This window comes from Microbacterium sp. zg-Y1090, from assembly GCF_030246945.1.
GTDB classification, from domain to species: Bacteria; Actinomycetota; Actinomycetes; order Actinomycetales; family Microbacteriaceae; genus Microbacterium; species Microbacterium wangruii.
On the sequence record NZ_CP126742.1, the window covers coordinates 1920424 to 1974436 of the forward strand.

At 70.3% G+C, this 54013-nt stretch carries 63 protein-coding genes, 1 tRNA gene and 1 other RNA gene (2 of these 65 running past the window's edge); 26 read left to right on the top strand and 39 right to left on the bottom strand.

The genetic code is table 11. The features are described from left to right. Positions 1-448 carry the beginning of a dihydroxy-acid dehydratase gene (gene ilvD / locus QNO26_RS09080; protein ID WP_257530337.1) on the bottom strand. 1259 nt of this gene lie to the left of the window's left edge, so the window shows 448 of its 1707 coding nt (coding positions 1-448); its start codon is at positions 446-448; its stop codon lies beyond the left edge, outside the window. Between the two features lie 138 nt (positions 449-586). Between ilvD and QNO26_RS09085 the strand changes: the two genes are divergently transcribed. The 4 genes from QNO26_RS09085 to QNO26_RS09100 are packed head-to-tail and all read left to right on the top strand — an operon-like array spanning position 587 to position 3031. After that, entirely contained in the window at positions 587-1276 is a 690-nt protein-coding gene (locus tag QNO26_RS09085; protein WP_257638469.1) for an energy-coupling factor ABC transporter permease, read from the top strand. Further along, positions 1273-1620: a PDGLE domain-containing protein gene (locus QNO26_RS09090; RefSeq protein WP_257530333.1), complete on the top strand. Its 348-nt coding sequence runs from the start codon at positions 1273-1275 to the stop codon at positions 1618-1620. Before QNO26_RS09085 ends, QNO26_RS09090 begins: the two co-directional genes overlap by 4 nt. Continuing rightward, the gene (gene cbiQ / locus QNO26_RS09095; protein ID WP_257530330.1) at positions 1617-2282 is read left to right on the top strand and encodes a cobalt ECF transporter T component CbiQ; all 666 of its coding nucleotides are present in this window, start codon (positions 1617-1619) and stop codon (positions 2280-2282) included. The genes QNO26_RS09090 and cbiQ overlap by 4 nt, the downstream gene beginning before the upstream one ends. Further along, positions 2279-3031 (top strand): energy-coupling factor ABC transporter ATP-binding protein, encoded by a 753-nt coding sequence (locus QNO26_RS09100; protein WP_257530328.1) that lies wholly within the window; start codon positions 2279-2281, stop codon positions 3029-3031. The genes cbiQ and QNO26_RS09100 overlap by 4 nt, the downstream gene beginning before the upstream one ends. A gap of 121 nt (positions 3032-3152) precedes the next feature. Here QNO26_RS09100 and otsB read toward each other — a convergent pair whose 3' ends face one another. Both otsB and otsA read right to left on the bottom strand, forming a co-directional pair. Beyond that, positions 3153-3929: a trehalose-phosphatase gene (otsB, locus tag QNO26_RS09105; RefSeq protein ID WP_257638470.1), complete on the bottom strand. Its 777-nt coding sequence runs from the start codon at positions 3927-3929 to the stop codon at positions 3153-3155. Then, positions 3926-5341 carry an alpha,alpha-trehalose-phosphate synthase (UDP-forming) gene (gene otsA / locus QNO26_RS09110; RefSeq protein WP_257530324.1) on the bottom strand — a complete coding sequence of 472 codons (1416 nt, stop codon included), beginning with the start codon at positions 5339-5341 and terminating at the stop codon, positions 3926-3928. The genes otsB and otsA overlap by 4 nt, the downstream gene beginning before the upstream one ends. Before the next feature lie 131 nt (positions 5342-5472). Between otsA and QNO26_RS09115 the strand changes: the two genes are divergently transcribed. Then, complete coding sequence (locus QNO26_RS09115; protein WP_257530323.1) at positions 5473-5733, top strand: hypothetical protein; 261 nt, start codon at positions 5473-5475, stop codon at positions 5731-5733. 25 nt (positions 5734-5758) lie between these two features. Here the strand turns inward: QNO26_RS09115 and QNO26_RS09120 are convergent, their stop codons facing one another. From QNO26_RS09120 to QNO26_RS09130, 3 genes are read right to left on the bottom strand one after another with little or no spacing between them, the layout of a single operon-like run. Then, positions 5759-6943 carry an acetyl-CoA C-acetyltransferase gene (locus QNO26_RS09120; RefSeq protein ID WP_257638471.1) on the bottom strand — a complete coding sequence of 395 codons (1185 nt, stop codon included), beginning with the start codon at positions 6941-6943 and terminating at the stop codon, positions 5759-5761. Further along, complete coding sequence (locus QNO26_RS09125; RefSeq protein ID WP_257638472.1) at positions 6940-7593, bottom strand: CoA transferase subunit B; 654 nt, start codon at positions 7591-7593, stop codon at positions 6940-6942. Before QNO26_RS09125 ends, QNO26_RS09120 begins: the two co-directional genes overlap by 4 nt. A 3-nt stretch (positions 7594-7596) precedes the next feature. Next, entirely contained in the window at positions 7597-8370 is a 774-nt protein-coding gene (locus QNO26_RS09130) for a CoA transferase subunit A (protein WP_257638473.1), read from the bottom strand. 106 nt (positions 8371-8476) lie between these two features. Here QNO26_RS09130 and QNO26_RS09135 point away from each other — a divergent pair, with 106 nt between their 5' ends. Beyond that, on the top strand, positions 8477-9271 hold the full coding sequence (locus tag QNO26_RS09135; RefSeq protein ID WP_374679376.1) for an IclR family transcriptional regulator: 795 nt from the start codon (positions 8477-8479) through the stop codon (positions 9269-9271). Positions 9272-9321: 50 nt separating this feature from the next. On the opposite strand, the gene QNO26_RS09140 is transcribed toward QNO26_RS09135, so the two are convergent. Genes QNO26_RS09140 through QNO26_RS09180 form a run of 9 tightly spaced genes read right to left on the bottom strand, consistent with a single transcriptional unit; the run spans position 9322 to position 17982 of the window. Further along, positions 9322-10215, bottom strand: coding sequence for an alpha/beta fold hydrolase (locus QNO26_RS09140; RefSeq protein ID WP_257638474.1), 894 nt, complete (start codon positions 10213-10215; stop codon positions 9322-9324). After that, positions 10212-10964 (bottom strand): 3-hydroxybutyrate dehydrogenase, encoded by a 753-nt coding sequence (locus QNO26_RS09145; protein ID WP_257638475.1) that lies wholly within the window; start codon positions 10962-10964, stop codon positions 10212-10214. Before QNO26_RS09145 ends, QNO26_RS09140 begins: the two co-directional genes overlap by 4 nt. Beyond that, entirely contained in the window at positions 10957-11631 is a 675-nt protein-coding gene (locus QNO26_RS09150; protein ID WP_257530310.1) for a TetR/AcrR family transcriptional regulator, read from the bottom strand. The genes QNO26_RS09145 and QNO26_RS09150 overlap by 8 nt, the downstream gene beginning before the upstream one ends. Further along, entirely contained in the window at positions 11628-13247 is a 1620-nt protein-coding gene (locus tag QNO26_RS09155; protein ID WP_257638476.1) for a class I adenylate-forming enzyme family protein, read from the bottom strand. The genes QNO26_RS09150 and QNO26_RS09155 overlap by 4 nt, the downstream gene beginning before the upstream one ends. After that, complete coding sequence (locus QNO26_RS09160; RefSeq protein WP_257530305.1) at positions 13244-14383, bottom strand: branched-chain amino acid ABC transporter permease; 1140 nt, start codon at positions 14381-14383, stop codon at positions 13244-13246. The genes QNO26_RS09155 and QNO26_RS09160 overlap by 4 nt, the downstream gene beginning before the upstream one ends. Before the next feature lies 1 nt (position 14384). Beyond that, positions 14385-15260: a branched-chain amino acid ABC transporter permease gene (locus QNO26_RS09165; RefSeq protein WP_257638477.1), complete on the bottom strand. Its 876-nt coding sequence runs from the start codon at positions 15258-15260 to the stop codon at positions 14385-14387. Further along, positions 15257-15970: an ABC transporter ATP-binding protein gene (locus QNO26_RS09170; protein ID WP_257530301.1), complete on the bottom strand. Its 714-nt coding sequence runs from the start codon at positions 15968-15970 to the stop codon at positions 15257-15259. Before QNO26_RS09170 ends, QNO26_RS09165 begins: the two co-directional genes overlap by 4 nt. Beyond that, positions 15967-16764, bottom strand: a complete 798-nt coding sequence (locus tag QNO26_RS09175; protein ID WP_257530299.1) for an ABC transporter ATP-binding protein — start codon at positions 16762-16764, stop codon at positions 15967-15969. Before QNO26_RS09175 ends, QNO26_RS09170 begins: the two co-directional genes overlap by 4 nt. Before the next feature lie 12 nt (positions 16765-16776). Continuing rightward, complete coding sequence (locus tag QNO26_RS09180) at positions 16777-17982, bottom strand: substrate-binding domain-containing protein (RefSeq protein ID WP_257638512.1); 1206 nt, start codon at positions 17980-17982, stop codon at positions 16777-16779. Positions 17983-18194: 212 nt separating this feature from the next. On the opposite strand from QNO26_RS09180, the gene QNO26_RS09185 reads away from it, so the two are divergent. Next, positions 18195-18464, top strand: a complete 270-nt coding sequence (locus QNO26_RS09185; protein ID WP_257530297.1) for a hypothetical protein — start codon at positions 18195-18197, stop codon at positions 18462-18464. 73 nt (positions 18465-18537) lie between these two features. On the opposite strand, the gene QNO26_RS09190 is transcribed toward QNO26_RS09185, so the two are convergent. After that, positions 18538-19323: a hypothetical protein gene (locus QNO26_RS09190; protein ID WP_257638478.1), complete on the bottom strand. Its 786-nt coding sequence runs from the start codon at positions 19321-19323 to the stop codon at positions 18538-18540. Between the two features lie 156 nt (positions 19324-19479). Then, positions 19480-19552, bottom strand: a tRNA-Lys gene (locus QNO26_RS09195). A gap of 92 nt (positions 19553-19644) precedes the next feature. Here QNO26_RS09195 and QNO26_RS09200 point away from each other — a divergent pair. From QNO26_RS09200 to QNO26_RS09210, 3 genes are all read left to right on the top strand, one after another. After that, positions 19645-20481 carry an inositol monophosphatase family protein gene (locus QNO26_RS09200; RefSeq protein ID WP_374679377.1) on the top strand — a complete coding sequence of 279 codons (837 nt, stop codon included), beginning with the start codon at positions 19645-19647 and terminating at the stop codon, positions 20479-20481. Between the two features lie 23 nt (positions 20482-20504). Continuing rightward, complete coding sequence (locus tag QNO26_RS09205) at positions 20505-21095, top strand: hypothetical protein (protein WP_257530291.1); 591 nt, start codon at positions 20505-20507, stop codon at positions 21093-21095. A 108-nt stretch (positions 21096-21203) separates the two neighbouring features. Then, the gene (locus QNO26_RS09210; RefSeq protein WP_257530289.1) at positions 21204-21368 is read left to right on the top strand and encodes a hypothetical protein; all 165 of its coding nucleotides are present in this window, start codon (positions 21204-21206) and stop codon (positions 21366-21368) included. Between the two features lie 60 nt (positions 21369-21428). Here QNO26_RS09210 and QNO26_RS09215 read toward each other — a convergent pair whose 3' ends face one another. Further along, complete coding sequence (locus QNO26_RS09215; RefSeq protein ID WP_257530288.1) at positions 21429-22256, bottom strand: DUF308 domain-containing protein; 828 nt, start codon at positions 22254-22256, stop codon at positions 21429-21431. A gap of 164 nt (positions 22257-22420) precedes the next feature. Here QNO26_RS09215 and QNO26_RS09220 point away from each other — a divergent pair, with 164 nt between their 5' ends. Both QNO26_RS09220 and QNO26_RS09225 read left to right on the top strand, forming a co-directional pair. Then, complete coding sequence (locus tag QNO26_RS09220) at positions 22421-22663, top strand: hypothetical protein (protein ID WP_257530286.1); 243 nt, start codon at positions 22421-22423, stop codon at positions 22661-22663. A gap of 80 nt (positions 22664-22743) precedes the next feature. Further along, positions 22744-23409, top strand: coding sequence for a DUF1345 domain-containing protein (locus QNO26_RS09225; protein WP_257530284.1), 666 nt, complete (start codon positions 22744-22746; stop codon positions 23407-23409). A gap of 22 nt (positions 23410-23431) precedes the next feature. On the opposite strand, the gene QNO26_RS09230 is transcribed toward QNO26_RS09225, so the two are convergent. Both QNO26_RS09230 and ssrA read right to left on the bottom strand, forming a co-directional pair. Beyond that, positions 23432-23659: an RNA-binding S4 domain-containing protein gene (locus tag QNO26_RS09230; protein ID WP_257530282.1), complete on the bottom strand. Its 228-nt coding sequence runs from the start codon at positions 23657-23659 to the stop codon at positions 23432-23434. 134 nt (positions 23660-23793) lie between these two features. After that, positions 23794-24164: a transfer-messenger RNA gene (gene ssrA / locus QNO26_RS09235) on the bottom strand. 154 nt (positions 24165-24318) lie between these two features. On the opposite strand from ssrA, the gene QNO26_RS09240 reads away from it, so the two are divergent. Further along, positions 24319-24975, top strand: coding sequence for an SIMPL domain-containing protein (locus tag QNO26_RS09240; RefSeq protein WP_257638480.1), 657 nt, complete (start codon positions 24319-24321; stop codon positions 24973-24975). 30 nt (positions 24976-25005) lie between these two features. Here QNO26_RS09240 and smpB read toward each other — a convergent pair whose 3' ends face one another. From smpB to prfB, 8 genes are all read right to left on the bottom strand, one after another. Further along, positions 25006-25482, bottom strand: coding sequence for an SsrA-binding protein SmpB (gene smpB / locus QNO26_RS09245; RefSeq protein WP_257530278.1), 477 nt, complete (start codon positions 25480-25482; stop codon positions 25006-25008). A gap of 82 nt (positions 25483-25564) precedes the next feature. Continuing rightward, positions 25565-26479 (bottom strand): permease-like cell division protein FtsX, encoded by a 915-nt coding sequence (ftsX, locus tag QNO26_RS09250; RefSeq protein ID WP_257530276.1) that lies wholly within the window; start codon positions 26477-26479, stop codon positions 25565-25567. Beyond that, positions 26476-27729, bottom strand: a complete 1254-nt coding sequence (ftsE, locus tag QNO26_RS09255) for a cell division ATP-binding protein FtsE (protein ID WP_257530274.1) — start codon at positions 27727-27729, stop codon at positions 26476-26478. Before ftsE ends, ftsX begins: the two co-directional genes overlap by 4 nt. A gap of 88 nt (positions 27730-27817) precedes the next feature. After that, positions 27818-28717 (bottom strand): anti-sigma factor, encoded by a 900-nt coding sequence (locus QNO26_RS09260; protein ID WP_257530272.1) that lies wholly within the window; start codon positions 28715-28717, stop codon positions 27818-27820. Beyond that, positions 28704-29294, bottom strand: coding sequence for an RNA polymerase sigma factor (locus tag QNO26_RS09265; protein WP_257530270.1), 591 nt, complete (start codon positions 29292-29294; stop codon positions 28704-28706). The genes QNO26_RS09260 and QNO26_RS09265 overlap by 14 nt, the downstream gene beginning before the upstream one ends. Next, positions 29291-29914 (bottom strand): class F sortase, encoded by a 624-nt coding sequence (locus QNO26_RS09270; protein ID WP_257638481.1) that lies wholly within the window; start codon positions 29912-29914, stop codon positions 29291-29293. The genes QNO26_RS09265 and QNO26_RS09270 overlap by 4 nt, the downstream gene beginning before the upstream one ends. Positions 29915-29936: 22 nt before the next feature. Then, positions 29937-30758 carry a DUF4397 domain-containing protein gene (locus tag QNO26_RS09275; protein WP_257530266.1) on the bottom strand — a complete coding sequence of 274 codons (822 nt, stop codon included), beginning with the start codon at positions 30756-30758 and terminating at the stop codon, positions 29937-29939. A gap of 114 nt (positions 30759-30872) precedes the next feature. Beyond that, a complete protein-coding gene (gene prfB / locus QNO26_RS09280) occupies positions 30873-31982 on the bottom strand; it encodes a peptide chain release factor 2 (RefSeq protein WP_257530264.1) in 1110 nt (369 codons plus the stop codon). Between the two features lie 26 nt (positions 31983-32008). On the opposite strand from prfB, the gene QNO26_RS09285 reads away from it, so the two are divergent. From QNO26_RS09285 to QNO26_RS09305, 5 genes are all read left to right on the top strand, one after another. Next, positions 32009-33301, top strand: coding sequence for an MFS transporter (locus tag QNO26_RS09285; protein WP_257638513.1), 1293 nt, complete (start codon positions 32009-32011; stop codon positions 33299-33301). Between the two features lie 250 nt (positions 33302-33551). Further along, entirely contained in the window at positions 33552-34820 is a 1269-nt protein-coding gene (locus QNO26_RS09290) for an HNH endonuclease signature motif containing protein (protein ID WP_257638482.1), read from the top strand. Further along, positions 34787-36178 carry an AAA family ATPase gene (locus tag QNO26_RS09295; protein WP_257638483.1) on the top strand — a complete coding sequence of 464 codons (1392 nt, stop codon included), beginning with the start codon at positions 34787-34789 and terminating at the stop codon, positions 36176-36178. Before QNO26_RS09290 ends, QNO26_RS09295 begins: the two co-directional genes overlap by 34 nt. Further along, a complete protein-coding gene (locus QNO26_RS09300) occupies positions 36156-36650 on the top strand; it encodes a hypothetical protein (protein WP_257638484.1) in 495 nt (164 codons plus the stop codon). Before QNO26_RS09295 ends, QNO26_RS09300 begins: the two co-directional genes overlap by 23 nt. 387 nt (positions 36651-37037) lie before the next feature. Continuing rightward, entirely contained in the window at positions 37038-37745 is a 708-nt protein-coding gene (locus QNO26_RS09305; protein WP_285181561.1) for a rolling circle replication-associated protein, read from the top strand. Positions 37746-37921: 176 nt separating this feature from the next. Here QNO26_RS09305 and QNO26_RS09310 read toward each other — a convergent pair whose 3' ends face one another. Further along, entirely contained in the window at positions 37922-39316 is a 1395-nt protein-coding gene (locus tag QNO26_RS09310; RefSeq protein ID WP_257638486.1) for a recombinase family protein, read from the bottom strand. A gap of 315 nt (positions 39317-39631) precedes the next feature. Here QNO26_RS09310 and QNO26_RS09320 point away from each other — a divergent pair, with 315 nt between their 5' ends. The 5 genes from QNO26_RS09320 (at position 39632) to QNO26_RS09340 (ending at position 43160) form a co-directional block, all read left to right on the top strand. Next, a complete protein-coding gene (locus tag QNO26_RS09320) occupies positions 39632-40408 on the top strand; it encodes a methionine ABC transporter ATP-binding protein (RefSeq protein WP_257530260.1) in 777 nt (258 codons plus the stop codon). After that, positions 40405-41076, top strand: a complete 672-nt coding sequence (locus QNO26_RS09325) for a methionine ABC transporter permease (protein WP_257530258.1) — start codon at positions 40405-40407, stop codon at positions 41074-41076. The genes QNO26_RS09320 and QNO26_RS09325 overlap by 4 nt, the downstream gene beginning before the upstream one ends. Before the next feature lie 44 nt (positions 41077-41120). After that, positions 41121-41933: a MetQ/NlpA family ABC transporter substrate-binding protein gene (locus QNO26_RS09330; protein ID WP_257638487.1), complete on the top strand. Its 813-nt coding sequence runs from the start codon at positions 41121-41123 to the stop codon at positions 41931-41933. A 188-nt stretch (positions 41934-42121) separates the two neighbouring features. After that, positions 42122-42520: a RidA family protein gene (locus QNO26_RS09335; protein WP_257530254.1), complete on the top strand. Its 399-nt coding sequence runs from the start codon at positions 42122-42124 to the stop codon at positions 42518-42520. A 199-nt stretch (positions 42521-42719) separates the two neighbouring features. After that, positions 42720-43160 carry a hypothetical protein gene (locus QNO26_RS09340; RefSeq protein ID WP_257530252.1) on the top strand — a complete coding sequence of 147 codons (441 nt, stop codon included), beginning with the start codon at positions 42720-42722 and terminating at the stop codon, positions 43158-43160. Positions 43161-43173: 13 nt separating this feature from the next. Here QNO26_RS09340 and QNO26_RS09345 read toward each other — a convergent pair whose 3' ends face one another. The 9 genes from QNO26_RS09345 to QNO26_RS09385 all read right to left on the bottom strand — a co-directional run bounded on the left by QNO26_RS09345 (position 43174) and on the right by QNO26_RS09385 (position 48313). Next, positions 43174-43320 carry a hypothetical protein gene (locus QNO26_RS09345; protein ID WP_257530251.1) on the bottom strand — a complete coding sequence of 49 codons (147 nt, stop codon included), beginning with the start codon at positions 43318-43320 and terminating at the stop codon, positions 43174-43176. 155 nt (positions 43321-43475) lie between these two features. Further along, the gene (locus QNO26_RS09350) at positions 43476-43808 is read right to left on the bottom strand and encodes an antibiotic biosynthesis monooxygenase family protein (RefSeq protein ID WP_257530249.1); all 333 of its coding nucleotides are present in this window, start codon (positions 43806-43808) and stop codon (positions 43476-43478) included. Between the two features lie 62 nt (positions 43809-43870). After that, complete coding sequence (locus tag QNO26_RS09355; protein WP_257530246.1) at positions 43871-44308, bottom strand: pilus assembly protein TadG-related protein; 438 nt, start codon at positions 44306-44308, stop codon at positions 43871-43873. Then, positions 44305-44769 carry a TadE family protein gene (locus tag QNO26_RS09360; RefSeq protein WP_257530245.1) on the bottom strand — a complete coding sequence of 155 codons (465 nt, stop codon included), beginning with the start codon at positions 44767-44769 and terminating at the stop codon, positions 44305-44307. The genes QNO26_RS09355 and QNO26_RS09360 overlap by 4 nt, the downstream gene beginning before the upstream one ends. Further along, positions 44744-45094 (bottom strand): TadE/TadG family type IV pilus assembly protein, encoded by a 351-nt coding sequence (locus QNO26_RS09365; protein ID WP_257530243.1) that lies wholly within the window; start codon positions 45092-45094, stop codon positions 44744-44746. The genes QNO26_RS09360 and QNO26_RS09365 overlap by 26 nt, the downstream gene beginning before the upstream one ends. A gap of 47 nt (positions 45095-45141) precedes the next feature. Next, positions 45142-45339 (bottom strand): hypothetical protein, encoded by a 198-nt coding sequence (locus tag QNO26_RS09370; protein WP_257530521.1) that lies wholly within the window; start codon positions 45337-45339, stop codon positions 45142-45144. Positions 45340-45366: 27 nt separating this feature from the next. Beyond that, positions 45367-46296 (bottom strand): type II secretion system F family protein, encoded by a 930-nt coding sequence (locus tag QNO26_RS09375; protein ID WP_257638488.1) that lies wholly within the window; start codon positions 46294-46296, stop codon positions 45367-45369. Continuing rightward, positions 46293-47150, bottom strand: a complete 858-nt coding sequence (locus QNO26_RS09380) for a type II secretion system F family protein (protein ID WP_257530239.1) — start codon at positions 47148-47150, stop codon at positions 46293-46295. The genes QNO26_RS09375 and QNO26_RS09380 overlap by 4 nt, the downstream gene beginning before the upstream one ends. Beyond that, positions 47147-48313, bottom strand: coding sequence for a TadA family conjugal transfer-associated ATPase (locus QNO26_RS09385; protein ID WP_257638489.1), 1167 nt, complete (start codon positions 48311-48313; stop codon positions 47147-47149). Before QNO26_RS09385 ends, QNO26_RS09380 begins: the two co-directional genes overlap by 4 nt. Before the next feature lie 146 nt (positions 48314-48459). Here QNO26_RS09385 and QNO26_RS09390 point away from each other — a divergent pair, with 146 nt between their 5' ends. Further along, positions 48460-49425, top strand: coding sequence for a TIGR03885 family FMN-dependent LLM class oxidoreductase (locus tag QNO26_RS09390; RefSeq protein WP_257638490.1), 966 nt, complete (start codon positions 48460-48462; stop codon positions 49423-49425). Continuing rightward, positions 49422-51089, top strand: a complete 1668-nt coding sequence (locus QNO26_RS09395) for an alpha-amylase family protein (protein WP_257638491.1) — start codon at positions 49422-49424, stop codon at positions 51087-51089. Before QNO26_RS09390 ends, QNO26_RS09395 begins: the two co-directional genes overlap by 4 nt. A gap of 83 nt (positions 51090-51172) precedes the next feature. Here QNO26_RS09395 and QNO26_RS09400 read toward each other — a convergent pair whose 3' ends face one another. Continuing rightward, positions 51173-52096 (bottom strand): heme o synthase, encoded by a 924-nt coding sequence (locus tag QNO26_RS09400; RefSeq protein WP_257530231.1) that lies wholly within the window; start codon positions 52094-52096, stop codon positions 51173-51175. A gap of 228 nt (positions 52097-52324) precedes the next feature. On the opposite strand from QNO26_RS09400, the gene tkt reads away from it, so the two are divergent. After that, a protein-coding gene (gene tkt / locus QNO26_RS09405; protein WP_257638492.1) for a transketolase crosses the window boundary here: on the top strand, positions 52325-54013 show its 5' portion. 411 nt of this gene lie beyond the right edge of the window; the window shows 1689 of its 2100 coding nt (coding positions 1-1689); the start codon lies at positions 52325-52327; its stop codon lies off the right edge, out of view.

Here is a 54013-nt window from a genome sequence, read left to right on the forward strand (position 1 = left end):
AGACGCTGGACAGGTCGAGGCGTGCCGAGGCCATCAGCATGCCGGGGATGGACTTGTCGCAGCCGGCCAGCAGCACGCTGCCGTCGAGGCGCTCGGCCATCATCACGGTCTCGACCGAGTCGGCGATGACCTCGCGGCTGACCAGGGAGAAATGCATGCCCTCGTGCCCCATCGAGATGCCGTCCGAGACGGAGATGGTGCCGAACTGCAGCGGGTAGCCGCCGCCGGCGTGCACGCCCTCCTTCGCGCCCTGGGCGAGCCGGTCGAGGCTCAGGTTGCAGGGGGTGATCTCGTTCCAGCTCGAGGCGATCCCGATCTGCGGCTTGTCCCAGTCCTCGTCGCCCATGCCCACCGCACGGAGCATGCCCCGGGAGGTGGTGGCTTCGATGCCGTCGGTGACGACGCGGCTGCGCGGCTTGATGTCGATGGTTTCGTCGGGATTGCTCACGCGTGAATTCTATGGCCGTCGCCGCTCGCCCACGGTCGTGTGTCGCGACACCCCTGGTGTGTGTTGGACGTGCGGTCTAGCATCCCCATCTACGACGGTGTCGCAACTGGCACATCGCCCCACCTGGTTGGAGAGCGAATGCACGTTCCAGACGGATTCTTGGACATCCCCACCTCTGTCGCGACGGGAGCCGTCGCCGTCGCGGCGGTCGCCATCGCCCTGCCGAGGGCCCGCAAGGAGGCGGTCGACGACCGCAAGGCGCCGATGGTGGGCATCGTGGCCACCCTCATCTTCGCGGTGCAGATGATCAACTTCCCCGTCGGGGCGGGCACGAGCGGCCATCTGATGGGAGGTGCGTTGGCTGCCGTGCTGGTGGGCCCGGCGACGGGGGTGCTGTGTCTCACGGTCGTGCTCATCGTGCAGGCCTTCCTCTTCGCCGACGGCGGGCTCACGGCCCTCGGCACGAACATCACCCTCATCGGCGTCGTCACCGTCGTGGTGGGATGGTGGGTCTTCCGCGGCGTCGTGGCCCTCGCACCCCGTCGCACCTGGGCGGTGCCGTTCGGCGCCTCGCTGGGGGCGTTCATCTCGGTGCCCGTCGCGGCCGGGGTGTTCGCCGCGCTCTTCACCATCGGCGGAACGGTGGCGGTGCCGGCGGGCACGGTGTTCGCCGCGATGGTCGGCTGGCATGCCGTGATCGGGGTGGGTGAGGCGGTCATCACCGCTCTCGTCGTCTCGGCGGTGGTGGCCACCCGGCCCGACCTCGTCTACGGGATGCGGTTCGTACGCGTGCCGGCCGCACGCGCCAGTGAGGGAGCGACGGTATGAGCGGGACACCGCAGTCCGACGGGAAAAGGCGCATCTCGACCCGCGCCTTCACGATCGCCTCCTTCGCGATCATCCTGCTGATCGCCTGCGTCGTGAGCTTCTGGGCCTCGAGCCGGCCTGACGGGCTGGAGTTCGTCGCCGAGAGCAACGGCTTCATCGGCGCCGCCGAAGACAGCGCGACCGCGACGAGTCCCTTCGCCGACTACGGCGCGGTGTTCGTCGACAACCCGTGGCTCTCGCTGGCACTGGCCGGCGCGATCGGCTGCCTCGTGACGTTCGGCCTCGCCTGGATCATCGGAGGCGCCGCGCGGCGCCGCGCAGTGGCCGAGCCGGCGCGGCGATGAGGAGCTTCGCCGCTGCTCCCCCCGCGCAGGGCGCCCGGTGGCTGCGCACGGCACCGGCGCGTCTGAAGCTGCTCGCCGTGCTGCTCTTCGCCGTGATCGTGGTGGCCACCCCCCGCGAGTGGTTCGCCGCGTTCGCGCTGTACGCGGCCGTCGTCGCCGGTTTCCTCCTCGCCGCGCGGGTGACGCCGCGCACCCTGCTGGCGCGCATGGGCATCGAGATCCCGTTCCTCGTCTTCGCCGTGCTCATGCCCTTCGTCGCCACGGGCCCGCGCGTCGACGTGTGGGGTCTGCAGCTGTCCGTCGAAGGACTCTGGGGAGGGTGGGGGCTGCTCGCCAAGGCGACGCTGGCGCTCATGGCATCCATCGTGCTGGTCAGCACCACCGAGCCCCGCGCGATCATCCTGGCGCTCGAGCAGCTGCATCTCCCCCGGCAGCTCACCGCCATCGCGGGGTTCATGCTGCGCTACCTCGACGTCATCGTGGGTGAGTGGCGGCGCATGCGCGTGGCCCAGGACTCGCGGGGGTTCGGTGCCCGCGGCCACCGGTCCTGGCCGGTGCTGGCCCGCGGGGTGGGCGCGCTGTTCACACGTTCCCACGGCCGCGGCGAGCGCGTGCACCTGGCGATGCTCTCGCGCGGATACCTGGAACCGGCGCGGGCATGAGCTCTGCCGCCGTCTCGGTGCGCTCCCTGCACTACCGCTACCCCGGCACGCGGGCGCAATCGGTGCTGGCCGGTGTCGACTTCGACATCACCGCCGGCGAGCGGGTGGCGATCCTCGGTCCGAACGGCGCCGGCAAGACCACCCTCATGCTGCACCTCAACGGCATCCTGATGCCCGACGAGGGCTGGGTGGACGTCGACGGCACGCGCATCGACCGCGATACGGTGCGCGAGGTGCGCCGCCGCGTCGGTCTGGTGTTCCAGGATCCGGACGACCAGCTGTTCATGCCGACCGTGGGTGAGGACGTCGCGTTCGGCCCGGCCAACTACGGCGTCGCGGCGGCGGAGCTGAGGGCGCGCGTGGACGGCGCCCTCGCGACGGTCGGGCTGCACGACGTCGCGGACCGGCAGCCGCAGCACCTCTCGCTGGGCCAGCGGCGCCGCGCGGCGATCGCCACGATCCTGTCGATGGACGTGGACGTGATGGTGCTGGACGAGCCGACCTCCAACCTGGACCCCGGCTCCCGACGGGAACTGTCGGCGACCCTCGCCGCGCTCCCCGCGACCCAGATCGTCGTGACCCACGACCTGCCCTACGCGCTGGAACTGTGCCCTCGGGCACTCATCCTCGACGGCGGCAGGATCGTCGCCGACGGACCGACCCGCTCACTGCTGTCGGATGCCGCGCTCATGGCGGCCCACGGTCTGGAGCTGCCGTGGGGGTTCGACCCGTCCTACGGCCGGCGCTGACGACACCGCGCTGAGACGAATGCCACCGGACGAGAGCGCGGGTGATGACCACCGTCTCGTCCGTCAGGATTCGTCTCGACTTCGGGGCGGGGCGGGGCGGCGGGGCGGGGCGTGGCGGGGGCTACCGGCGGGCGCGGGCGGCGGCGAGGCGCGTGAGCAGGTCGGCGAGCTCCGGGATGCCGGGAACCGTCACATCCGCGGCGGTGGGGCCCTCCCCCACACGCACGCCCAGGTCGCCGGACTGCAGGCTGCGCAGCGCGTCTTCGTCGGTGACGTCGTCGCCGGCGAAGAGCACGGCGGTCGCCCGCGTGCGTTCGCGCAGCACCGCGACCGCGGAATCCTTGCCCTCGTGCCGGAAGGCGTACTCGACGATGTCGCGTCCTGCCCGCCGGCGCCAGGACGGCGCCTCGGCGGCGACGATCTCGTCGACGAGCCCGTTCGCCTCGACGGCGGTCGCGGCGTCCGCCCGGCGCGTGTGCACGCCGAGACCGAACGCCTTCGGCTCGATCCAGACACCGGGCAGGTGCGCCGTCGCCGCCTCCGCGCGTCCCTGCAGGCGGTCGCGCAGCGCGGCGGCGTCCGCGTCGTCCTCGTCGGAGCGCAGCCCGGAACGGGGCTCCCAGTACTCCGCACCGTGCGACCCCGCCAGCCAGAGCGGCGAGTCGTCGAGGTGCTCGGCGATCAGCCGCAGATCCTTCATGCTGCGGCCGGAGACCAGTGCCACCACGGTGTCGGGCAGGGCGGACAGCGCCTCGACGGCATCCCGCGCCGCCGGCAGCATGCGCGAGGCCATCGGGTCGTCCTGCAGCGGTGAGAGCGTGCCGTCGAAGTCGAGCGCGACCAGCAGGCGGCGCGTGGCTGCCAGCGCCGACAGGGCCTGCCCCTGGTCGGCGCTCACGAGCGGGCCCGTCGCACGGCGTCGAGCGATTCCAGGAACTCGCGCGACCAGTCGTTGACATCGTGCTCGCGCACCTTGCGCCGCAGGCTCCGCATGCGGCGGCCCTGCTCGGCGGCGGGCATCTCCACCGCGCGCACGATCGATTCCTTGAGCCCCTCGATGTCGTGCGGGTTGATGCGCAGCGCGGTGCCCAGTTCATCGGCCGCACCGGCGAACTCGCTGAGCACCAGCACCCCGCGGTTGTCGATGCGGGAGGCGACGTACTCCTTCGCAACGAGGTTCATTCCGTCGCGCAGCGCAGTGACGAGCATCACGTCGGCGGCGAGGTAGAGGGCCACCATCTCCTCACGGGGGAACGCCTGATGCAGGTAGCGGATGGCGGTGTGGTCCATCGTGTCGTGATCGCCGTTGATGCGGCCCACGGTCTGCTCGATCTCATCGCGCAGCTGCATGTAGGCGGCGACGCGCTCGCGGCTGGGGCTGGCCACCTGCACCAGGGTGACGTCCTCCACCGAGAGCCGGCCGTCCTCCAGCAGCTCGCCGAACGCCTTGAGGCGATGACGGATGCCCTTGGTGTAGTCGAGCCGGTCGACGCCCAGCAGCACCTTCTTGGGGTTGCCGAGGCTCTCGCGGATCTCGGCCGCGCGCGCCTGGATGTCCGGACGCTCGGCGAGGGCGATGTAGTCGTCGGCGTCGATGGAGATCGGGAACGCCTTCGCCAGCGCCATGCGCTCACGCCCGTCTTCTGTCGGCACCCGGATGCCGCTGGCCTTGGTCTCGTACCGCAGCTGGCGCCGCACCGCGCGGGCGAAATTGGAGGCGTCGGCGACCCGCTGGAACCCGATGACGTCCGCGCCCAGCAGCCCTTCCAGCACCTGGCGCCGCCAGGGCAGTTGCGAATAGAGGCCGTACGCGGGGAACGGAATGTGGTGGAAGTACCCGATCACGAGATCGGGCCGCAGCTCCCTCAGCATGCGGGGAACAAGCTGCAGCTGATAGTCCTGCACCCACACGGTCGCGCCGTCTGCGGCCACCGCCGCGGCGGCCTCGGCGAAGCGGCGGTTGACCCGCACATAGGCCTGCCACCACTCGCGGCGATAGCGGGGGGCGGCGATCACGTCATGGTAGAGCGGCCAGATGGTGTCGTTGGCGAAGCCCTCGTAGTAGAGCTCCACGTCCTCGGACGTCAGGTGGACGGGCACCAGGTGCATGCCCTCGAAGTCGAACGGGCCGACCTCGACGTCTGCCTGGCCCGGCCAGCCCACCCACGCGCCCTCGGTCGCGCGCATCACCGGGGCCAAGGCGGTCACCAGCCCGCCCGGCGACGTGCGCCACTGCTCCTCGCCATCCCCGGTTCCCGATCTGTCCACCGGAAGACGGTTGGCGACGACGACGAAATCGGCAGTACTCATGAGGATCCTCCGTGCGGCGGGCGGATTATCCAGGCTATCGCCCGACCACGGGCGCCTCCCGGGGTTGCGCCGCCGACGCGGTTCTGTCAATACCCGCTTTCCGGCGCCGGTCTGCGCGGTAGCGTTGCGGGATGCGCGGCTATCTCTTCGGCTCCGGACTCATCACCAGCATCACCAGCGGCATCACGCTGCTGCGCGGACTGCGCAACGACGAGCCCTTCACGTGGCGCACGGCGCTCGCCTGGGCGAGTTGGGGCATCTCGCTCGCCCTCGCCATCGGCGCCGTCGTCGACATGCGCCGCGCCAAGCGGGGGCACCTGGTCGCCGGCGACTCCCCGGTGAAGGGCAAGGAGCAGAAGCTCATGAAGCAGCGCCTGCACAAGGCCGACTGACCGTCGGCGCGTCCGCGCCGCCCGATCAGCGCGTCAGGATGAGCGCATCGCCCTGACCGCCGCCACCGCAGAGCGCCACGCCGGCCGTGCCGCTCCCCCGGCGCACGAGCTCGTGCACGGCGTGCACCACCAGACGGTTGCCGCTCGCCCCGATCGGGTGGCCGATCGCGATGCCTCCGCCGTGGATGTTGACGATGTCCTCGCCGATCCCGAGTTCGGACTGGGACTGCGCGACGACGGCGCCGAACGCCTCGTTGATCTCGACGAAGTCGAGGTCGCCTGCCGACATCCCCTGCTTGCGCAGCGCCTGCTCCATCGCCCGCGCCGGCTGCGCGTGCAGGGAGTTGTCGGGCCCGGCGACTTGACCGGCCGCACCGACGACCGCCAGCACGTCCCAGCCCTGGTCATCGGCGTGGCTGCGGGTGGTGAGCACCACGGCCGAGGCGCCGTCGGAGATCTGCGAGGCGTTGCCGGCGGTGATGGTCCCCTCCGAGGCGAACGCGGGCCGCAGGCGCGCGAGGGTGTCCACCGTCGTGTCGGGGCGCACGCCCTCATCGCGCGTGACGACCAGCGGGTCGCCCTTGCGCTGCGGCACCTCGACGGGGACGATCTCGTCGTCGAAGACGCCGGCATCCTGTGCCGCGGCGGCCCGCTGATGCGAGAGCGCCGCGACGTGATCCTGCGTCTCGCGGGTGATGCCGAGCCCGCCGTTGTGGCGCTCGGTCGACGCGCCCATGCTCTCGCGGTCGTAGGCGTCGGTGAGTCCGTCGTGCGCCATGTGGTCCAGCACCTCGACGCTCCCGTAGGACCAGCCGTCGCGGGATCCCGTGAGCAGGTGCGGAGCGCGGGTCATCGACTCCATGCCGGCCGCCACGACGACGCGCGCATCGCCGGTCTGGATCATGCGCTTGGCGTCGATCACGGCCGACAGGCCTGAGAGGCACACCTTGTTGACCGAGGATGCCGGCACGTCCCAGCCGATGCCCGCGGCCACGGCCGCCTGGCGTGCGGGGTTCTGTCCCGAGCCGGCGGGAAGCACCTGCCCGACGATGACGGCGTCGATGGCGTCCGCGGGGATGCCGCCGCGCTCGAGGGCGCCGCGGATGGCGAGGGCGCCGAGTTCGGGAGCGGTGAACGAGGCGAGCTGGCCCTTGAGGCGTCCCTGCGGGGTCCGGGCGGCGGCGACGATGACGACGTCTTCGTGGTTCATGCTTCCACCCTAAGAGTGTCGGAGAGGGCCAGCGGCGGCTCGGTGGCGGCCCGCACCTCGGCGACGGTCACGCCCGGGGCCGTCTCGACGAGCACGAGCCCGTCGGGCGTGACGTCGATGACGGCGAGGTCGGTGATGATGCGGTCGACGACTCCGCGGCCGGTGAGGGGCAGCGAGCAGGCGTCGACGATCTTGGGCGAGCCGTCGCGGGCGACATGCTCCATCAGCACGATGACCCGCGCCGCGCCGTGGACGAGGTCCATCGCGCCGCCGGGGCCCTTCACCATCTTTCCGGGGATCATCCAGTTCGCGAGGTCCCCGGTGGCCGAGACCTGCATCGCTCCCAGGATGGCGGCGTCGATCTTGCCGCCGCGGATCATGCCGAAGCTCGTCGCGGAGTCGAAGTAGGCCGCACCCGGCAGCACCGTGACGGTCTCCTTGCCCGCGTTGATGAGGTCGGGGTCGACGTGCGCCTCGGTCGGATACGGCCCGACACCGAGGATGCCGTTCTCGGACTGCAGCACGACCGTCACGCCGTCCGGGACGTGATTGGGAACCAGGGTGGGAAGACCGATGCCGAGGTTGACGTACGAGCCGTCGGTGAGCTCCCGGGCCGCGCGGGCGGCCATCTCATCGCGAGTCAGCGCCATGGGTCACTTCCCTTCTGCACGCACGGTGCGTCGTTCGATGCGTTTGGGGATGTCGCCGCCGACCTCGACCAGCCGATGGACGTACACGCCGGGGAGGTGCACGTCGTCGGGGTCGATCTCGCCTGGCTGCACGACCTGCTCGACCTGCGCGATGCAGACTCTGCCCGCCATCGCCGCGAGCGGGTTGAAATTGCGCGCCGCCTTGTTGAACACCAGGTTGCCGTGGGTGTCGCCGCGCAGCGCGTGGACGAGGGCGAAGTCGGTGACGATCGCCTCCTCGAGCACGTAAGGCAACGGCCGGCCGGTGGTGTCGAACGTGCGCACGTCCTTCGCCGGTGACGCCACGGCGATGCCGCCGGAGCCGTCATAACGGCGGGGCAGTCCGCCCTCGGCCACCTGGGTGCCGACGCCGGTCTGCGTGTAGAACGCGGCGATGCCGGCACCACCGGCGCGCAGCTTCTCGGCGAGCGTGCCCTGCGGCGTCAGTTCGAGCTCCAGCTCACCGCTGAGGAACTGCCGCTCGAACTCCTTGTTCTCCCCCACGTACGACGACGTCATCTTGCGGATGCGTCCGGCGCCCAGCAGCACGCCGAGCCCCCAGTCGTCGACCCCGCAGTTGTTGGAGACGACGGAGAGGTCGGTGGTGCCCTGCGCGAGCAGCGCCTCGATGAGCGCGATCGGGTTGCCCGAGAGACCGAAACCTCCGACGGCCAGCGACGCCCCGTCGGGGATGTCGGCGACCGCGGCGGCCGCGGAGGGGAAGGTCTTGTCGATCACGGGCACTCCTTCGTGAGCCGGGTGTCCTGCCACCATGCGCGCCGTCGCTGTGGCGCGGCAACCCGGTTCTTGTGATGTGGGCGCCGCTGCGTCTATGTTCCACTATGTGGACACCCCGCCCCGTTCTGCCGTTCCTGGAGCCCAGACCGTCGCCCGCGCGGCGCGCCTGCTGCGCCTCGTCACGGCGGCGGCGGGTGGAGGTGGGGCCGCGTTGCACCAGCTCGCCCACGATGCGGGACTCTCACGGTCGACCGCCCACCGTCTGCTCTCGGCGCTGCGCGTCGAGGGCCTCGTGGACCAGGACGAGAGCTCCTCGCGGTGGATGCCGGGGCCCGAGCTCTTCCTGATGGGCTCGGTGGCCGCCGCGCGCTACGACATCACCGACCTCGCACGCGACATCGTGCGTTCCCTCGCGGTGAAGACCGAGGAGAGCGCGTTCCTGTCGGTGCGTCGCGGCGATGAGACGGTGTGCCTCGTCCGCGAGGACGGTGCCTTCCCCATCCGCTCTTTCGTGCTGAGCGAAGGAGTGCGGTTCCCGCTGGGCGTGGCATCCGCGGGGCTGGCGATCCTCGCCTTCCTCCCCGACGACGACGCGGACGCGTACCTGGCGCGGCATCCCGAGCTCGCCGACCGGTTCGGCGCGCGGCATGCGCCGGCCGCGCTGCGCACCCGCGTAGCCGACACCCGCGACCGCGGCTACGCGGTCAATCCGGGGCTCATCGTCGAAGGCTCGTGGGGACTGGGCGCGGCGGTGTTCGACCGTGCCGGACGGCCGGAGTGGGCGCTGAGCCTCACCGGCGTGGAATTCCGATTCTCCCCCGAACGCCTGCCGGCGCTCGGCCGCACCCTGCTCGCGCACGCGCACCAGCTGTCCTCCCGCATCGCCGCCGCGCGCGGGTAGGGGCCGGCCCCACGGCCGAGCCCCCGTCACGACGCGCGCGCCGACCGCGCTCAACCGGCCGGCGCGAGAGCCTCCCTCACGTGCCCGGCGACAGCGGCGGCGCCGTCGCGCGAGAGCACGATCGTGTAGTGGTTGAACCCGTCGATGCGGTGATGGCGCACCTGCGGCATCCGGTCGAGCACCGCACGCAGGTGGGGCGGCGGATACAGCCCGGGCACCTCGTCGCGCAGGCCACGCGGCACCGTCAGCAGCACGGTCGTGTGGGCCAGCGCGGCGAGCGCGGCGGGAAGGGTCGGGCCGCTGTTCATGTCGACGGTGTCGTCGGCCATGGTGCGGTAGCTGGTGGCCGGGCGCTGGCGGTCGGCGTCGGGTGACAGGTCGTAGGCGAAGTAGTCCTCCAGCTCGGCGGACCACGCCTCGCGGAAGGCGGGGTGGTCGCGCCAGAAGTCCACGTAGGCCGCCTCGTCGGCGAAGCGCAGGTTCAGCCGCTCCGCCGTCGATCCCAGGATGTGGGAGACGACCGTGTCGGCATCGAGTCCCGCCGGAACGTCCAACGGCAGTCCGCCGTCGACGAGCAGCAGCGAGGAGACGCGCTCCGGATGCCGGTGCGCGAGGGCCACGGCGACGAACGCGCCCATCGAATGGCCGACGACGAGGGTGCGCTGCACCCCGGCGGCGTCGAGCACGGCGGCCATGTCGTCGGCGTGCGCGGCGAGGCCGCCCGCACCGGTCACCCCGTTGCTGCGGCCACGACCCCGCAGGTCCGGGGCGATCAGGCGCACACCCGGCAGCTGCTCGGCCAGCCACGGCCATGCCCGGTGCGACGAGGTCACCCCGTGGATCAGCAGTGCGGTCGGGGCGTCGGGCGCGTCCGCCTCCCACACCCCCACGCGCAGGGCTCCCCCGGGCACCGGCACGTCGAGGGTGCGGTAATCGCGGCTCATCGCGCCGTCCATCCGCCGTCGATCGTGTACGACGCTCCGGTGACCATGCCGGCTTTGTCCGACACGAGCCATCCGGCGAGCGAGGCGACCTCGTCCGCTTCGACCAGGCGCTTCACGGCGATCTCGGTGAGCATCACCTTCTCCACGACCTCGGCCTCCGGGATGCCGTGCACGCGCGCCTGATCGGCGATCTGGCGCTCCACGAGCGGCGTGCGCACGTACGCCGGGTTGATGCAGTTGCTCGTGACCCCGTGCGGTCCCCCCTCGAGGGCGGTGACCTTCGACAGCCCCTCGAGGGCATGCTTCGCGGTGACGTACGCGGATTTGAACGGGCTCGCCCGCAGCCCGTGGGCGCTGGAGACGTTGACGATGCGCCCCCATCCCCGGGCGTACATCCCCGGCAGCGCGGCGCGGATGAGCAGAAAGGGCGACTCGACCATGAGGCGCTGGATGAGGCGGAACGTCTCCGGCTCGAACTCCTCGATGGGCGCGACCCGCTGGATGCCGGCGTTGTTGACGAGGATGTCGACGTCGAGGGAGAGGTCCTCCTGCGCGGCGGTGTCGGCGAGGTCCACCACCCAGGCCTCTCCCCCGGCGGCGTCGGCGGCCGCGGCAGCCGCATCGGCGTCGCGGTCGGCGACGATGACGTGGGCACCGCGCGCGGCGAACTCCTGCACGCAGGCCAGCCCGATGCCGCTGCCGCCGCCGGTCACGAGCGCGCGACGGCCCATCAGATCGCGGTCAGTCATCGCCATTCCCCTCGCGGACGGCGAGCGCGTTGCGCACGAATCGCATCATGTGATCGACCACCGCGGTCGGGATCTCGGCGGGCGGCGCGCCCGTGGCACCCCGCTCCCACAGCAGGTACCGCATGCCGATGAGCTCGCCGGCGCCCATGAGCGCCCACGCCGTGACCTCGGGGTCGAGCCCGGGATCGACCTCCCCCTGACCCTGGGCCGCCCGCAGGCCCGCCTCGTACCCGTCGACGATGCGCGTGTAGTGCAGCCGCAGCATCTCGGGCGAGACGAACTCCGCCTCGCGCACGATGCGGTACAGCGCCGGATGCGCCGCCGTGAACCGGAAGAACCCCTCGAAGCCCGCACGCTCGGCCTCGACGCGCGACGACGTCGTGGCCATCGCCTCGGCCATCGCGTGACGGACGCGGCGGTTGAGGTCGACGACCAGCTCCTCGAAGATCTGCTGCTTGCTGTCGAAGTAGAGATAGAAGGTGCCGAGGCCGATGCCGGCGTGCTCGGTGATCTTCACGATCGACGCCTCGTGGTAGCCGGACGCGGCGAAGACGGCCTCCGCCGCTTCGAGCAGCCGGCGCCGGGTGGCCTCTCCCCGCTTGGTCAAGGGGCGGCCGCTCGTGGACAGTGCCGCATCCGGCGGCTCGAACGCCTCGATGGTGCTCATGCGGGGTCTCCTTCGAGGGTGGGGATCGGTGTCGGTGCAGACGCGCAGACGGATGCCGTGGCGGCGGGTGCCGCCACCAGAGCCGCCGCCTGGGCACGCAGCTGGGTGCGGGCGAGTTTGTCGATCGTGCTGCGCGGCAGCGCGTCGACGAACGCCACGCGGGCGGGCACCTTGTAGGCGGCCAGCTCGCGGCGCGCGTGCGCCAGCAGCTCATCCGCGCCGAGGAGGGCACCGGGCGCGCGCACGACGAACGCGACGCCGCGCTCGCCCCAGACCGGGTCGGGCGCTCCGACCACCGCGACCTCGGCGACGGCCGGGTGCCCGCCCAGCGCCCGCTCCACCTCTGCGGGCGCGACGTTCTCGCCGCCCGAGATGAAGATGTCCTTCAGCCTGTCGACGATGCGGTAGACCCCGTCGGCGTCGCGTGCGGCGATGTCGCCGGTGCGCAGCCACGCGCCGGCGCGGGCACGGTCCGTCGCGGCGGGGTCGTCGAGGTACCCGGCGAAGACGCTCGGGCCACGCACCCACAGCTCGCCCGTGGCGGCGCCCTGCAGTTCCAGCCCGGTCTCCGGGTCGGCGAGCATGACCTCGACGTGCGGGTAGGGGCGGCCGACGGCGCCGGAGTGCGCGGCAGCCTGCCCGGCGGGAAGGCACAGCACGTTCGGCGCCGCCTCGGTCAGTCCGTATCCCTGGGTGAGGGTCACACCGGTATCCGCCCACCGGTCCGCCGTGTCGGGCGACATCGTCGCGCCGCCGACGAGGGCGAGGCGCAGGCTGCCGAGGCCCTCCGGCCCGAAGCGGGGGTCGTCGGCGAGCTGCCGGTACTGCGTCGGCACGCCCATCATCGCGGTGACCCCTCGCTCGGCGATGAGCTGCAGCACGCGGCCCGGCTGGAACGAGCGCTCCAGCACGACGGTGGCGCCCACCCACCAGGCGAGCAGGGGCTGCACGTTCCAGGCGGCCACATGGAACTGCGGCAGGATCGCCAGCACGACGTCGTCGGCGGTGAGCTGCAGGGCACCCGACAGCGCGAGGTTGTTCCAGAAGCAGTTGGCATGGGTGAGCACCACGCCCTTGGGTGCCGCTTCGCTGCCGGAGGTGAAGATGACCAGCAGCGGGTCGTCGTCACGCACCGGGCGGGGCGCGGCATCCGACGCGTCGGCCGGGGGCGGTGCCGCGGCCTCCACCCCTGTCGTGCCCAGCGCCGCCACGGGCGGCCGCCGCGTCAGCCGGCCGAAGGCGTCGTCCGCGAGAGCGGCGTACTCGTCGTCGACGAGCATGAGCGCAGGCGCGGCGCGGTCGATCAGCTCCGCGAGCTCGCGCGGGGCGAGTCGCCACGACAGCGGAACGAACGCCAGCCCGCTGCGGGCGCAGGCGAAGAACGCCGCGACGTGGTCGATGGAGTTGCCCGAGATGGTCGCGATGCGCTGCCCCGCCCGGTAGCCCGCGCCCTCGAGCCGCTGCGCAAGAGCCGCAGCGCGCTGTTCGAGCTCGCCGTAGGTGATCGTCACGCCCCGGTCGTCGATGGCGATGCGCGCGGGTGACGCACCGGCGCGATCGGTGAGCCACCGGCCGACGGTGTGCGGGCCGTCGGCGCCCCGTGCGTCGGCGCTCACACCCGCACCGGCGTCGGCTCGTCAAGCGTCTCGCTGTCGTCGAGCCGGTGCAGGCTCGCCCGGGTGCGCTCGCCGCGACGACGGCGCACGGCGGCATCGACGGTGCCGGCGATCCCGCCGGGGAGGAACATCACCACGAGGATGAACAGCACCCCGAGCAGGAACATCGGCTCCGACAGCGGCACGCGCAGGATGTCCGGAAGCGCGTCGATCGCGTCGGAGCGGGCCAGCACCGTCAGGCGCTGGTCGAGCAGGGTGTACAGCACGCCTCCCACGATGGCACCCCAGCGGAATCCGACGCCACCGAGCACGACCATCACCAGCACGGTGATCGTGAGATCCGCCGACACCGACGCGGGCTGCGTCCCGGACTGCAGCAGCAGGTAGGCCATGCCGGCGAGCCCGGCGCACAGGGCGGCGACGACGAACACGAGCAACTTCGCACGGTAGGGAGACAGCCCCAGCACCTGCACCCGCAGCTCGTTCTCGCGCGTCGCCTCGGCGAGGTGTCCCAGCCGCGAGCGGTCGACCCACAGCACGATCAGGTACACCACCACCACGACGGCCAGCGTCAGCCAGTACAGGTTGCGGGTGTTGACCACCCCGACCAGCCAGTCCGGCACCTGCGCGGTGGCCAGCCCCAGGCCCTCCTCGCCGCCGGTGACCTGCTGATTGCGACGCACCAGCACCGAACCCGCCTGCGCGAAGGCGAGGGTGACCATCGCGAAGGGGATGCCGGAGACCCGCATCGCCACCGAGCCGGTGATGAGCGCCACCACGAGCCCGCCGATGAGAGCCAGCGGCACGGCCGCGACCAGCGGCAGCGCGGCCGCCTTCAGCAGGATGCCGAGCCCGTAGGCCCCGGCACCGAACGACAGGGCATGGCCGAACGACAGCATGCCGGCGGTCCCCAGCAGCAGGTTGTACGACAGCGCCAGCGCGGCGAACACCATGCACAGCGACATCAGCGCGAGGCTGCCGGGGGTGTAGGTGGCGCCGGGCAGGATGCCGGGGATCGAGAGGTTCAGCAGCGGCAGCACCGCCAGCAGCACGACGAGGGCGCCGCCCAGGGCGGGCGGCAGCATCCGTCCTGCGCGCCCGCGGACCAGGGTGGGGATGCCGGTGGTGGTGGTCATGTCATGCCCGCTTTCCGAGGAGCCCCGAGGGTCGCACCAGCAGCACGACCGCGAGGAGGATCACGACGATGAAATCGCCCGTGCCCTGCAGATAGGTGTTGGCCACCTGCTGCAGCACCGCCACCACGACGGAGGCGATCGCGGCGCCGGTCAGCGACCCGAGGCCTCCCACGACGGTCACGATGAAGGCGAAGATGAGCAGCGTCGAACCGAGGTGGGCCGACACGAACGTCTGCGCGTGCATGGCCAGCACGCCGCCGATGCCCGCCGCCGCCCCGCCGATCGCGAACACGACGGTGAACGAGCGGCGCACGTCGATGCCGAGCGCCGTCACCATCGCGCGGTTCTCGACGCCGGCGCGGATGATCATGCCGTAGCGGGTCCTGCGCAGGAACAGCACGAGGGCCAGCAGCACGAGGACGGCCGCGATGATCAGCACCCAGTATTTGTTGGGAATGCTCGCCCCCAGCACCGGGGTGGTCGCCGCCAGCCACGGCGGGCCGGAGATGTTGATGGCATCCGTCCCCCAGATCCCCTCGAACAGGGCCACGGCGGCGAAGGAGAGCCCGACCGTGACGAGCACCTGTTCGATGTGCCGTTCGTAGAGCGGGCGGATGAGAACGAGCTCGGTGAGGGTGGCGAACAGCGCCCCGACGCCGGCGCCGACCAGCAGCGAGGCGAGGAACCCGCCCCATGACTGCGTGCCCAGCGCCTGCGCCACCTGCCAGCCGACGAACGCGCTCAAGGTGAGGAACGCGCCGTGGGCGAAGTTCAGCACATGCATGAGGCCGTAGATCAGGCTCAGTCCGCTGGCGACGAGGAAGTACAGCGCCCCGAGACCGACGCCGGTGATGAGGGTGAGGACGAGGGTGCTCATGCGTGGGCCTCCGCACTGACGCCGAGGAGCCGGGTGGTGAGGGCGGGGTCGTCGAGGATGCCGCGGGCGCTGCCGGTGTGCACGACGCGTCCGCCGGCGATGACGACGGCGTCGCCGGCCAGCGCGCGCACCACCTCGAGGTTCTGCTCCACGAGCAGGATGGGCACCACCTTCGACGCCTCCCGCAGGGCCTCTGTCACCTGAGCGACGATCATCGGGGCCAGGCCCTTGGTGGGTTCGTCCACCAGCAGCAGCCGGTTGTCGTTGAGCAGTGCCCGGGCGACGGAGACCATCTGCTGCTGCCCGCCCGAGAGGGTGCCGGCGCGCTGGTCGCGCCGCTGCACGAGGTCGGGGAAGAGCGCGTCGACGAACTCGCGGCGCGGGTTGCGCTGCCGTTCCGCGAGGGCCAGGTTCTCGGCGACGGTGAGGCCCGCGAACACCTCACGGTCTTCCGGGACGTACCCGACGCCGCGCTGCACGATGCGGTGCGTCGGCAGGGAGTCGATGCGCTCCCCCGCAAGCACCACGGTCCCGCGCCGGTGGATGAGGCCGAGCACCGCCCGCAGCGTCGAGGTCTTGCCGACGCCGTTGCGGCCGAGCACCGCGGTGATGCCGGTGGACGGCACCTGGAAGGTCACGGATTCCACGACCTGCTGCCCGGCGATGGTGGCCGACAGGTCGGTCACCTCGAGGATCGGCTCGGCGCTCATGCGGCCGTCCCCGTCCCGAGGTAGGCGCTCTGCACGGTGGGGTTCGCCATGATGCGCTCCGGGGTGTCCAATGCGATGATGGTGCCGAAGTACAGCACGGCCACGAGGTCCACCAGTCCCATCAGCACGTCGATGTGATGCTCGACCATCAGCACGGTGCAGTTCTTTTCGCGGTGCATCCGGCGGATGTTCTCCACGAGCCCCGCCACGTCCCCCGACGCGACCCCGGCCATCGGCTCGTCCAGCAGCACCAGCCGCGCGTCGGTCGCCAGCAGCACCGCGATCTCGAGCTTGCGCTTGTCCCCGTGCCCCATGTCCCCTGCCGGGGTGTCGAGACGGTGCCCGAGCCCCACCTCCTCCAGCATCGCCACGGCCCGCTCGGTCGCGGCATCCGTTCGCCGGGGGAAGCGCAGCAACGAGTAGTCGCCGCCCTCGCCGACCTGCGCGGCGAGGCGCACGTTCTCCAGCACACTCAGGCGCGGGAACAGGCTGGACGTCTGGAAGGTGCGTCCCAGCCCCGCCCGCGCCCGGGCGGGCACCGACAGCGACGTGATGTCCGCGCCGTCCATCAGGATGCGACCGGCCGTGGGCTTGACGATGCCGGAGACCGCGTTGAACAGCGTGGTCTTCCCGGCGCCGTTGGGCCCGATCACGCCGACGAGACGTCCGGGCGGGATCTCGAGGTCGACGTCGTGGAGGATGGTCGCGCCGCCGATCTGCAGGCCGAGGCCTTCGATGCTCAGCGCGGCGGGAGCGGCGTCGGTGCGGGGCGCGGACGGGACGGGGATGCTCATGCCTGCGTCCGCTCAGCCGGCTTCGGCGGGGGCGACCGCGTCGGCGGGAGCGGTGTCGACGAGTTCGGGAACCAGCGCCCCGTCGGCGGCGACGAGCTTCACCTGGTACATCTCCTGCAGCAGGGCGTGGTCGGAGGCGCGCACCGTCGTCGGGCCCTTCGGGCCGCCGAACGAATAGCCCTCGAGGGCGGCGATCATCGCGTCGACGTCCCCGGCTCCCTCCCGCACCGCCTGCACCAGCATGAGCGCGGCGGTGAAGCCGTCGGGGGTGAAGAGGTCCGGCGTGCCGCCATCGGCTTCGACCCGCTCGATCATCGCGGCGTTGACCTCGTTGTCGGGCCCGCCGGCGAAGTAGTGGTTGAGGAAGCTGATCTTCTCGGATGCCTCGCCGTAGGCGCCGAACGTCGCCGCATCACCGAGACCGGTGACGACCGGGATCGCGTCGAGCACGCCCTGCTGGCTCATCGCCTGCCACATCGCGCCGGAGGTGGCCCCTGCCCACGCGACGAACACGAGGTCGGGGCTGCCGGCGATCACCTGCTGGGCGAACGGCGTGAACTCGGTGACGTCCTCGGCGACGAGCACGCTGTCGACCTCGGCCCCCTGGGCGCCGAGGATCGCCGAGACGGCGGCCTCGTTGCCCTGACCGAAGGCGTTGTTCTGCGCGAAGACGGTGATCTTCTTGCCCTCGATGTCGTCGAGGAAGGTGCCGGCGGTGGCGACGTCCTGCGCGCTCTGCCGGCCGGTGCGGAACGTGTACTCGTTGATGCCCGTCACCGCGTCGGCGGCGGCGGGGCCGGAGAGGAACAGCACCTGGTTCTGCGCGGCCTGCTCGGCCAGTGCGAGCGCGACACCCGACGATGCGCTGCCGGCGAGGATGTTCACGCCTTCGCCGATGAGCTCCTTGGCGATGGTGACGGCGGTGTCGGGGTCGCCGGCGTCGTCGCGGTACTCGATCACGAGCGCCGTGCCGTCGACCTCGTTGGTGCCGTCGGTGGCGTAGTCGAGTCCGGCGCGGAATCCCTCGAGGTACTGCTTGCCGTACCCGGCGAGCGGTCCGGTCTCGCTGGTGATGACGCCGACGGTGACCTCCGCGGGTCCTTCGGCGCCGGGTTCGGCCGCGCCGCCGGCGGCATCCGGCGAGGGCGCGCACGCCGAGAGGACGAGGGCGGCCGCGGCGACCACGGAGCCCAGGAGCAACTTCTTCGTAACGCGCATGGGCGTGCCTTTCACCATTGAGAGGATGCAAACCTGAGATGTGATTCAGGTATTGCGAATCTAGGGACCGGGCAGGGCGAAGTCAAGGGTCGGAACCACCGGGCGGCGATCACCCGCCGGACTTGCGTGTGTTCCCACCACAGGGTGTCTGCTGTCTGCAGCGGATGCCGTCGCCCGAGGCGATGCACCCCGAGACGGAAAGGACCTGCATCATGAAAGCCCTCAGAGTCACGATCGTGATCGTCGTCGTCATCGCATGGGTCGCCGCGGCGGGAAGCCTGATCACGGCCTTTGTCGACCTCTCCTCGCTCCCCGCGTTCGCGCGCGGCGCGCTCGGGCTGTGGCCGGACCCCGGCACGCCGGCATCCCTGGCGGTGCGGTTCGGGGCGATCGGCGTGGTCGTGGCCGGGATCGTGGCGCTGCGCGTCCTGGGCAAGGCGATGGAGCGCCGGAACAGCTCCCGCGCCGCCGCCGAAGCGTAGCGTCGCGCCCGGCGCTTCCGCACACACCTGGTCATGAGCCTGGGCCGCGCGCCTTCAGGCGGACGGCGCCCGGTCAGGAAGGCAGGGCAGTGACCGTGCCGCCGCTTCCTGGTTGGCGGGAGAAGGAGACTCCGTACGTGTGCATCATCCATTCAGCGACGACCGATTTGACGAACTCGACCGCAACGAACCACTCCATCGGGGGCGGCACGTATCCCGGCCACGCCTCGCGCGGCGTGTAGTAGGCCTCCGATCCGTGCCGCCGGTTGTCGCCAAGGCTCGGATCGTTGGCCGAGTTCTCGAAACTCACCCGCTGCTCAGCAAACGATGGATCGAGACTTTCCAGCCATCGCACGAATTTCGCTTTCCCCTTGAAATGACCTATCAGCAGATCCCACACCCGCCAGAGATCGATCCATACCCAGTCGTCATCGATGTGCTGGAGGAGTGCAAAGATTCGCCTCACCCACGGCTCTCTGGCAGCGAGCCGAAGTAGCGCATCGGCGGATGCTGGATCAAGGCCATTCGTCGACGTCGAGTAGCCGTAGATGGCTGTGACACGAAAGTCCATCATCTCGGTGGCCTGACCGTCATACACGTGAGTCAGTCGAGCCGGGTTCGCATGACTGTCCGACCTAAGGAGCGCCGCGATCCCGTTCATCGCCTGCAAGAGCCCCTCAGCGGTGTCACGAACAGCCCAGGCCTCTCGACGGTCATCGGCCGCATCCAGCGCCGTCGCCGACAAGTACCATCCTCTCTCATCGAACCCAACGAGCGGATCCGCATCGAAGAGGACGCGCAGCACTTGAAATTCGGTGACCTCAGATGCGTCGGTCCCCGACGCGGCGTACTGGCTCACCGTGTTACTAGTGAGCCGCGCCTTCACCCGCATGCCTAGAACCTAATACCTGACGCGCGTCATAGTGATGGGTCATAACGCGGTGAAAACGCGGGATTGACTGAGGTTCCTGAAAGAAGAAGCCCCGCACACTGGCGAGAGTGTGCGGGGCTACCGTGCACCCCCTGGGACTCGAACCCAGAACCCACTGATTAAGAGTCAGTTGCTCTGCCGATTGAGCTAGAGGTGCAGATTCGCACGGGGCGAACCGAGGAGCAACGTTACCATCCCGACACCGCACTTCGCCAATCGGGCCCTCTCCGCCCCGGTATCGTTGTGGTCGTGCCTCCCGCCTCCCCGACCTCGCCATGGTCGACGCCGTTCGACGGCGACCTCGCGGAGGACCTGGCTCTCGCCCTGCGGCTGGCCGACGCCGCCGATGCTGTCTCGATGGCGCGCTTCGACTCCCCCGACCTCGACGTGCAGACGAAGGCCGACGCGACGCACGTGACCGAGGCCGATCTCGCCACCGAGCGCGCGATCCGCTCGCTCCTCGAGCTCGAGCGCCGCGGCGACGGCGTGTTCGGCGAGGAGTACGGCACCAGCGGGGATGCCGCCCGCCAGTGGATCATCGATCCGATCGACGGCACGGCGAACTACCTCAAGGGCATCCCGATGTGGACGACCCTCATCGCGCTCGCGGTGGACGGTGTGCCGCGCGTCGGCGTGGCCAGCCAGCCGGCGATCGGCCGGCGCTGGTGGGCCGCGACCGGCCTCGGCGCCTGGACCGACTCCCCCGACGGTGCGGCCCGCCGCCTGTCGGTCTCACCGGTCGACCGCATCGATCGCGCCAGCGCCAGCTTCCAGAGCATCTCGCAGTGGGATGACGCCGGCCACCTCGACGCCCTGCTGCGCCTCTCGCGGGCGGTCTGGCGCGACCGCGGCTACGGGGATGCCTGGCCGTACATGCTGTTGGCAGAGGGCCGCCTGGAGTTCGTCGCCGAGTTCGACGTCAAGGAGTACGACATCGCCGCGCTGGTGCCGATCGTCACCGAGGCCGGCGGACGGTTCACCGCATTCGACGGTACCGAGTCGATCGCCGAGCGCTCGTCGCTCGCGACGAACGGCGTCCTGCACGACGACTTCCTGCGCCTGCTGCACCCCCCCACCACCCCCTGACACCACGACCGACGGAACCCCCGATGCCTTCGCCGCGCCTGCTCTTCACCGCCGCCCCGCTCCTGCTCGCCACCGCGCTCGCCCTCACCGGGTGCAGCGGGGCCGCCGCCGAGCCCGAGACGACCTCCACCCCCGCCCCCACGGTCGGAGCCGGGGAGACGATCGTGCCGTCGGCGGAGCCGGAGCCCGACGACACCCCCCAGGCGGCCCCGCCGACCCCGACCTGCACCGAGATCGTCTCCGCCGCGACGATCGCAGGGTTCGAGAGCGTCGGCTGGACGCACCGCGAGGAGCCGTTCCGCATCGGGTCGATGGTCGTCGAAGACGGCATCCAGTGCTCGTGGGCCGATTTCGCCGTCCCCGGCGGACCCCTGCAGGTCTTCGGATGGGCTCCCCTCGAGGGCTCGGACGCGAAGGCAGCGCAGCGGGATCTCACCGCGGCCGGCTGGCTGCGCGAGAGCGGCGACGAGGGCGTGTACATCACTGAGAACCCGCAGATGGCTCTCACCCGCGACGAGGACGGGTACGGGATGACCTACCTCTTCGGCGACGGCTGGGTCACCCTCGCCGACACCAAGCAGAGTCTCGTGCTCGTGGAGCGACCGCAGGCCTGATCGGCGCACCTCCGGCTTCCCCCGTCATCGCCGCCACGCGCTTGTCAATCCGGTGACGTCGGAGCCCAGCGGGGCGTAGGTTGGCATCTCCGACGGAGGGAGACACACATGGACAGCAACGCTTCGGCCGACCAGAACACGGACGGCGAGGGCACGACCAAGCCCGGCGGGCTCGGCCAGGACGGCACCATCCCCGCCAACCCCGATGGCGTCGCAGCTGGGGTCACGGACGAGGCGTCGACCTTCGAACCGGAGGAAGACGAGCAGGCCTGATCGTCCGCAGGACACAAGGAAACCCCCGGGAGGACCCCGGGGGTTTCCTGCTGCCGGCGCTCAGCCAGCGGGGAAATATGCCGCGTCGCCCGCGATGCCGGGCTTGACCGCGATCAGATCGCCCTCGGACGCGTCGACCGGGGCGAGGAGCGCGACGTTGCCCGTGCGGGTCTCGCCGCCGACCAGGGGCCCCGCCGTGCCCAGTCCGTCCGGCACGGTCACAGTGGCCACGTCGGTGGGTTCCCCGCCGGCCGGGAGATAGTCGGTGACGACGAACGAGGGGTACTCGCCCTCGTCGGCGTCGCCCGTGTAGGTGACGGTGAGGTTGGCGAGGACGTACTCATACCCCTCGGCCGGCGGCGCGTTGACGGCGTTCTCGGCGAGCACCGCATCGGTCTGTCCCGCCGTGACGCTGTTGACGGCGATGTCCCACTCCGCGAAGGCGACGGTCGTCCCCCACGGCAGCGGCTCGTCGCGGGAGGTCTCCGCCACCGCGACGACATCCCCGGTGCGCGCAGTCTCCGGCTCCTCGGATGCCTGGGTGACGGCGAAGCCGACCATGATGAAGAAGGCGATGAAGCCGATGATGGTGCCCACCGCCGAGGTGATGAGCGCGGCGATGCCGAGCGCTTTGCCCTGCCCCCTGCGGAACAGCGAGACGATTCCCGCGACGAAGGCGATCGGCAGCAGGATCCAGCCGACGAACATGATGCCGGGGATGCAGGCGAGCACCGTTCCCACGACGGCGGCGATGAGCGCGGCGAGCCCCAGGACGTTGAGCGGACGCCCGCCCGGGGTCGGGGCGGGATCAGCGGGACGGGTCTGGTGAGGCGGAGGCGTGGGCGCACCGATGGTCGGCGCCTGCCCCTCGGGATGGGGAGAAGTCATCCCTCCACTCTGTCAGCGACGGTCGAGGCCGACCGAGGGTTGCGCCGGCGAGGGGATCACCGCGATACTCCTCCCCCGCGCGGCGGAGCCGTGCGTGCGCACCCGACCGTCGGGGCGTGTCAAGTCCCTCTGCAGGCTGTCGCCTGCGAGTGCACAGTGGCCTCATGACTTCTGAGAACACCGGCCTGTCCGAGCCCGACGCCGTCCGCAAGGACATGTCCTACAGCCCTGCGAGTGAGACCGAGACGCAGCGCAAGCAGGAGGACCCCCTCCCCGACACCATCGACGACGAGATCGACGCCGACCAGGTGGTCGTGGCCCCCGGTACCGGCGGGCCCGATGACGCCGGCGAGGTCGAGGTCGACCCTGCCGACCTCCACATGCCGGGGCGGCCCGCGCAGGACTGACGCGTCGGCACGGGTCACGGCGCGTTCCCGCCCCTGTCCGCTCCCCCTGCTGAGGGCTAAGGTCCTGGCAGGCGAGAGGAGTGACGGTGGTGGATGCGGCATCCGACGGCCGCGGCCCCTGGCATCGCGCCGGCGCCCGCGTCGCGGCGACCTTCACGCTGCTGGCGGTCGTGACGGCCCTCACCTGGCTCCTCGGAGCCCCGCTCATCGCGCCCGCCGTGGGGTGGACGGTCGCAGCCGGGACCTACGCGGTCTGGTCGTGGATCGCTGTCAGGGGGATGGATGCCGAAGCCACCGCCGCCCATGCGACCCGAGAGGATCCGACGCGGCGAACGGGCCACACCCTGCTGATCCTCGCCAGCATCGCGAGCTTCGGAGTGATCGGCGTGCTGCTGGCCGAGAGCGGCCGCGCCGGCGGCGCGGAGACGATCTTCCTCATCGCAGCCGGCTTGATGACGGTCACCGCCTCGTGGTTCCTGATCCACATCCTCTTCATGCTGCGCTACGCCGCCACGTACTATCTCGCCGGCGGCACCGGCATCGACTTCAACCAGAGCGAGCCGCCGTGCTATCGGGACTTCGCCTACCTCGCCTTCACGCTGGGCATGACCTACCAGGTGTCCGACACCGATCTGACGAGCCACGAGATGCGCCGCGAGGCGCTGCGGCACGCCCTCCTGTCCTTTCTCTGGGGCGTGGTGGTGCTGGCGACCACCATCAGCCTCATCACCAACATCGCGACCTGAGCGCGAAGGGTACGACGGCCTTCTACCGCGCGACGCGGACGCGACGCTCTTCGAAGCCGACGACGTCGCCGATCTGCAGCTGCCGTCCGCGGCGGCGGTCGACCTCGCCGTTCACCGTGACGTAGCCGTCGATGATGGCTTCCTTCACGTCGCCGCCGCTGTCGAGGACGCTCGCGAACTTGAGGAACTGGCCGAGGCGGATGGATTCCCCGCCGATCGAGACGTCTTCGACCGCACCCGGATTGCTCATCGTCCCATGCTAGGCGACGGGCCGGTGCCCAAAGAGTGTGACCGTGAGCGGCGGAGGCCACCCCCTACCAAAAGAAAAGAGGCTCAGAGCCCGCGGGGTTCCGCGGGCTCTGAGCCTCTTCCGTGACAACGGTCTGGTGGAGATGGGGGGAATCGAACCCCCGTCCATCGCTGGGATACTGCGTTTTCTCCGGGCGCAGTCTGTAGAGACGTTCTGCTCGGCTCCGACCTTTGTCACAGACACCTAAGTCGACGAGCCCAGTCTGGAAAAAGTCCCGCGTGACGTCCAGACGCCGTCACACAGCAAGATCCCTAGATGACGCCAGGGTCCGTGTCGGGATCACACACGGTCTGACGGACTATCGGGCTCGCTTACGCAGCGAGGGCGAAGTCAGTGCGCTTGGATTCGGCACTTATTGGTTTTGCAGAGATCGTTAACGAGATAACCCTGCATCCTCGGCCCGCTTCTCGCAGAGACTCAGGCGATGTCGAAACCGATCATCCCCGTGAATCCCTCTTTCGAAGGAACCGCTGTCACGCTGTGGAGTTGCCAATCGGATGCCGAAGCACCCGAGCATCTCAGACTATAACGGATGCCACCCCCACACCATTCCGCGGCGCCCGGGAACCGCGTGCGAGGCGTCCGCGTAGAGTCTGTGCATGAGCGACGTCATCATCTCCGTCCGCGGCGAGCACGAGCGCCGGGTGGCCCCCGAGCACGGCGTGGTCAGCCTCAACGTGACCGCCGAGGGCCCCGACCGGTCGGAGGTCGTCGGTCGCGTGACCGCCTTGACCGAGCCGCTCACCGCCGCCCTCGACGCCGGACGTGCGGAGGGCCGCATCGTGGAGTGGTCCAGCGGCCGTGTGACGGTGTGGACGGAGCGACCCTGGAACGACGGGCAGCGTCTCGCGCCGGTCCACCACGCCAGCGTCGAGCTGTCGGTGACCTTCGACGACGCCGCACTGCTGTCGACCTGGGTGACCGACACCGCGGAGCGCGACGGCGTGCAGATCGCCGGTGTCGACTGGCAGCTGACGCCGGCGACGCGGGGGGCGGTCGAGCGCGACGTGGCATCCGAAGCAGTCGGTGTGGCCGTGGACCGCGCGACGGCCTACGCCGCAGCGCTGGGGCGCGGCACCGTCACGCCGCTGGAGGTCGCCGATGTCGGCCTGCTCGTCACGCCCGACCACGCCGACTCACCGCGGATGATGCGCGCGTCGTTCGCCGTCGACGAGAGCGCCGGCCCGGCTCTGCGCCTGCAGCCCGAGGACATCGTCGTGAGCGCAGCCGTCGAGGCACGCTTCAGCGCGCACTGACCGGCGCGCCGCACACCCGGCCGCTCTCGGTCAGTCGCCCAGACGGTTGCGCGAGCGCATGGCCCGCTCGGCCTCGCGCTTGTCCTCGCGCTCGCGGATCGTCTGGCGCTTCTCGTACTCGCGCTTGCCCTTCGCGACCGCGATCTCCACCTTGGCGCGGCCGTCGGAGAAGTACAGACGCAACGGCACCAGCGTGTAGCCACCCGCCGAGACGGCATGGGAGATCTTCACGATCTCGTCCTTGTGCAGCAGCAGCTTGCGGGTGCGCTTGGACGCGTGGTTGGTCCAGTGGCCCTGCGAGTACTCCGGGATGTGCACGGAGTCGAGGAAAGCCTCTCCCCCGTCGATGTACGCATACCCGTCGGTGAGATTGGCGCGACCCTGCCGCAGCGACTTCACCTCGGTACCGGTGAGCACGAGGCCCGCCTCGTACGTCTTCTCGATGGCGTAGTCGTGGCGCGCGCGACGATTGGTCGCGACGACCTTCTCCCCGCGTTCCCTGGGCATGATCACTCCTCTTGGTCAGCCGCGACGGGCGCGCGACAGCCCACCAGCATAGCGGGTTCGAGAACGGGCCCGTCCGTGGAGGCTAGGTGCGCAGCCAGCGACGGATGGCGAAGCCCGCCGATCCCGCGGCGAGCACGACGCCGATCAGGATCACGATGGGCAGCACGACGGCGGCATCCCCGAGGTTCACCCAGGTGGTCACGAACTCGACCCGGCCGCGCAGGTAATCGTTCACGCCGAACTGCACCCCGGCAATGATCGTGGCACAGGCCAGCAGGGATCCGATGAACGCCGCAAAGACGCCCTCGAGGATGAACGGCGTCTGGATGAACCGGTTCGACGCACCCACCAGGCGCATGATGCCGAGCTCTCTGCGCCGCGCGTAGGCCGACAGCCGGATCGTCGTCGCGATCAGCAGCACCGCGGCGACCAGCATGAGCGCGGCGATGCCGACGGCCAGGTACGTCGCAACGGTGAGCGCTGAGAACAGCGGGTCGAGGTACTGCAGCTGGTCGGCGACCTCTTCCACGCCGGCCATGCCGCCGAAGGCCTCGATCATGACCTCGGACTGGGTCTGGTCGACCAGGTTGATCCAGAAGGTCTGGTTGAGCTGATCGGCGGTGACGATGCTGGCGTAGTCCTCCCCCAGCAGGTCGATGACGTTCTGGTACGCCTCGTCCTGCGTCTCGAACCGCACGTCGCGGATGAGAGGGCTCAGCGCCGGGCTGTCGAGCTTCTCCTGCACCTGCGCGACCTGCTCCTCGCCGGCCACGCCCTCGACGCACGTGGGGGCGAGGGAGTTGCCGGTGCACATATACACGGCGACCTGGGCACGGTCCACCCAGTAGTCCTGCATCTTGCCGATCTGCATCTGGATGAGCATCGCGGCGCCGACGAAGGTCAGCGAGACGAAGGTCACCAGCACGACGGAGATGACCATCGACACGTTGCGGCGCAGGCCGGACAGCGCCTCGCCCAGGATGAGGCCCATTCTCACGAGGTCGGTCCCACTTCGTCGTCTGCGGTGCGTCCACCCAAGCCCAGCCGGTCGGCGAGGCCGAGTTCGTCGAGCTCCACAGGAGGCAGCTCGATCGTGACGGGGTTCGTGCGGGTCGGCGGCTCGACCGGCGCGGCCCCCGCGTCGGATGCCGGAGAGTCGGCGGATGCCGCGGCCGTCTCGGCCGGCGTCGCGAGGGCGACGGAGGCGGTCGGCGCCGACTCCTGCGTGGCTTCGCGCGCCTCGGTCGCCCGCGGCTGCCGCACCCGGCGGTCGGAGGTCTGCGTGGGCGTCTGATCGCCCGCGGGAACCGTGGGCGTGACGGGGGTCGTGGACGTGGCGGGCGTCACGGGCGTGACGCCTGCGGCGGCGGCAGCGGCGGGCTGGGCCGATGCGGCAACGTCACCCCGCGCGGCCGCGCGAGCGCGGTCCGTCGTGCCGGTGAACGGCGTGGCCTCCCCGCCCGCGGTGCCGATGATCTCGCGCTGCAGCTCCAGCACCGCGGTGAGGGCGGCGACGGCCGCCGCGCCCTTCTCCTGAGCGGGCTGCAGCGTGGGGATGTCGGAGATGTCGCCGTAGCCGCCGTGCCGCTCGTCGCGCACCATGACACCACCCCGCAGCTCGATGACACGTCGCTGCATCTGATCGACGAATCCGGCCTCGTGGGTGGCCATGACCACCGTCGTGCCACCGGCGTTGATGCGTGCCAGCAGCTGCATGATGTCGACGGAGGTGGCGGGGTCGAGGTTTCCGGTGGGCTCGTCGGCCAGCAGGATCTGCGGCCGGTTCACCAGCGCACGGGCGATGGCGACGCGCTGCTGCTCACCGCCGGAGAGCTCGTGCGGCAGCCGCTTCTGCTTGCCCTCGAGGCCGACGAGGGCGAGCACCTCGGGCACGGCCTGCTGGATGAACGCCCGAGACGACCCGATCACCTGCAGGGTGAAGGCGACGTTCTGGAAGACGGTCTTGTTCGGCAGCAGCCGGAAGTCCTGGAACACCGACCCGATGTGGCGGCGGAAGTAGGGCACCTTGCGGTTGGACAGGGTGCGCAGGTCGCGGCCGAGCACGACGACGCGGCCCTCGCTGGGGCCGTCCTCGCGCAGGATGAGCCTGAGGCACGACGACTTCCCCGAGCCCGACGCCCCCACGAGGAACACGAACTCGCCGCGCTGCACCTCGAAGTCGACATCGTTGAGAGCGGGTTTCGTGGTGCCGCGATAGCGCTTCGTGACGTTCTCGAACCGGATCATGACCCACCGAGCCTAAGCCGAGTGGATGCCGCAGCCGCGCGCGACACCCGCAGGTCACGGCATCCGTGCTGCGGGTGTCGCAGGCGGTTCAGGCGGGCTGCAGCGCGCCGCGCACGATCGAGTCGCCGGAGTGGGCGGGGTTGCCGTCCTCCTCCTCCTGCGAGATGTCGACGAGGCGGAACGTGTCGAGGTCGACGTCGGCCGGCACATCGAACTCGCCTTCGCGTCCTTCGAGCACGCCCAGGCTCACGAGATCGGAGCCGTCCTCCGCGATCAGCCACACCTCTCGGTAGCCGTCGTCGGGCACGGATGCGTCAAGGCTGACCACCACGCGATTGTGCCCGTCGACGTCCTCCAGCACAGCAGCGCCCACCGCGCCCTCGTGACCGGGGAAGCCATCGAGGGTCGCCTCGGCGACGATCCTCGGAGTGCGCGCGGCGTCCACCGAAGCCCAGACACCCACCACGACCGCGACGGCTGCGAAAGCACCCACCAGGGCGAGCAGGATCGGCAGTCGCCGGGATCGGCGGGGTGCACGGCCCCCGGCGGACGGCCGCGCGGGTGGCCGGTCGCCGGCCCGCGGCATCCTGTCCGCCCGGCGGGTGGTGTGCGCGGCCGCGGTCCCCTGCACGCCGGAAGCGGTGTGGGCTGACTCGGAGGGCGTGACGGCGTCCGCGTGCGGCGCGGGCTCGTCGGCGTGCGCGACCGAGGGCGTGTCGACGTGTGCAACCGGCGCCGCCGGAGAAGCCGTGGGGCCGTGCGGGGTGATGCCCACTTCGGCACTGATGGCCTCCCACACCCGCGGGGGCGGCGTCAGCAGCGGCTCCTGGGCGAAGGCGCCGCGGGCGGCACCCGCGGCCATCGCGAACGCCGCGATCTCGTCGGCGCACTCGGCGCAGCCTTCGAGGTGCTCGAGGTCCTGCGCCGACACGGCGTCGGTGTCGCCGATCGCGATGAGGGCGGCGACGTCGGGGTCAAGGTGCGACATCTGCGGCCTCCAATCGTGTGCGCAGTCTGACCAGACTTCTTCGGATGTGACTCTTCACCGTACCCAGCGGCATGGCGAGCCTTTCGCTGATCTGCGAGTGGGTGAGATCGTCGAAGAACGCCAGCCTGATCACCTGTTGCGCATCCGGATCGAGATTCGCGATCTCCTGCGCGATCATCAGGGTGTCCTCCACGTCGACCGGTTCGACCTCGGGGACGAGGGCCTCGGACATCGCGGCCTGTTCCAGACGCGCGGTACGTGACCGCGCCTCGTGCGCGTCGGCGATGCGGCGGCGCGCGATGCCGACCAGCCATCCGGGGAGGTTGCCCCGGTCGGGCCTGAAGGACTCACGAGAGGTCCAGGCGGACACGAAGGTGCGCTGGGTGACGTCTTCCGCCTCGGCCAGGTCTCCCAGTGACCGCACCGCGATCGTGTAGACCAGCCGGGACCAGCGGTCGTACATCTCCTTCAGCGCCTGCGGATCGCCGGCGCCATACCTTCTCGCGAGGTCGCCGTCGTCTTCGATGTGCCTCTCCTTCCGCACGTCGCGGCCGGCGGCATCCTTGACGAAGGTCATGGCGACGCTCGGGCGACGAGCACAACGTTATCGCTGTACGTGCGTGTCTGCTCATCGAAATCACCACCGCACGTGATCAGGACGAGGCTGCGCGCACCGTCGCGGTCGAACAGCTCGTCGACGGGCAGAGCCGCCCGGGGGATGTAGGTGACGCTCTCGACGGTGTAGGAGCTGGTGGCCCCCGCCGCGTCGGTGACCTGAACGGTCTGCCCCGGCTGGGCCTCGCGCAGCCGGGCGAGCGGACCGATGCCGTAGACGCGGGAGTCCACGTGGGCGGCGATGACGGTGGTCCCGTCGTCGTCACCGGGCGCCGACCCGTATCGGTACCAGCCACCCACGGCCGGGTCGGTGGGGATCTCCATCGAGCCGTCGTCCTGCACGCCGACCGGCGCCACCGGCATATCGACCTGCAGATCCGGCACGACCAGCCGTTCCGGCGCGGCACTGCCCTCCTTGACGGGCGGCGGCGTGGCGGCGGTGACGGGAACGTCGACCGCAGCGGTGGGCCGCGGCGTCTCGCTGGGAGCCGCCACGGAGGGCGGAGCCGAAGCCCCGCCCTCCGCGTCGGGGGGTGAGCAGGCCGCGAGAGCCGTCATGGCCGTCAGAGCTACGACGAGCATCAGCCCTCGCGACGCCTTCATGTCAGCGGCGCTTGGCCGTGGCGGTACGCACAGCCACGACGGAACCGGCCGCCAGTGCCAGCAGCAGTCCACCACCGAGGGCCATGGTCCACACCGGCTGGTTCTCGGCCACGAGGCCCGCAGAACCGGTGTTCACGCCACCGGGGTTCGAGTGCAGGCCGGTCACGGTCTGCACGGCGAGGGCGAGGTTGCCGTCCTCAGCGCTGCCCCACGCGTAAGCGATCGTCAGCACGCCTTCCTGCACGTCGACGTCTGCCGGGCCGATCACCGGGTCGGTGGTGCCTTCCAGAGCGACGGCGGCCGAGACCACACCCGCGGGGAGGTTCAGCGTCGCCTCTTCGGGGTTGACCAGGCCGGTCACGACGGGCGAGCCGCCGGCGAGGATGTCCACGGCCGGGGCGGCTGCCACGTGGCGGACGGTCAGGCGACCTTCGCCGGGTGCGGTCGGGGCGGTGTCGTTGGTGAACAGCGTCGCGGAGGGCTCGCCGGCTTCGGTGAGGTGCGCCACCGCGGTGTAGCTCTTGTTCGCCTCGAGCGTCAGGGTGATCGGACCGAGCACGGGCGCCGAGTCGTCTGCGGCATCCGTCGCCGTCAGCGCGACCTCGTAGTCCCCGGCGGGCAGGTCCAGCGGACCGGCGAGGTCGCCGGGCTGGAAGTCGTCGAGCGTGAGCTCGCCGTTGACGTACACATCGACCGGTGTGTCGGGGATGCCGTGAAGTACCGACAGGTCGGCCGTGGTCTCCGAGATGGCGTACGCCGGGGAGAGCGCCGCGAAGGCGGCGAGTGCGCCGACCACCACGCCGGCTGAGAGTGTCTTACGCACGAGGAACTCCTTCTGCTGTTGCGCGACCGTTTCGCGCTTCACAGAGGTATTCCGCCCGGACGTCCCGTTTGGATGCAGCTGAATGAAAAAAATTCCTCAGCGCATCCGAGGGGGTCAGTCCTCGATCTTGCGCTTGCGCCAGCGGATGCCGGCCGCGATCAGCCCGTCGAGGTCGCCGTCGAACACGGCCGCCGGGTTTCCGACCTCGTAGCCGGTGCGCAGGTCCTTCACGAGCTGCTGACCATAGAGGAAGTACGAGCGCATCTGGTCGCCCCAGCTGGCGGTGATGGTGCCGGCCAGCTCCTTCTTCTTGGCCGCCTCCTCCTCGCGCTTGAGCAGCAGCAGGCGGGTCTGCAGCACGCGCATGGCGACCGCGCGGTTCTGGATCTGGCTCTTCTCGTTCTGCATCGACACGACGATCCCGGTCGGGATGTGCGTGATGCGCACGGCCGAGTCGGTGGTGTTGACCGACTGGCCGCCGGGGCCGGACGAACGGAAGACATCCACCCGGATGTCACCCTCGGGCACGTCGACCTCCTTGGCCTCCTCCATCACCGGGATGACCTCGACGGCGGCGAAGCTGGTCTGGCGCTTGTCCGCCGAGCCGAACGGGCTGATGCGGGCGAGGCGGTGCGTGCCGGCTTCGACCGACAGCGTGCCGTAGGCGTAGGGGGCGTCGACTTCGAACGTGGCCGACTTGATGCCCGCTCCCTCGGCGTAGGAGGTGTCGAGGATCTTCACGGGGTACTTGTGACGCTCGGCCCAGCGCAGGTACATGCGCAGCAGCATCTCGGCGAAGTCGGTCGCGTCGTCGCCGCCGGCGCCGGAGCGGATCGTGACCACCGCGGCGCGGTCGTCGTACTCGCCGTCGAGCAGCGTCTGCACCTCGAGCTGGCCGATGACGTCTTCGAGCTCGGCGAGCTCTTTACGCGCCTCATCGGCGGCGTCCTCGTCGCCCATCTCCGTCGCGAGTTCGACGAGCACGTCGAGGTCGTCGAGCCGGCTCTCGATGTCGGTGATGCGCTTCAGCTCGCTCTGGCGGTGGCTGAGGGCGCTGGTGACCTTCTGGGCCTTCTCGACGTCGTCCCAGAGGTTCGGGGCGCCGGCCGCTTCGGAGAGGCGCGCGATCTCCGCGGTCAGCGACTCGACGTCCACCACCGCCTGGATGTCGGAGAAGGTGGAACGCAGCGCCTGGATGTCGGCGGACAGATCGAGTTCAAACATCACCCTCCAGACTAACGTGGATGCCGATGACTCACGGCGAAGACGATCCCCGCATCGCCGCAACGCTCTGGCGTCTGGCGCCGATGATCTACGGCCCGACGGTGCTGTTCGCGCTGGGCGAGGGCGCGGTCCTCCCCCTGCTGCCCATCTTCGCCGCCCAGCTGGGAGCGGATGTCGCCACGGCGGCCCTCGTGGCATCCGCCCTCGTCGTCGGCCAGCTGTGCGGCAACATCCCCGCCGGGTGGGTGGTCGCGCGATTCGGTGAGCGCGTCACGATGACGCTCGCCGGCACCCTGTCGCTGGGAGCGGCGGCCGCGCTGCTCGTCGCGCCGAGCCTCGTGACGCTCGCCGCGGGCGTCTTCCTCGTCGGCTTCTGCGCGGCGGCGTTCGGGCTGGCGCGCCACTCGTTCATGACCACGCGGGTTCCGCTGGCCTTCCGCGCGCGGGCGCTCTCGCTGCTGGGCGGCACGTTCCGGCTCGGCATGTTCATCGGCCCGTTCGTCGCGGCGGCGCTGCTGGCGCTGTTCGGCGACGCCCATGCGACGATCTGGTTCTTCGGCGTATGCCTGGTCGCCACGGTGCTGCTCGTGCTGCTGGGACCCGACCCCGAGACCGCGCTGACCGGGCGCGGCGGAACGCGAGCCACGCGCCGGCCGGCTGCGGCAGACACCGGCGAACCGGTGACCGGCGCGGTGCCGGTGCCCGGGCGGGCCCCTCGGCCAGGGGTCTTCCGCACGATGTGGCGCCACCGCGGCGTGCTCGGCCGGCTGGGGATCGCGGCGGCGATGCTGTCGGCGATGCGCTCGGCCCGCCAGGTGGTGCTGCCGCTGTGGGGCGTGTCGATCGGACTCGACGCGCAGACCATCGCCTTGGTCGTGGGCGTCTCCGGCGCGATCGACTTCGCCCTGTTCTATGCCAGCGGCCAGGTGATGGACCGGTTCGGCCGCCTGTGGGCCGCGCTTCCGGCGATGGTGCTCATGGGCGCCGGATTCCTGGCGCTGTCCTTCACGCACGATGGTGATCAGGCGGCGATGTGGTTCGCGATGTTCGCCGCCGTGCTGGGCGTGGGCAACGGCCTGTCCAGCGGCATCCTGCTCACCCTCGGCGCCGACACCGCGCCGAAGGACGACCCGGCGCCCTACCTCGGGTCGTGGCGCACGCTGACGGATGCCGGTGGTGCGGCTGCGCCCCTGATCATCTCCGCGCTGGCGACCTTCTCGCTGTCGGTCGCCGCCGGGGCGATGGGCGTGCTGGGCCTGGTCGGGGCGCTCGCCTTCGTGCGCTGGGTGCCGCGGTTCGTGCCGAGGGAGCGGGCGTGAGGGCGGGGATGGGGCGCGGCGGAGGTTCGGGCTGCTGAGGCGGTGCGGGCCGGGCTGAGGCGGTGCGGGCCGGGCTGAGGGCGCACGGGTCTGGGTCCGGGTCCGGGTCCGGGTCCGGGTCCGGGTCCGGGTCTGGGTCGCGTGAGCGCGCCTTCTCCCCATCCTCGACAGAGGATGAGTTGTCCACAATTTGCCTCTGACCGGGGATTCCCCGGATCAGAATGTCGGAGGCCCCCGGGAGAATGGATGCATGATCCTCTCCCCCGCACCGACCGACATCGCCGACGGCGACGTGTCCCTCGGCGCGGTGGTGGCACTGCTGCAGGACGCACGCCGCAAGGTCGCCGCCGCTCAGGCCGACGAGATCCGCCTGCTGGCGCGGGCGCACGCGATCGCCTCCGAGCAGACCGCCCGGGTCCCGTCCAGCGAAGGCCGCGAGCGCGAGATGCCGGCGCGGTCGATCGCCGCCGAGATCGCCGCAGCCCTGCGGCGACCCGACCGCGGCATGCAGAACCGCATGCACGACGCGGCGGGGCTCGTGTCGGGCTTCGCCGCGACCGTCGCGGCGCTGCACGCGGGCGCCATCGAGGTCGGGCATGTGCGGGCGATCCACGACGCCGGCGCCGGCATCACCGATCCCGAGTCGCGCGCCCGGTTCGAGCAGGCCGCGTTGGCCGTCGCCGAACGCGAGACGGTCGGGCGCGCCAAGCCGATCGTCGCCGTGCTCGCTGCGCGCATCCACCCCGTTCCGCTCGCCGAGCGCCACGTCCAGGCGGCAGCGCAGCGGCGGGTCTGGGTGCGCGACCTCGACGAGGGGATGGCCGAGCTGGTGGCACTGCTGCCGGCCGAGCTCGCGCACGGCATCCGTGACCGGCTCACGCAGCATGCCCGCGCACTGGTCGCGGCCACCCGGGAGCGCGCGGCGGACGTCGCCGTGGCTCGGGCGTGTCCGGATGACGAGAGCGGCGGCGCTTCCCTCGTCCCTGACACGATCGCGACCGACAGCCGCACGACCGACCAGATCCGCGCTGATGTGCTGACCGATCTGCTGCTGACCGCTCAGGCGACCTCTCCGGCGCAGACGGGAGCCCTCCCGCCCGGCGCCGCCATCCGCGCACGCGTGCAGGTCGTGATCCCCGCCGCGACGCTCTGCGGCGCCGGGGACGAGCCGGCCGAACTCGTCGGTTTCGGTCCGATCAGTCCCGCCATCGCGCGGCGGATCGCCGCAGGAACCGAGATCTGGGACCGCGTTTTCGTCTCCCCCACGACGGGGATCGTCGAACAGGTCGACCGCTACCGGCCGACGCCGGCGCAGCGACGCCTCCTCGACAGTCGCGACGAGCACTGCCGATTCCCCGGGTGCCGCCGCGCAGCGCGCGACTGCGATCTCGACCACACCGTCGACGCGGCGCGCGGCGGCCCGACGGCGCTCGCGAACCTCGCAAGTTTGGAAGCCGCCCGTAGACTTGCCGGTAGGTTGTGCGCATGGCGCATGACAATGGCGAGACCCGGCCAGTAGCTCCCGTGACGCTGACATGGTCGGGCTTTCGCGGGTTTAGGGAACCAACCTCGTTCACACTGCCGCGCCTCACGCTCCTCATCGGTCGCAACAACGTGGGGAAGTCCTCCGCATACGCGCCCCTGCTGATGATGAAGCAGACGTTAGACGCGACGAGTTCTGAAACAGCACTCCTATCCCGCGGGCCGCTCATCGATGCGGGGCCGTTCCGAGACTACGTGAGCGGACACGATGAAAGCCGCGAGGTGTGTCTCGACGTTGCGTTCTCCGGCGCGCCCTCAGATGCAATCACGCAAGCCGAGACGGTGTTTCGCAGCGTCAACGGTCAGGCGCCGTTTCTTGCGCGTCAGCGGCTGCTTTCAGCAGACGGTCAGGTGTTGATGGGCCGCAGCCGACAGGCTCCCGGACAACCATTCGTCGTCAAGTCCCCATTGCTACCCAAGCAGGAGAGCACGGGGCGCCCTTTCCGAGAGTTGAGCGACTTCCGCAAGGAGATCCGAGCCGAACAGCCAGAGGGCTTTCTTTTCTCGGGATTCGCCGGCGTGCTGATTCCCCGCTCAATCCAATCGAAGAAGGATCGGTGGGCGAAGGTTCAAGGCTTCTATGAAGCAGGCTTCTCGCTGTACGAGCGCCAGTGGGGCTTTAAAGCACGCATGACCCAGTTCCTGCGCGATCTCGCCTACATCGGGCCTCTGCGTTCCTTGGCGCAGCGCACCTACAGATTGGCAGCGGAGTCGCCCAGTGATGTCGGCAGCACGGGTGAGCACACGCCAGAGATTCTGTTTCGCCTTCGCGACGAGGCCGCAGGGAACTCGGTAAATGAGTGGCTTGTGAAGCTCGGCTACGGCCGTCTCGCGTTCACAGAGTTGAGCGATGAGTACTTCCAAATGCAGATTGAGCCCGCTCCGGGTCTTCTCGTGAACATCGCAGACTCAGGTGTCGGGTTGTCCCAAGTCGTGCCGCTGTTGGCGCAAGCTGCTCTCTTGGATGAAGACGCGACACTGATCGCGCAACAACCCGAGATCCATTTGAACCCCGCCCAACAATCAGTGGTCACTGACTTCCTCATCTCGCGAGCGAATGATGGTGTCCGAGTGGTCATCGAATCTCATAGCGAACACGTGCTTCTTCGTCTCCGGCGCAGGATTGCAGAGGGGACGCTGAAGGCCGATGAGGTCGCGGTCTACTTCGTGGATAGTTCTGACGGCGCGACGACAATGCGACAAATCTCGCTAGGCGAACACGCGGAGCTAGACCGCGGTCAATGGCCCCAGGGCTTTTTCGAGGACCAGCTTGAGGATTCGTTTGCACTAGCGGTGGCACAAGCGACAGGCGGTGAGAAGATTGCTGCTGACTGAACTTTGCGAAGTGGATGTCGTTCTCGACACGAACGTTCTTAGTCACGCCGAGAACACGGGGGCCATACAACGAGCGAGCGCCGTCGCTGTCCTCGACTGGATGCGGAATAGCCAGGTGCGTTGGGTACTCGACGATCAGGGCAAGGCGGCGCCGGATCCGAAGACCAGTCTTCTTTTTCAGGAGTACCGGGCCACACTAAGCCCGCAAAGCGCCTCGCTGCGTCTGCTGATTGAGTTCCTTTCCTACCAGCGTGTCGTGTTTGCGCCGCGTCCGGGGCAAGCCATACGCGCTTCGATTCGACGGTTGATCCCAGGCAACGTCAATGACCGCGCGGTGCTCGGCGCAGCGCATGGCACAAGTGACCGGGTGTTGGTCTCCAACGACACCACGGACTTTTCCGATGCGGTGCGCGACGCGGTGTGGGGCGAACTAGAGGTCAACATCATCACGTCCGCCGAGGCCGCGGCGTAGCCGCTGCTTGACTTGAATCTGCAACATAACTCGCTGACGTAACCACGACCCGGTGGCAAAGGAATCGCGGAGCGATTCCGCGGCAGCCGCGCCGCGCAGCGGCGCTGGGCTGCAATGTCCGCCGGGTCTGGTTTACTGATGTCGAACTCGTGGACGGTACGATCCCAGGCCCTAGCGAGTGAGAGAACTGAGACTAGAGGGACCCTTGTCTGGGAGGGTTGCGCGGCACTATCGGCCAGTGTCTGGACATAATCGCGCGGAACGTGACTGAGCTTTGTTTGGGCCGCCTTCTGTCCGCGCGCCCCGAAGGTTCCGTTTGTGTCGTCTCAGTCACTGTCCTCTCTTGTCCCCCTCGCTCGCCCCGATGCGGGGTGGTCGTTCACCCTCGTGCCCGCTGCCGGTGAGGGCGGTGGATCATTCCGCACGTCGCTGCGCCGCAAGCCGGATTACGTCGCGCGCGGCCAAGCTGCAGATCCCGCGCGCGCCGCGGCCGAAGCCGCTCGACGCGCTCGCACCCGTCTGCGCCGTTATTGCGCCGGGAATGGGCTGAACCGTCTCGGAACGCTCACCTACCGTGGCGAAGGTAACCATGATCCCGTCCTGGTTCGTCAGCATCTGGGCGTCTTCTTCCGGGATCTTCGAGCTCGAACGGGGGGCGCTGCCTTTCCGTATGCATGGGTGCCGGAGTGGCACAAGACCGCTCACGGCCTGCACGCTCACTTTGCGGTCGGGAAGTACATCAAGAAGTCGACGATCGCCGCGGCGTGGCCGCACGGATTCGTCGGGATCAAGCAGCTCGGCAATCTCCCGGTCGGGTCCACAGTTTTGTCTGAGGCGAGGGTCGCTGGCGGGTACTTGGCGAAGTACGTGGCGAAGTCGTTTTCGGATCCTGTCGCCCGCGATCTTGGGGCGCACCGGTATGACGTCGCGGAGGGGTTTCAGCCGGACCGGCTGCGGTTCAGCGGGCGGAGTCGGGAGGAAGTGCTCGCGCGGGCATCGGAGCATCTCGCGGCATCTCCTGCGGTGGTGTGGGACTCGGCGGAGGCGGAGGACTGGCAGGGGCCGCCCACGTTGTGGGCGCAGTGGGGCCGATGATGGGCGTGGACCATGAGGCGTTGGCGGCATGGGTCGCCGCATCCTGCGCCGCACAGGGGATTCCTGTCCACGTGTCCGATCCGGGCGTGCTCACCCGAATGCGGGCGCTGGTAGGGGTCGCTGCGCCGGTGCGCGGCGGGTCCGCCTTGGCGGAGCCGCGTGCCGGCGCTCGGCCTCTACAGCACCCACATCGGCTGGATGCGTCCCGGGTCGAACCGGTTGCTGGTGGCTGGTAGCACGGTGGCGTAGTCAAGGACGGACCGGACGATCGCAGCTTGGCGCTCGAGCGTCATCTGCTCCCAACCTGCTTGAAGCGCCGCGCCGTTGCCGACCAGGCGGTCCAGGTTGGTTGACGCGCTCAACCGGGACAGTTGCTGGTCGACGCCGGTCAGCTGCGCCTCGAGCGGGTCGCGTGCGGCCTTCCACTCGAACGGCGAGATCTGCCCCTCGCTGAACATCTCCGCAAGCGCCCGCATGCGATCCTGCAGCTTCTCCCGCTGCGCGGCGAGATCAACGTACCGGTCATCCTGCGCGTGCTTCCCGGTCAAGACCGCTTCCATCTCTGGCGTATCCAGCCGGTAGAGGACGGCGGCTGCGATCCATTCCTCCGCGCGTGCCGCGTTGACCATGATCCCGCCGCAGCCTCGATGGTCCGGCCCGGACGAACACACATACCGGCGCTCGTTCACCCTCGCCGCGGCGAACAACTTCCCCCCGCACTTCCCGCACCGCAGCAGCCCAGACAGCAGGTAGCGGCGCGGTGCGCGTCTGCCCGAGGACTGTTTCTGCTCCAGCGTGTTCAGCACCTGCTGACGTTGCTCGATGCTGATGATCGGATCCCACACCGCCTTCCCTACGATCTCGCCACGATGCGCTCGGAGTCCAGCGATTCGGGGGGACAGCAGGATTCCGCGAATAGTCGTTGAGCGCCACTCAACCCCGGTCGCTGTCGGCACGCCGCGCTCCCGCAGATCCTCCGCGATCGCACGCGCCGACTCGCCCGCGATGTACCGGCCCACAATCTCCCGAACAATCGCGGCCTCGGCGGGATTGACCGTGACCTTGTCCTCCTCGTACCCATACGGGCGATTCGCGCCACCTCCTGGCAACCCGCGCTCGGCGTTCTGCTGCATCTTCCGCCGCACCCGTTCCGACTTCCGCGCCGACTCCTTCGCCGCCACCGCCGCAGTAATCCGCGCCATGAACAACCCGTCATCGCTGCCCAGGTCCACGTCAGTGGTCGCGGTCGCCACATGCCGCAGCCCCGCCCTCTGGGACACCGCCGTGAACTCCTCCAGCTCAATCGGGCGACGGGTCAGCCGATCCATGTTGTAGACGATGACCGCATCCCGCATGCCGTCCCGCACATCGGCAAGCATCCGCTCGTACTCCGGGCGACGCTTCCCCGAGTACGCCGACACATCGTTGTCGACATACTCGTCAGCGACCGGCCAACCGCGCTCGGCGGCGAGTTTGCGGCAGTCCTCGAGCTGCCGCTGCACCCCCAACGCCTGCCCTGACGGGTCCGAGGAGATACGGGCATAGATCGCAGCGGCGCGGGGTTTGCTCACGCGGTCATATTACGAACGCGCCGACAATCTCGCAAACCTCTGCCCGCGACATCATCGCCTCAAGCACGCCACTGCGTGGAGCGTTCAGCAGCTGCCGCACGGCGTCCTGATCTGGACGAGCCCCACGGGACGGGTCTACCCCGATGTTCCACGACGGGCTGTGGAGTTCGACGCTCGCTCCGCGGATCCCCCGCCTTTCTGAGCCGGCTCATGCGCTCCGCGGCCCGGCCCTCACGTCCCCGCGGGCACCTATAGTTGGACGTGGTACAGAAACCCATGCAACGGTGACCTGACGACGAGAGGCGACGCGAGGCGATGGCGGAGGATGAGGGCGCGATCGTCGAGTTCCGCCACACCACGAAGCGTTTCAGCACGCGGTCCGAGCATGCTCCGGCGCTTGAGGACGTCAGCTTCGCGATCCGCCGGAGCGAGGTGTTCGGCGTCATCGGCGAAAGCGGCGCCGGCAAGACCACGCTCCTCGAACTCGTCAACGGACTGAGCGCGCCCACCTCCGGCTCCGTCACCGTGCAGGGCATCGATGTCGCCGGGCTCGGGCGGTCGGGCCTGCGGAGGCTGCGACAGGACATCGGCGTCGTCTTCCAAGGCATCCACCTGCTCAGCAACCGGACGGTGCGCGCGAACGTCACCCTCCCCCTGCAGCTGGCACGGGGTCGCGCGGGCAGCGCCACGCGGGCAGAGCAGCGCCGAGCCGTCGACGACATCCTCGCGTTCGTCGGCCTCTCCCACCGGGCCGACCACTTCCCCGCGCAGCTGAGCGGCGGCGAGCGCCAGCGCGTCGGCCTCGCCCGCGCGCTGGTCACCCGTCCGGCGCTGCTGCTGTGCGATGAGCCGACCTCCTCGCTCGACGCCACGACGACGGCCGAGATCCTCCGCGTGCTGGCGGACGCCCGCGACACGTTCGGAACCACCGTGGTGGTGATCACCCATGACCTCGACGTGGTCAAGGCGATCTGCGACCGCGCGGCACTGCTGGAGCACGGGCGCCTGCGCGAGCTCTTCCCCGTGACCAAGACCGACTACCGCACCCTGCCCAGCTATCACGAGCAGGTCAGGCGGGAGCTGATGTCGTGAACGCGATCAGCGAGCTCCTCGCCGAGTACGGCGAGGACATCCTCGAGGCGCTCGGCGAGACCGGATACATGATGCTCGTCTCGACTCTCGCCGCCGTCGTGATCGGGTTGCCGCTCGGGATGGTCGTCTTCCTCACGCAGCGCGGCGGCATCGCCGAGAGCCGAGCCGTCTGGTCGGCGGCGAACATGTACATCAACATCGTCCGCTCCTTCCCGTTCCTGCTCCTGGTGGTCTTCCTCATCCCCTTCACCCGGGCGGTGATCGGCACCAGCTTCGGCACGCAGGCGGCCACCCTGCCGCTGTGCTTCGTCGCCGTCGCGATCTACGCGCGGCTGGTCGAGCAGATCCTGCGGGAGATCCCTCCCGGCATCTCCCGCGTGGCCCGGTCGATGGGCGCCACGGTGCCGCAGGCGGTGTTCCGGGTCTATCTGCCCGAGGCGCGGCCCGGGCTCGTCTACGCCCTCACATCCGCGGCGATCAGCCTGCTGTCGTACTCCACCGTGCTCGGCGTCGTCGGGGGCGGCGGCATCGGCGACTTCGCGATGCGGTACGGCTACCAGGAGTACAACGACGCCCTCATGTACCTCACCATCGCCGTCATCGTCGTCTGCGTGCTGACGATCCAGGCGATCGGCAACCGCACCTCCGTCCGGCTGGATCACCGGTGATCCCGGCAGCACGGGCACATCCCCACCCAGGAAAGCAGGAACCCATGAGATCGTCCCGATTCCGCATCGCCGCCGTCGCACTCGCGGCCGTCACCGTCCTCGCCGGCTGCGCCACCACAGCAGGCGACGGAGCGGGTGACGCCGCTCCCACCACCCTGCAGGTCGCCGCGGTGACCTCGCCGATGACCGACGTGGTCGAGGCGGCCGCCGGCGCCATCGAAGACGGCTACGAGATCGAACTCGTCGAGGTCGCCGACTACATCACGGCCAACACGATCCTCGACGACGGCGACGTCTACGCGAGCTTCTCGCAGCACCAGCCCTACATGCAGACCTTCAACGAGGGCAACGACGGCTCGCTGGTCGCGGTCCAGCCGGTCTACAACTTCGTCATCGCGTTCTACTCCAAGACGCTCGACGACATCGCCGACCTCCCCGCCGGCGCCACCGTCGCGATGCCGGACGACCCCTCCAACACGGGTCGCGCGCTCAAGCTGCTGGCCTCAGAGGGCATCGTGACCCTCGACCCCGCGGTCGATCCGTATGACGCGCGCGTCGACGACATCGTCGAGAACCCGAAGGACGTGCAGTTCCTGCAGGTGCCGATCAGCTCCCTCAATGCCGCCTACGAAGAGGCCGACCTCGTGTTCCAGTGGCCCTCCCACATCGCGGCGCTCGGGCTGAACCCGCAGGACGACGGTCTGCTGACCGAGCTGGACGATGTCTTCGCGCTCCACCTCGCCGTGGGTGAGGCGGATGCCGACTCCGAGGCCACCGCAGCATTGCAGCGGGCCTTCACCAGCGATGCCGTGCGAGAGGTCATCGAGTCGAACCCCACCATCGAGGTGGCGTTCTGACGGGCGGCTCGCCCGCCGCCCCCACCGGTCGGGCGCTCCCGTCGCGCTACGGCATCAGCAACCGGCGGCGGGGCAGGGAACGGGCGCGTCACACGGCGGTAACGCGAGGGACCGAACCGGAAACACGGGTTTCCTACGCTCGTGCCACCGGCGGAAAACAGCCGGAAGCACCACCGATAGGAGACCCCATGACCCGCGAACTCGTTGCCCCGGACGAGATGCTCCACCTTGTTGAGCGCTTCAACTACGCGCCCGCCGTCAAGGTCGGGAACCTGATCTACTGCGCGGGACAGGTGGGACGTGACGCGAACATGAAGGTGATCGACTCGAGTCTCGAGGACCACTTCGTGGCGGCGTTCGAGAACCTCGGCGCCGTGCTGCGCGCGGCCGGCTCCGACTTCGAGCACATCGTTGAGATGACCACGTTCCACGTCGGCCTGCAGGACCATCTGCCGCTCTTCCTCGAGGTGCGCGAGCGCTTCATCCCCCGGGGACCGGTGCCGCACGCCTGGAGCGCCATCGGCGTCACCGAGCTCACGTTCCCCGGTCAGCTCGTCGAGCTGAAGGCGATCGCGCTCGTTCCCTGACGACTGCGCTGTCGATGGCCGGCCCCGGGTTCTCCCGGGCCCGGCCATCCGCGCTCTGGCGGCGGTGCGGGCCCGACGACGGCGAGCGGGCACCACCGCACAGCTGCGGTCGATTGCGACGGTTCCGGCCCCCGAAGGCTCCCCGGTCACCCGGGCCGAGCCCGAGCGATACCGTCGATGTATACGAAAGGACACCGCCATGCCGTCTGGCTTCGATGTCTCGCCCATGAGCGGCTCCTCCTTCCCACCCCGCTACCGCGCGCCCGTCACGGGGATGGCCGAAGTCTTCCGCGTCTGGCTTCCTGGCGAGGATGAGGACGACCGGCGCACCGTCGGCCACCTCATCCGCCAGGAGCCCGACGGTCTGGCCTTCATGTCCGGCGTGGGCTCCGATGACGGCGACGCCATGCAAGGCAACCGTCGTCTCATCCAAGAGCTCCTCCGCGAGGGCTTCGCCGCCGGCACGAGCGTCACCGAGATGCGCGACGCGGTCTACCGGGCGAGCCTCACCGACGACATCGCATGGGTCGACCTCGACGACTTCTACGCCACGATCCGCGAGGAGTGGTATGGCGACCGCGCGACGGGAGCCCTCGGCGGCGGCGGGACAGGACGCCGCGACGCTGAAGGTCGCTCCTGACCGGCAGGACTCTTCAGCCGATTCCAGCCTCTGGCATGCTCTCCAGCTCGGCGAGCAGCTCCGCGTTCTGCGCCTCCATGGCCTCCCACTCCCCGACAAAGGCCACGAGAAGCCCCGCGCGTACCGACGAAGGCACCCCCGCGCGCTGCGCCTTGAGCACGGTGGCTTAGGCGGCGGCAGCAGCCGCCTCTCGCAAGCTCTCCGAGGCGGGGCGCCCGGCTGTCAGCGCCCTGATCTCGTGCCGCTCCATGCGACAAGGCTATCCGGCCGATTCCCGAGCCCGCGCGGGCGCACGGGCGGTCCGCGGGTCTGTCCTCAGCGTCGGATGAACCCCTCGTCGCCGGCCGGGATGCCGCCCTCGTCGGACACGAAACGTTCGACCTTCATATGCAGGTCGTGCACGTCTCTGAGTTTCGCGATCTGCGCCATCATCGGCGATGCATGATGGCGGTCGATGGCCGCCTGGTCGGTCCAGCTGTCGATCAGCAGCACCGTCTCGGCATCGTCCATCGGGAAGAAGTACTCGTAGCGCAGGTTGCCTTCGGCGGCGCGGATCGCCGCGACCGTGCCCGACGACACCATCTGCTCGGCGAACGCCCTCGCGTTGCCGCCGACTCCCGTGTAGTAGATGTTCACCGTCACGCTCATACATCCTCCTGTTCTGCGTGGAGAATGCTCTCGCACAGGATGATCCTCCTCCGACTCGGCGGTCAGCGCAGCGCGTTGCGGCTCGTTGCGGTCGTCTCCAGCCGGACGCCGGCGGGCACGAACACGGTGGCGATCGGCGGATGCCACACCGTTGCGACCGTCACCCGGGCCGAGACCCCGTCGGGAGTCCCCGCCTCGACGAGGGTGGCGGTGCCGACGACCCCCACGAGGTCGGCCGCCTGCGCGAAGACGCCGGCGTCGGTGAGGTCGGCGCGCGGCTCCCCCGCCGTCACCGTCAGCGTGAAGCCGTCCGCACCGGCGAGCGCCGCGGCATCGGCCACGGACTCCAGCCGCTTCTGCGCGAGGTACAGGCTCGTGGCATCCACGCAGACGAGGATCAACGCGAGGGCGAGCACGGCGTAGCCGAGGGTCAGCAGCATGATGCTGCCCTCGTCGCCGGGCGTGCCCTGCCCGGCCGGCGTCGAGGCACGCGTCCTCATGGCCCGCTCCAGAAGCGCGACACCTTCTGCACGGCCGTCGCCTCCACGGGCACGGCCGCGAGGTGCTCCCATCCCAGCACGGCCGGGACGAGGGGCAGCGTCACTCGCGTGGCGATCGTTACGCGCAGCGTCGCGCCCGCCGCTGGGCACGCGACGCCGACCGGGACGCACGTGATGGAGACGTCGACGGCATCCGCCGAGAGCGCGTACTCGTCGACGACCGAAGCCAGAACCCGCTCGGTGCGCGCGGCGGCCGTCGCGGCATCCGGCGCCGTCGCCACCGCGCGGGCGATGTGGCGCGCCCCGGCCTCCGCCCCCAGGGTCTGGGACTGCACAGCACCGAGTGCCACCACGAGATACACCAGCGGCACCAGCAGGATGACACCCACGAGGATGAACTCCAGCGCCGCCGCCCCGTCGTCTTCGGCGACCGCGTCACTCCAGGGTCTCCGCCGGGGCATGCGCGCTCACCTCCAGCGCCTCCGGTGCTCCCAGGAGCCCGGCCAGAGGCAGCGTCGCGCGCACCGTCACCTGCACCGCGGGATGTCCGAGGTGCGTCGTGGAAGACACCTCCACCGTCTCGGCGAAACCCTCACCGACGGTGCGCGCGATGATCGCTCGCGTGCGCGCGGCTCCGTCGGCGAGCGTGGTGTCGGCGAGCGCCGCGTGGAAGGCCCCCTCGACCGCGGCGTCATGCACGACGTTGCGCACGTACACGGCCACCCCCAGCTGCAGCACCGCCAGGGTCAGCACCGTCAGGAGCGCCCCCACGAGCACGAACTCCACCGGGCTCGACCCGCTGTCGTCGTCGAGCCCGGGCGGGGCGACGCCGATCAGAGCCCGGAGACGCTGTTGATCGCCTGCTCGAACAGCCCGGCGAGCGCCGGGCCCGCCACCGCCCAGATCACCACGACCAGCCCGGCCGTCATCAGCGTCACCAGCACCCAGCCGGGCACGTCGCCGCGTTCGTCGCTGCACAGCGTCCCCCACGCATTGCGCAACCGCATCGTGCCTTGTTGTTCGCGGAACATCTCCGCCTCCTTCCGACCGCACCGCGGTCACCCGAATCCGACTCGAAGCATGAACACGCCAGGGAAGATCGCGAACAGCACCGACAGCGGGAGGATGAGGAAGACCAGCGGGAGCATCATGAGGATCTCCTTCCTGCCGGCCTGCTCGATCAGCATCCGCTTCGCGTCCTCGCGCGTATCCCCGGCCTGCGCCTGCAGCACGTGCGCCAGCGGCGCCCCGCGGTCCAGTGCTGCCACGAGGTGATCCAGGCTGCGGGTCAGGGCGGGGATGTCCAGGTCGCGGGCCAGCGCCAGCAGCGCGTCGGGCAGGGTCGAACCCGTGCGCACGGCCAGCACCACCCGCCGCAGTTCGCCCGGCAATTCACCCGATCCGACATCGCCCACGCGCCGCAGCGCATCGAGCACGCTCTCCCCCGCGGACAGGCACAGCGACAGGAACTCCAGCACGGTGGGCAGCTCCTCCTGCGCCCGCGCCACCCGAGCCCCCGCCGCGCGCGTCAGCCGCATGTCGTACAGCGCCGCGGCCATGACCGCGGCGATCGGCGGCAGGACGACGGACCCGACCCAGAAGCGCCCTGCGACCGCCAGCGCGACCACCGTCAGCGCACCGGCGATGAGCCCGGCCAGCGCCCAGATGAGCTGCCGTCCGCGGAACTGCACCGGGTCGCCCGCCCATCCCGCCTGGCGCAGCCGCCGCTCGATCACGGCCGACCCGCCGAGCGCGGTGGCGAGCCGATCCCGCCACCCGCGCCACCAGGCTGCGAGGTCGAGATCGACGCCGGGGCCGGAGAGGGGGGTAAGCCCCAGCGGATCTGCCGTGTCCCGCAGGTAGGGCGCGATGCGGTCCGCCAGCCGAAGCGCGCCCCATCGCGGCATCCGCTGCACAACCAGGATGATGCCCAGGGCCAGCGCGCCCCCGAGGATGACCGCGAGGGCGATCTCGGTCACCCCGCTCATCCGAACCACCGCCGCGGCTCCGGGAGTCGGCCGATCTGCACCATGATCCGATACGCCACCACCGAGATCGCCGCGCCCGCCAGCACCACGACGACTCCCTCGGCGGTGCCGTACGCCCGGGCTCCTTCGGGCCGCAGGGCGAGCAGGCCGAGGATCACCCACGGCGCGATCACACCCAGCGTCGCGGCACCCCGGATCCACGACTGCCGGGCCTCCACCTCGGCGCGGAGGGCGGCGTCGGCACGCACCGACGCCGACAGGGCTCGCAGCACGGTCGGGAGTTCGGTGCCACCCACCTGCCGGGTCATCCGCAGCGTCTCCACGATGCGGTCGGCGACGGGGTCGGCGAGAGTGTGCTTCAGTCGCTGCACTGCAGAGTCGAAGTGTCCTGAGGCGTCGAGATCGCGGGCGAACACGGTGAACGCGGGGCGCAGCTCCGCCGGCGCGGACTGGGCCAGGCTCGCCACCGCGTCAGGCAGCGACATGCCCGCGCGCACCGAGGCGATCAGCAGGTCGCAGATGTCGGGCCACAGCGCACGGCGGCCGCGGCGGCGCCGCGCGGCGCGCGCCCGCACCCACACCAGCGGCGCGGCCGCCCCGGCCGCCCCTGCGACGAACGCCAGCGCGGGCAGCGCGGTGATCAGCCATGCGACGGATGCCGCGACGAGCGCCAGGGCGACCGTCGCCGCGCCGAGCGAGCGCGGGGGCACCCGCGCGAACCCCGCCGCAGCGAGCAGCCGGGCAGCGCGGCCGGAGACGGCCGGGCGCACGCGCCCGGGCTGCGGCGGCCACATCCACGGCGACATCACCAGCAGGATGCCGGCAGCGAGCGTCCCACCCCAGACGAACGTCACGGCTCGCCCGCACGGTACAGCGTGTGCGCCTCGACGACGCCGTCGACCACCCGACCGGTCGGGGCGATGATCTCCGCCACGCGCCGGCGGCCGTCTGGAACACGCTCGCAGTGCGCGACCAGATGCACCGACGACGCGACCGCGGGCAGCACGAACCCCGGATCGATGTTGCGCCCGGCCAGCAGCGGCAGGGCGGCGAGCTTGGCGAGAGCCTCACGCGCCGAATTGGCGTGGATACTCGCAGCCCCTGGAACCCCGGTGTTCAGGGCCAGCAACAGGTCCAGCGCCTCCGCATCGCGCACCTCCCCCACGATCAGCCGGTCGGGGCGCATCCGCAGGGCTTCTTTGACCAGCCGCCGCAGCGTCACCTCGCCCGTCCCCTCCAAGCTCGGCTGCCGCCCCTGCATGCCGACGATGTCCTCGGCATCCACCGCCAGCTCGAACGTCTCCTCCACCGTGACGATGCGCTGCTGCGGCGGGCAGGCGGCGATCAAGGCGCCGAGCAGGGTGGTCTTTCCCGTGTGCGTCGCTCCCGACACCAGCACGCTGCGTCCCGCCGCCATGGCTCCGCGCAGCATGTCGGCCGCGCGGTCGGTCAGCGATCGCGCCTCGACGAGCCGCGGCAGGTCGCGGTACATCGGCAGGAACCGGCGGATGTTCACCGACCAGTGCCGCCGGGTGATGTCGGGGATGACCACGTGCAGGCGCGATCCGTCCGGCAGCGAGGCGTCGACGAACGGCTGACTCAAGTCCACCCGGCGCCCGGTGGCGTGCAGCATCCGCTCGACGAGGTCGCGCACCGCGCTGTCGGTGAGGGTCAACGGCAGCCGCTCCGCGCGACCGGCGCGGGCGACGAAGACGCGGTCAGGAGCATTGAGCCACAGCTCCTCGACGGTCGGGTCATCGAGGTACGGCTGCAGCGGCCCGAACCCCGACACCGCGGCCAGCACCTCCCGCACGCAGGCAGCCTCGTCATCGACGGTGGCAAGGCCCCGCGCCAGCGCATAGTCGTTGTGTCGTCGCACCTCCGTCCGCGCGAACTCCGCTGCCGCCTCGCTGACCCGGCCAGGCTCGACCTGCTCCGTCCGTAGCCGGTCGCGCACGCGCTCGGTGACCGCCGCGGTCACATGGGCGGCGCCGGTCGGCGCGAAGGCGAGGCTCACGCGAGGCATCCTCGCAATGACCGGGTGCGGTCGTCGGGAGTTATCCACAGCGCCGCGACGGGCCGGCTCCCGCGGGACTTACCGCACGTGTGCAGTCGAATGCAAACGGTTCCTGCGCCTCGGGGCGACCCGCAAGGCTCGAGCACATGGTGTTCCTCGGTTTCCACGCATCGCATGAGCAGATCCCGCCCGGCAGGCTCCTCCAAGACGTCGTCGCGGCGGAGGCTGCCGGTTTCGACGGCGCGATGTGCTCCGACCACGTTGCGCCATGGGGCGTGCGGCAGGGCGAGTCGGGCTTCGCTCCGAGCTGGCTCGGCGCCGCCCTCGCGCGCACCGACTTCTCGATCGGCTTCGTCAACGCCCCCGGGCAGCGGTACCACCCGGTGATCGCCGCGCAGGCGTACGCGACGCTGGAGGAGATGTTCCCCGGCCGTTTCTGGGCGGCGCTCGGCAGCGGCGAGGCGATGAACGAGCACGTCACGGGCGACCCCTGGCCGCCCAAGCCCGAGCGCAACGACCGGCTCGCCGAGACCGTCTCGATCATCCGTCGGCTGCTGGCCGGCGAAGAGGTCGACCACGAGGGCCTCGTGCGGGCGCACCGCGCGCGTCTGTGGTCGCTCCCCGACGCGCCGCCACCCCTGTTCGCCACCGCGATCAGCCCCGAGACCGCCGGGTGGGCGGCGTCGTGGGCCGATGGCCTCGTGACCGCGCTCCAGCCGCCGCCCGCGCTCGAGAAGGTGCTCGGGGCCTACGGGGCCGCGGGTGGAACCGGGCCGCGCGTGCTGCAGGTGCACGTCAGCTGGGCGCCGACCGACGCCGAGGCGCTCGCGATCGCGCGGGATCAGTGGGCCCATGCCGTGCTGAGCCCGCCCACCATCTGGGACCTCGAGCAGCCGGAGGACTTCGACGCCGCCGCGGGCGACCCGAGCGACCAGCAGATGCGCGACGCGCTGCTCATCTCGAGCGACCTCGACGAGCTCGCCGTGCGCATCGCCGACCACGCCCGGCTCGGCTTCGACCGCATCTACCTGCACCACGTGGGCCAGGACCAGCGGCCGTTCCTGAACGCGGCGCGCGACCATCTGCTGCCTCGATTGAAGGAGCTGCTGTGAGGATCACCGATACGAGCGACCTGTGGTGGAAGTCCGCGGTCATCTACTGCCTCGACGCCGAGACGTTCCTCGACTCCAACGGGGACGGCGTGGGCGACCTGCAGGGGCTGGCCTCGCGCATCGACTATCTCGCCCAGCTCGGCGTCACCTGTCTGTGGCTCATGCCCTTCTATCCGACGCCCGACCGCGACGACGGGTACGACGTGACGGACTTCTACGGCGTCGACCCGCGCCTGGGCACGCACGGCGACCTCGTCGAGGTGATCCGCACGGCGCGTGACAGAGGCATCCGCGTGATCGTCGACCTCGTCGTGAACCACACCTCCGACCGGCATCCCTGGTTCCAGTCCGCCAAGCGCAGCCCCTCGTCGCCGTACCGCGACTTCTACGTGTGGCGCTCCGACCCGCCGCCCAAGGGGCAGAAGAACGAGGTCTTCCCCGGCGAGGCCGACGGCATCTGGACGCGCGAGGACAAGTCGGGCAAGTGGTACATGCACAGCTTCTACCCGCACCAGCCCGACCTGAACATCGCGAACCCCGCGGTGCGCGACGAGATCGCCAAGACGGTCGGCTTCTGGCTGCAGCTGGGCATCTCCGGATTCCGCGTCGACGCCGTCCCGTTCCTGCTCGAGGCGCAGGAAGGCGCCGAGATGGCCGACCCGCACGACATGCTGCGCGACATCCGCCGCTTTCTGCAGCGGCGCTCGAGCGAAGCGGTGCTGCTGGGCGAGGTGAACCTCCCCTACGAGCAGCAGGCCGCGTACTTCGGCGCAGGCAACGACGGCCAGGAACTGACGATGCAGTTCGACTTCGCCGGGATGCAGGCGTTCTACCTGTCGCTCGTCCGCCAGGATCCCGAGCCCCTCGCCACGGCGCTCTCCTCGCGCCCCGCGCTTCCCGTCGAAGCGCAGTGGGCGAACTTCCTGCGCAACCACGACGAGCTCACGCTCGACCAGCTCACCGACGACGAGCGGCAGGAGGTGTTCGAGGCCTTCGCGCCCGACGAGCACCAGCGCGTGTACGGGCGGGGAATCACCCGTCGCCTGCCGACCATGCTCGAAGGCGACCCCCGCCGCATCCGCATGGCGTACAGCCTGCTGTTCACCCTCCCGGGCACGCCGGCGCTGTTCTACGGCGAGGAGATCGGCATGGGCGAGAACGCCGAGCTCGACAAGCGTCATGCCGTGCGCACCCCCATGCAGTGGTCGGCGGAACGCGATGGCGGGTTCTCGACCGCGCCGCCTTCTCGTCTCGTGGCCCAGCCGCCCGGTGACGGGTACTCGCCGCTGCACGTCAACGTCGCCGACCAGCTCGAAGACCGCGATTCGCTCCTGCACTTCTTCCGCGACCTCACCTCCCGCTACCGCATCTCACCCGAGCTCGGATGGGGCGAACTGGAGATCATCGCGCATGACGCGTCGGGCGTGCTGGTGCATTCCCTGCGCGCCGACGTCGGCCGCACGGTCGCCGTGCACAACTTCACCGATGTCCCGGCGGTGGTCGCGTTCGCTCTCGCGGACGAGCCCGAGGGGACGACACTGGTCGACGTGCTCGACTCCGAGCGGCTCCCGCTCGACGACCGCGGTCGCGTCGAATTCACCCTCCCCGCGTACGGCTACCGCTGGCTGCGGGTGTCGCGCCCCGGAGACGGCCGGGTGACCTGAGTCGCTTCCGTGGCTCCCGCGGCGGATGCCGGGACCCGGACCCGCACAGGGATCTCCGTCCGCGTTTCAGCGGGTGTCGCGCGTCAGAAGGGCAACAGGGGGTCGACGGCGATCGCGATGAACAGCAGCGTCAGGTACGTGATCGACGCGTGGAAGACCCGCATCGGCTTGGGCTCCGTGCCGCGCACGGCGCGGGCGTAGAGCACGTGGGACTCGTAGACGAACCAGCCGCCGAAGACCAGCGCCGAGACGGTGTACACCAGGCCCATGCCCGCCACCGGGATCAGCAGCAGCGAGCACGCCACGGTGGCCCAGGCGTAGAGGATGACCTGCAGGCCCACCTGCGTGCCGTTGCGGGTCGCCCCGAGCATCGGCACGGACACGTCGGCGTAGTCGACCTTGTACTTCATCGACAGCGGCCAGTAGTGCGGCGGGGTCCACAGGAACACCAGCACGAACAGGATCGCGGCGCTCCACGACAGCGAGCCGGTCACGGCCGACCAGCCGATGAGCACCGGGAAGCACCCGGCGATGCCGCCCCACACGATGTTCTGCTCGGTGCGGCGCTTGAGGATCATCGTGTAGATCACGACGTAGAAGAAGATGGCGGCCACCGACAGCGATGCGGCGACCCAGTTTGTCGTGGCCAGCAGCCACAGCGTGGATGCCACGGCGAGCACCCAGGAGAAGATGAGCGCGCCACGGGCGGAGACCTCGCCGGTGACGATCGGCCGACCCGCGGTGCGCTTCATGTGCGCGTCGATGTCGCGATCGAGGTACATGTTGAACGCGGCGGCCGACCCGGCGCTCATCGAGCCGCCGATGACGGTGGCCAGCACCAGCCAGACGTTCGGGAACCCGCCTTCGGCGAGGATCATCACCGGCACCGTGGTGACGAGCAGCAGCTCGAGGACGCGCGGCTTCGTCAAGGCGATGTACGCGCGCACCGTCCGCCGGAACGACGGGGTCGCCGTCTGCGCGCTGCCCGACGTCGTCGTGATGTCCATTTTCCCCGCTATCGCTGCTTGCACTACCACCTCAGTCTAGGCCATGGCCCCGCGGGCCCTTCCGCGCGCGCGATCGTCATACAGCGCGCGGACCGCCCTCGCGGGTACCCCACTTCGCTATGCTGAACGCACACGCGCGCCGGTGCCGCCGGCCCCCGCCACCTCTCCCGGATGAGGGCAGCGGGCTGGCCTCGACACGAAGCGCATCCCCTCGAGAAAGGCGACCGAGTGTCGGAATTGCAGTGGGACGAGATCGATCGGCGCGCGGTGGACACCGCTCGGGTGCTGGCAGCCGATGCCGTTGAGAAGGTCGGCAACGGCCACCCCGGAACCGCCATGAGCCTGGCGCCGGCGGCGTACCTGCTGTACCAGAAGGTGATGCGCCACGACCCGGCCAACACCCACTGGCTCGGCCGTGACCGCTTCATCCTCTCGGTCGGCCACTCGTCGCTCACCCAGTACGTGCAGCTGTACCTCGGGGGCTTCGGCCTCGAGCTCGACGACCTCAAGGCGCTCCGCACATGGGGCTCCAAGACGCCCGGCCACCCCGAGTACGGGCACACCGACGGCGTGGAGATCACGACCGGCCCGCTCGGTCAGGGACTGGCATCCGCCGTCGGCTTCGCCTATGCGGCGCGCTACGAGCGCGGCCTGTTCGACCCGGAGACCCCGGCCGGGCAGTCGCCCTTCGACCACGACATCTACGTCATCGCCGGTGACGGCGACCTGCAGGAGGGCGTCACCAGCGAGGCATCCTCGCTGGCGGGTCACCAGCAGCTGGGCAACCTCATCGCGATCTACGACTCCAACCAGATCTCGATCGAAGACGACACGAACGTCGCCTTCACCGAGGACGTCGCGGCGCGCTACGAGGCCTACGGCTGGCACGTGCAGACGGTCGACTGGAAGCGCACCGGCGAGTACGTCGAGGATGTCGCGGAGCTCCACGCCGCGATCGAGGCGGCCAAGGGCGAGACCGACAAGCCGTCGCTGATCATCCTCAAGACCATCATCGGATGGCCGTCGCCCGGCAAGCAGAACACCGGCAAGATCCACGGCTCCGCCCTCGGCGCCGACGAGCTGGCCGCCACGAAGAAGGTGCTCGGGTTCGATCCCGAGCAGAGCTTCGTCGTGGCCGAGGACGTGCTTGCGCGCACCCGCTCCCTCGCCGAGCGTGCCGCGACCGCCCGCGCCGAGTGGCAGACCGCGTTCGACGCCTGGGCCGACGCCCACCCCGAGCGCAAGGCGCTGCTCGACCGGCTCGAAGCCGGTGAGCTGCCCACGGACATCGCCGACGCGCTGCCGACGTTCGGAGCCGGCAAGGACGTCTCCACCCGCGCGGCGTCGGGCCTGGTCATCAACGCCCTCGCCGCAGAGCTCCCCGAGCTGTGGGGTGGATCGGCCGACCTCGCCGAGTCGAACCTCACCACCATCAAGGACGCCAAGAGCTTCATCCCCGAAGAGTGGTCGACCCATGAGTGGTCGGGCTCCCCCTACGGTCGGGTGCTGCACTTCGGCATCCGCGAGCACGCCATGGGCGCGATCGTCAACGGCATCAAGCTGCACGGTCCCACCCGCCCGTTCGGCGGCACGTTCCTCATCTTCAGCGACTACATGCGCCCCGCGGTGCGCCTGGCCGCGCTGATGGGCATCCCCTCGATCTTCGTCTGGACGCACGACTCGGTCGCCCTCGGCGAGGACGGCCCCACGCACCAGCCGATCGAGCAGCTGGCGACGCTGCGGGCCATCCCCAACTTCACGGTGGTGCGCCCGGCGGATGCCAACGAGACGGCCACCGCGTGGCTGGAGATCCTGCGCCGCCAGGACGGCCCCACCGGCATCGCCCTGACGCGTCAGAACATCCCGGTGTTCGAGCGCGGCACCGGCGACGCCGACGGCGACGTGTTCGCCTCGGCC

Excerpts from the sequence above, each read along its gene's own strand:
- QNO26_RS09085 (WP_257638469.1), top strand. The coding sequence starts at position 587 with ATGCACGTTCCAGACGGATTCTTGGACATCCCCACCTCTGTCGCGACG.
- QNO26_RS09090 (WP_257530333.1), top strand. The coding sequence starts at position 1,273 with ATGAGCGGGACACCGCAGTCCGACGGGAAAAGGCGCATCTCGACCCGC.
- cbiQ (WP_257530330.1), top strand. The coding sequence starts at position 1,617 with ATGAGGAGCTTCGCCGCTGCTCCCCCCGCGCAGGGCGCCCGGTGGCTG.
- QNO26_RS09100 (WP_257530328.1), top strand. The coding sequence starts at position 2,279 with ATGAGCTCTGCCGCCGTCTCGGTGCGCTCCCTGCACTACCGCTACCCC.
- otsA (WP_257530324.1), bottom strand. The coding sequence starts at position 5,341 with ATGAGTACTGCCGATTTCGTCGTCGTCGCCAACCGTCTTCCGGTGGAC.
- QNO26_RS09115 (WP_257530323.1), top strand. The coding sequence starts at position 5,473 with ATGCGCGGCTATCTCTTCGGCTCCGGACTCATCACCAGCATCACCAGC.
- QNO26_RS09120 (WP_257638471.1), bottom strand. The coding sequence starts at position 6,943 with ATGAACCACGAAGACGTCGTCATCGTCGCCGCCGCCCGGACCCCGCAG.
- QNO26_RS09125 (WP_257638472.1), bottom strand. The coding sequence starts at position 7,593 with ATGGCGCTGACTCGCGATGAGATGGCCGCCCGCGCGGCCCGGGAGCTC.
- QNO26_RS09140 (WP_257638474.1), bottom strand. The coding sequence starts at position 10,215 with ATGAGCCGCGATTACCGCACCCTCGACGTGCCGGTGCCCGGGGGAGCC.
- QNO26_RS09145 (WP_257638475.1), bottom strand. The coding sequence starts at position 10,964 with ATGACTGACCGCGATCTGATGGGCCGTCGCGCGCTCGTGACCGGCGGC.
- QNO26_RS09150 (WP_257530310.1), bottom strand. The coding sequence starts at position 11,631 with ATGAGCACCATCGAGGCGTTCGAGCCGCCGGATGCGGCACTGTCCACG.
- QNO26_RS09160 (WP_257530305.1), bottom strand. The coding sequence starts at position 14,383 with ATGACCACCACCACCGGCATCCCCACCCTGGTCCGCGGGCGCGCAGGA.
- QNO26_RS09165 (WP_257638477.1), bottom strand. The coding sequence starts at position 15,260 with ATGAGCACCCTCGTCCTCACCCTCATCACCGGCGTCGGTCTCGGGGCG.
- QNO26_RS09170 (WP_257530301.1), bottom strand. The coding sequence starts at position 15,970 with ATGAGCGCCGAGCCGATCCTCGAGGTGACCGACCTGTCGGCCACCATC.
- QNO26_RS09175 (WP_257530299.1), bottom strand. The coding sequence starts at position 16,764 with ATGAGCATCCCCGTCCCGTCCGCGCCCCGCACCGACGCCGCTCCCGCC.
- QNO26_RS09180 (WP_257638512.1), bottom strand. The coding sequence starts at position 17,982 with ATGCGCGTTACGAAGAAGTTGCTCCTGGGCTCCGTGGTCGCCGCGGCC.
- QNO26_RS09185 (WP_257530297.1), top strand. The coding sequence starts at position 18,195 with ATGAAAGCCCTCAGAGTCACGATCGTGATCGTCGTCGTCATCGCATGG.
- QNO26_RS09205 (WP_257530291.1), top strand. The coding sequence starts at position 20,505 with ATGCCTTCGCCGCGCCTGCTCTTCACCGCCGCCCCGCTCCTGCTCGCC.
- QNO26_RS09210 (WP_257530289.1), top strand. The coding sequence starts at position 21,204 with ATGGACAGCAACGCTTCGGCCGACCAGAACACGGACGGCGAGGGCACG.
- QNO26_RS09215 (WP_257530288.1), bottom strand. The coding sequence starts at position 22,256 with ATGACTTCTCCCCATCCCGAGGGGCAGGCGCCGACCATCGGTGCGCCC.
- QNO26_RS09220 (WP_257530286.1), top strand. The coding sequence starts at position 22,421 with ATGACTTCTGAGAACACCGGCCTGTCCGAGCCCGACGCCGTCCGCAAG.
- QNO26_RS09230 (WP_257530282.1), bottom strand. The coding sequence starts at position 23,659 with ATGAGCAATCCGGGTGCGGTCGAAGACGTCTCGATCGGCGGGGAATCC.
- QNO26_RS09240 (WP_257638480.1), top strand. The coding sequence starts at position 24,319 with ATGAGCGACGTCATCATCTCCGTCCGCGGCGAGCACGAGCGCCGGGTG.
- smpB (WP_257530278.1), bottom strand. The coding sequence starts at position 25,482 with ATGCCCAGGGAACGCGGGGAGAAGGTCGTCGCGACCAATCGTCGCGCG.
- ftsE (WP_257530274.1), bottom strand. The coding sequence starts at position 27,729 with ATGATCCGGTTCGAGAACGTCACGAAGCGCTATCGCGGCACCACGAAA.
- QNO26_RS09260 (WP_257530272.1), bottom strand. The coding sequence starts at position 28,717 with ATGTCGCACCTTGACCCCGACGTCGCCGCCCTCATCGCGATCGGCGAC.
- QNO26_RS09265 (WP_257530270.1), bottom strand. The coding sequence starts at position 29,294 with ATGACCTTCGTCAAGGATGCCGCCGGCCGCGACGTGCGGAAGGAGAGG.
- QNO26_RS09270 (WP_257638481.1), bottom strand. The coding sequence starts at position 29,914 with ATGCTCGTCGTAGCTCTGACGGCCATGACGGCTCTCGCGGCCTGCTCA.
- prfB (WP_257530264.1), bottom strand. The coding sequence starts at position 31,982 with ATGTTTGAACTCGATCTGTCCGCCGACATCCAGGCGCTGCGTTCCACC.
- QNO26_RS09285 (WP_257638513.1), top strand. The coding sequence starts at position 32,009 with ATGACTCACGGCGAAGACGATCCCCGCATCGCCGCAACGCTCTGGCGT.
- QNO26_RS09290 (WP_257638482.1), top strand. The coding sequence starts at position 33,552 with ATGATCCTCTCCCCCGCACCGACCGACATCGCCGACGGCGACGTGTCC.
- QNO26_RS09295 (WP_257638483.1), top strand. The coding sequence starts at position 34,787 with ATGGCGCATGACAATGGCGAGACCCGGCCAGTAGCTCCCGTGACGCTG.
- QNO26_RS09320 (WP_257530260.1), top strand. The coding sequence starts at position 39,632 with ATGGCGGAGGATGAGGGCGCGATCGTCGAGTTCCGCCACACCACGAAG.
- QNO26_RS09330 (WP_257638487.1), top strand. The coding sequence starts at position 41,121 with ATGAGATCGTCCCGATTCCGCATCGCCGCCGTCGCACTCGCGGCCGTC.
- QNO26_RS09335 (WP_257530254.1), top strand. The coding sequence starts at position 42,122 with ATGACCCGCGAACTCGTTGCCCCGGACGAGATGCTCCACCTTGTTGAG.
- QNO26_RS09340 (WP_257530252.1), top strand. The coding sequence starts at position 42,720 with ATGCCGTCTGGCTTCGATGTCTCGCCCATGAGCGGCTCCTCCTTCCCA.
- QNO26_RS09350 (WP_257530249.1), bottom strand. The coding sequence starts at position 43,808 with ATGAGCGTGACGGTGAACATCTACTACACGGGAGTCGGCGGCAACGCG.
- QNO26_RS09355 (WP_257530246.1), bottom strand. The coding sequence starts at position 44,308 with ATGAGGACGCGTGCCTCGACGCCGGCCGGGCAGGGCACGCCCGGCGAC.
- QNO26_RS09360 (WP_257530245.1), bottom strand. The coding sequence starts at position 44,769 with ATGCCCCGGCGGAGACCCTGGAGTGACGCGGTCGCCGAAGACGACGGG.
- QNO26_RS09370 (WP_257530521.1), bottom strand. The coding sequence starts at position 45,339 with ATGTTCCGCGAACAACAAGGCACGATGCGGTTGCGCAATGCGTGGGGG.
- QNO26_RS09375 (WP_257638488.1), bottom strand. The coding sequence starts at position 46,296 with ATGAGCGGGGTGACCGAGATCGCCCTCGCGGTCATCCTCGGGGGCGCG.
- QNO26_RS09390 (WP_257638490.1), top strand. The coding sequence starts at position 48,460 with ATGGTGTTCCTCGGTTTCCACGCATCGCATGAGCAGATCCCGCCCGGC.
- QNO26_RS09400 (WP_257530231.1), bottom strand. The coding sequence starts at position 52,096 with ATGGACATCACGACGACGTCGGGCAGCGCGCAGACGGCGACCCCGTCG.